Below are 50,730 nucleotides of genomic sequence, written 5' to 3'. Positions count from 1 at the left end.
CCCCCCCCAGCCGTTGCAGCACCGGCTTGAACATCTCCTTCTCTTCGTCGGTGTATTCGGTGAAGCCGAGCGATCCCCGCGAATACATCAGCGAGTGCTCGCAGACGAGGTCCTCGATCTCCGCCTTGGTCTCGTCGTCGAGTGCATCATAAGCCGCGCGCATGTCGGCGAATTCGGTGTTGCCGCCCTTCGGGTTCACCACGCGCGCCGACAAAAGCGAGAATTTTGCCGGGATGGGACGGAACGAGCTGTCGGAGTGCCACAGGCAGTTGCCGAGATTGAACAGATGCGTGCGGCTGTCTTTCGCAAGCGGCTTGCCGTCCTTGCCGAGATTGGAGACGTCGTTCAGGCCGGATTGCAGCCGGTAGTCCTTCTCCTTGGTCACGGTGCCGCCGCGCGCGTCCTCGCGCCGGCCGAAATTCAGCGCGAACGCCATCTGCTGCTCGTCGGTGATGTCCTGGTCGTGGAAAACCAGCACCGCATATTTGTCCATGGCGGCCTCGACCTCGCGCGCTTCATCCGGTGTGAGAGGCTTTCGCAAGTCGAGGCCGGAAACCTCGCCGACAAAATGCTTCTGAAGCTGCCGGATGGCGATCGTCATGACGTTCTCTCCCACGGGTCGCGAGCGGTTGCTCCCGCTCTGTCGTCAAAAAAGCTACTCCCGCGTCAGTCGTTGTCAACGCTTCGAGCGCATGGCTCTCACGCATTCCGCGCCATCAGTCCGCCATCGACCGGGATCACCGCGCCGGTGAGGAACGACGCTGCCGGCAGGCACAGGCTCAGCGTCATGTGCGCGACCTCCTCGGGGTCGCCGTAGCGGCCGAGTGCGGTGCGGCGTTTGGCGTAGATGGTCTTGTGCTCCTCGGAGATGCGGTCGGTGATGGCGGTGCGGATCGGCCCGGGACAGATGCAGTTGACGGTGATGCCTTCGCGGCCGAGCTCCACCGCCAGCGAGCGGGTGAGGCTGGCGACGCCGCCCTTCGCTGCCGAATATGGGCTGTGCAATGCGGTCGCCCCAAGCGCCTCGGTCGAGGCGATGTTGACGATGCGCGGGCTCTTCGACTTGCGCAAATAGGGCAGCGCAGCGCGGATGACGCGCGGATGCGCCGTCAGCATCACGGCAATGCCCCTGGCCCAGGCGTCCTCATAGGCCTCATCGTCGATCGCGACACGCACGGAGAAGCCGGCATTGTTGACGACGATGTCGAGCCCGCCGAAATGTGCGGCGACATCGCCGACCACGCGCTTGATCTCGCCGCTGTCGGCGACGTCGAGCTTCCACGCCCTTGCTGCGCCACCGTTCGCCGCAATCTCCCTGGCGACCGCATGCGCGCCTTGCTCGTCGAAATCCGTGACGGCCACGTTCGCGCCCTCGGCGGCGAACACGCGCGCGGTCGCGCGTCCCATGCCGCTGGCCGCGCCGGTGACGAGAACGGTCAGGCCCTTCACGGACCGGCTGAGCTCCCTAGAGTCGGACATGTTGTTTCCTCGCGGCTGCGCTTGTTCTTGTTATGATTGACAAGGCTGGCATCGATCCGCAGACAGGTCAAACAAGCAAGACAAAGGGGAGGCCGCAATGGCGAACGAGCTCGATTTCTCAGGCAGGCAGGTGCTGGTGGTCGGCGGTTCCAGCGGCATCGGCAACGGCATCGCGCAGGCTTTTCGCACGAGAGGCGCGCACGTCGCGGTTTGCGGCACGCGTGCTCGGCCTGCGGAATATTCCATCGAGGAGGGCTCCGATCTCACGGGGCTCGCCTATGCCCAGCTCGACGTCGGCAATGCCGGAGCGATCGAGGCGTTCAAGCCCTCCTTCGACAGGCTCGACGTACTCGTGCTCGCGCAGGGCGCGGTGCTCTATCGCCGCGGCGAGTTCGAGATGGCTGGCTTTCGCAAGGTGGTCGAGGTCAATCTGATGAGCCTGATGGCCTGCGCCACGCGGTTTCATTCCATGTTGCGGGATTCGAAGGGCGCGCTGATCATCGTGTCCTCGACCGCGGCCTATCATTCCACCATGGGCAATCCCGCCTACAATGCGTCGAAGACCGGTGCGGTCGGATTGACGCGGACGCTGGGCGAGGCCTGGGCCGAGGACGGCATTCGCGTCAACGGCATCGCGCCCGGGCTCGTCGACACCAAGATGACGAAGGTGACGACCGACAATCCGAAGCGGCTCGAAGGCGCGCTCGCGCGCATCCCGCTGCGGCGATTGGGCACGCCGGCCGACATGGCGGGCGCGGCGCTGTTCCTGGCTTCGCCGCTGTCGTCCTACATCATCGGCCAGACGCTGGTCGTCGATGGCGGTCTCATTCTCTGATCACTTGGAACTGCACTGCTTCTGATCGGTTACTTGGGCTGACCCCCGAGGAGGAGCATCATGGATACGGATCGGATTGTTGGATCGGCCAAGGAATATGCCGGACGCGCGGAAGGCGCGATCGGAGACATGGCAGGCGATGCGAAGACGCAGGCGTCAGGCAAGGCGCGGGAGGCCGCGGGCACGGTGCAGAATCTCTACGGCCAGGCCAAGGATGCGGTGCGTGACGCCACGGACACCGCCGCAAGCTATGCCAAGGACGCCTACGAGAACAGTGGCGACACTTTCCGCGACGGCTCGAAGGCAATCGCGCAGAAAGTGCAGGACAACCCGCTCGGCGCGCTGCTGGTCGCCGGCGGCATCGGTTTTGCGCTGGCGCTCCTGATGTCCCGACCCGCGCGCCGCCCGCCGCCGCGTTGGCGTTATTAATTTAGGGCCGAGCCGATACCACGTCATTCCGGGGCTCGCGCTGCGCGCGTCCCGGAATGACAGCTCAAATCAACAAGACAGATTACCGGAACATCTCCGCCGATCGCCCGACATTGGCAGGCGGGCGCGGAATCCCTGGATTGGAATTCGGATTGCGCGGCCCTGGGGCCGGCGTCCATTGCCGCGGCTGCGGAGAGCCGAAGCCGAAGAAATCGCGGACTGCGGGCGTTGCCTGGGTCGGCTGCTGCGGCGGGACCTGCGGCTTCTTCGGCGCGAGCTTCGGCGGCGCGATCACGGCGGCCGCTCCCGGCGAACGCTGCGCCGCGCCGTCGGGCGTCGTCGTGGCCATCGGCGTATCGCCCTTGGCCTGCTCGCGGCCGACTTCCCGGCGCGGCCAGGCATAATCGTCGGCGCGGCCGGCCGGAGCCGCCAGCGGTTCACCCTTCACCATGGTCTTCGCAGCGAGCGCATCGACGGCGGCGGGACGCGTGCCTGGCCCGCCCAGCAATTGATCGGTCGAAATCGAGGCTGCAACCAGCGGCACGATCGGCCCTGCCAGCGGCCGCGGCGCGGGCTTGCCCGGCTCGGCGCTGGTATCGGGGGTAGCAGGCTCGCTCGGCAGCGCGATCGGGCCGGAGCGTCCCGCAAGCAGGCGTGTGATCTCGCGCTCGACAAAGTGCGCGAGCTTGCGCGCGCCGGCCTTGGTGAAATAGACGCCGTCGGAGCTGCGGAGCTGACGAATCTGGCCTTCGAAGTCCGGGCCCTTCTGGAGGAAGCGGCCGGCTTCGTCGACAAAGCCGTCCCACACGTCGACATAGGTGATGCCGGCCTTGGCCGCGCCCTCCCGGTACAGCGAATCAAGGAACAGCGTGTCCGCGGTGCCCTTCGGTCCGCGAACTGCTGGCAGGCCAACCCAGAGCACCGGCACGCCCTTGGCCTTGAGGACGTTGGCGAGCTCCTCGATCTTCTTGCCGTAGAGCTCGACCCAGCGGTCGTCGCGGAATTCGTACAGGCCGTTCGGGTTGCGCGCGGTCTTCTCCGGCGCGGCCGCAGGCGTGTCGGCATTTTCGGCGTCGTCCTGCGGCAGCTCGGCATCGGCAGCCTTGTCGTCAGGCTTGGCGGCGGTATCGGTGCCGTGGGGTTTGGCGTCGCCGGGCTTGGCGTCCCCCGGCTTTGCTTGCTGTGGCTTGGCGCGCGCGCCCTTGTCGTTCTTCTTGTCCTTGTCGGAGGCCTTGTCCGACTTCTCGGCGGCGGGCTCGCGGATCGCGATGCGGTCGTTGAGGCCGAGCATGACGACGATCACGTCGGGCTTTTCGGTCTCGAGAATGCCCCTGGCGGCCGCCGCCCAGTCCGCGGGCTCACCCCTCGGCTGATACTTGATGAGGCCGGACGTGGTCTTGTGCTTGCGGATCACGCCCATGTCGGGCTGCTCGGCGTAGGCGTCTTCCAGGCCGTAGGCGAGCCAGTCGGCCATGGCGTCGCCGATCACCAAGACATTCTTCTCGGGAATCGTGTCGCGTTTCGCCGGCCCCGGTGCGCGCGAAAAATCCTGGCGCGGCGCCTGCGGCTGTTGCTGCGGGTACGGTGCGAAGAAGTCGCCGCCGAACCATCCGCCACCTCCGCCGCCGTGGCGTGGTGGTGGGGCCGCGCGCTGCGGCGGGCCGCCGAAACCGGGGAAGTTGAAGAACTGCGCCGAGGCAGGTCCTGCGACCGAGACCAAAATCGCAAGCGCCGTCCCCAGCGCGATCAACGGGCCGGTCTCGGTCAGCGCCTTGAACAGGGACTTCTTCGACATGCGATCTCGGGTACGCGCAAGGGGATTGGAAGTGGCCCGATATAATAACGGAATCCGGCGCCAAACGGGCAGATTCTCTTTGCAGATTCTTCTCCCATACACCGGGGAACAGCCGCCGGCGTCAAGGCTGCCTGCCAAAATCCCGCCTCAGGGTTACTTTCGGCGCGATCTTACCGCCCGCGCAGCCGGTCCAGCACGTCCGATGAGGCAAATCCGTCGGCGGGCACCCCGATCGAGGCCTGGAAGTGGCGCAGGGCTTCCCGGGTCTGGCCGCCGAACTGGCCGTCCGGGGTGCCCTTGTAGAAGCCGCGCTGGGCCAGCAGCTGCTGTAGTTCCAGCCGCTCGGTGCGCGCCAGCTCCCGCTCCTGTCGCGGCCAGGGCTGCACGAACGGCTGCCCCCCGCGCAGGCGGTCGGCGAAATGGCCGATCGCCAGCGCATAGGCCTCGGCCGGGTTGTACTTCATGATGACGCGGTAATTCTGCAGCATCAGGAAGCCCGGTCCCTGCGCGCCGGCCGGTGCGAGCAGATAGGCTTTCTCCGCCGGATGCGGGAACGGCTGCCCCGTCGCCCGCTTCAGCCCGAGCTTCTCCCATTGCGTGATCGTCATCGCCTTGGCGCGATCGGCCAGCATGTAGTTGAATCCCTGGGGCACCACGACCTCGTAGCCCCAGGTCTGGCCCGCCTGCCAGCCGTCCTTCTTCAGATTGTTGGCGGTGGAGGCGATCAAATCGGTGGGATTGTCGACGACGTCGCGCCGTCCGTCGCCGTCACCATCGACGGCAAAGCGCTTGAACGCGGTCGGCATGAACTGGGTCGGGCCGAAGGCGCCGGCCCAGGAGCCGCGCAGTTGTTCAGGCCTGAGATCGCCGCGGTTGAGGATCTCCAGCGCGGAGAGGAACTCGTCCTTGAAATAGGCCTGGCGGCGGCCGATGCAGGCGAGCGTCGCCGTCGATTGCAACACGCTGCGGTCGCCCATCTGCGTCGAGTAGTTGGACTCGATACCCCAGATCGAGGCGATGATGTAGCGGTCGACGCCGGTGGCCCTTTCGGTGGCGTCGAACTGCGCCTTGTACTTGGCGAGGATCTCGCGCCCCCTGGCGAGGCGGTTGTCGTTCACCAGGATGTCGAGATAGTCCCAGATCGACTTGGTGAACTCCGGCTGCGAGTCCATGAGGTCCATGATGCGCAGGTCGGGTGAGAGCCCCGCTGTGAAGCGCTGGAAATTCTCCTGCGTGATGTTGCGCCGTGCGGCATCGGGCCACATCGCGGCGACGCAATTCTTGAAATTGCCGGCGGCCTCGCGGATCGCGGCGGCCGTCATCAACGGATGGCCGGAGGCGCCGTCCTCGCCGCTCCAAGGCAATGCTCCCGTCTGTGTGCCGCCGGGGCCGGGCGTTGCTTGCGAAGGCGCGGGATTGGGTCCGGAGAAGATGCCGCCGAACAGGTTGGACAGGCCGTTCTGCGCCTGAGCGCGGGCGCAGGCCGGCAGCAGCAAAGCGGCGGCAACCATCGCTGCGCCGGTCAGAAATCCCGCCCGTTTTGCCAGCCCTGCCATCGTTTGCATCATGTCCCACCCGTCGGCCTGAAAAAATCCGCCACAGGAGGCCCGGTTAGCGTTGCCAATAGCTTAACAAAGGTGAAATTTTGGTGGCGGCCTTTTTCTTAACTCCGTCCGGGCGAGGCCCCACATCCGCCTTTGTTGGCGGCTGCAAACAGGCTAGCAAGATGCCATTGCTCCCGTCCCATGTGCCCCAGGTATTCGATCGATCACATGAAAATTCGCAAAGCTGTATTCCCCGTCGCCGGCCTCGGCACCCGCGTCCTGCCCGCCACCAAGGCGATGCCGAAGGAAATGCTGACCATCGTCGACAAGCCGCTGATCCAGTACGTCTACGACGAGGCGAGGGAAGCCGGCATCGAGCATTTCATCTTCGTCACCGGCCGTAACAAGAGTGTCATCGAGGATCATTTCGACCGCATGTTCGAGCTCGACACGACGCTGGCCGCGCGCGGCAAGAAGGCCGAGCAGGACATCCTGGCGCAGAACCAGCCGGAAGCCGGCGCCGTCAGCTTCACCCGCCAGCAGGCGCCGCTCGGCCTCGGCCACGCCGTCTGGTGTGCGCGTGACATCGTCGGCAACGAGCCGTTCGCCGTGGTGCTGCCGGACGAGCTCGTGCTCAATACGCCCGGCTGCCTGAAGCAGATGATCGAGACGGCATCCTCGCTTGGGGAGAAATCCAATCTGATCGCGGTCGAGGCGGTGCCCGATCACCTGACCCATCAATACGGCATCTGCGGCGTCGGCAAGCGCAATGGCAAGATGTTCGAGGTCGACGGCATGGTTGAAAAGCCGGCCAAGGGTACGGCGCCCTCGAACCTCTCGATCACCGGCCGCTACATCCTCCAGCCCGAGATCTTCAAGATTTTGGAGACCCAGGAGCGCGGCGCCGGCGGCGAGATCCAGCTCACCGATGCCATGATCGGGCTTGCCAAGACGCAGAAATTCTACGGCGTCGAGTTCGAGGGCGAGCGCCACGATTGCGGCTCCAAGCCCGGCTTCCTGCGCGCCAACATCGCCTACGGCATGAAGCGTCCGGAATTGCGCGATGGGCTGATCGCGGAGATGAAGAAGTATCTGGGGCAGCAGTAGCTACAAACTCCGCTGTCGTCCCTGCGAATGCATGCGAATGCAGGGACCCATATCGCGTGATCCATCGATCGTGTTCGGTAGCAGTACCGAGCGACACGTCTTCGCCAAACCACTCTGTGGTTGTGGGTCCTTGCGTTCGCAGGGACGACATCGAGTATTTGGTGGATCGCGTCGCGCGTAACGACGGCGAGGAGCAGCCTCACGCCACCATCGGCAGCTTCGGCAGGCTCGCCACCACCGACTGGTTGCGGCCGCCGGCTTTCGCGGCATAGAGCGCCTTGTCGGCGGCGGTGACCAGGATCGACCAGTCCATGCCGGCGGCGGGGACGAGGCTGGCGATGCCGCAGGAGACCGTCGACATCGCCTGATCGTCGGACCAGCCCTGTACCTTGAGGCGGATCGTCTCGGCGACCTTGAACGCGTCGGTGGCCGAGGTGTTGGGCAGCAGCACGGCGAATTCCTCGCCGCCATAGCGCGCGGCGCAGTCGCCGGCGCGGCTCGCCGAATCGGAAATGCAGATGGCAATGCCGACCAGGACCTGGTCGCCGGCCTGATGGCCGAACGTATCGTTGTAGGCCTTGAAGTGATCGGCATCGATCATCAGCAGCGCGACCGGAGCCTTCTGGCGCATGGCGCGTCGCCATTCGACGTCGATGACGGAATCGAACTTGCGGCGGTTCCGCAGGCCTGTGAGGGCGTCCGTCGTCGCCATCTCCTCGAGCTTGCGTTCGGCCTCGGCGCGCCGGCCGATCTCGCGCGCGAGCACGAGCGCCGACGCGAGCATGAACAGGATGAGCGCCACCACCACGGCGCCGATTCGATAGGCCTCCTTCCGCCACAGTTCGAACACTGCGCTCAGTGGTTTGCCAGCGACAACGAACAGCGGACTTGTGCCGCTGCTGCGAACGTACAGCCGCGGAGTCGTGTCTACGGGGCCTTGACCGGCATATGAGCCGCCGGCGCGCAAATTGTCCGCCTTCCAGTCCTGGCGCGTGCCGAGGTTCTTGCCGATCACGTCGAGATCGAATGGCCGCCGCATCATGATGGTGCGGTCGCGCTTGAGCACGGTGATGGTATCTTCGGGGCCGAGGTTCAGCCGCTCGAACAATTCGTGAAAATAGCTGAATCGGATCGAACCGGCGACGACGCCAATGAAGCCGCCGTCGGTGTCGCTGACGCGCCGGCTCAGCACGATCGAGTACGCGCCGCGGAACAGCATGGGACGGCTGACGAAGAGCTCCGCTCCGGGATTGTCGCGATGGATCTTGAAATAGTCCTCCTCGCTCCGGTTCTCCGGTGCCGGATCGAGCGTGGAGGCGTCGATCGTCAGCCTGCCCTCGGAATCGAACACCTGGATAGCGCCGAAATGCTTGGCGGTCATGGCATGGTCGAACAGGATCAGGTGACGGATCGGCTTCGAGACGGTTGCCAGCTCGGGCAGCAGCATGTTGCTCGCGACCGCCTTCAGCGACAGATCGTAGATCTCGAGGTTGCGACTGATGTCGGATTCGATGGTGGTCGCGAGGTTCTCCAGCGTCTGGCGGGCGAGTGCCTCCTCGCCGCGGCGCATGTCCAGCATCACATTGACGCAAATGGCCGAGAACCCGATCACCGTCACCACGGACGAGATGATCAGCAGCTTCGCCGAAATCCGCCACGGCCGGCGGGCCGTGATTTCGCGCCATCCAGACAGCATCGCTCGCTCCCGACACCAGTCGTGCGCCCGAAATCTTGAGTAGTGTTTAAACCGCGACGGCGCTGCCGCAATGAGTTAAGAATCGGTTTATGCGGCTCCCGGTTTTAGGCAGCCTGATGCGAGCAGACTCATTTGGGCAGGTCTGGCTTCGAACGAGAGGACGATTGTGAACGACTATGACGCGTTGCGCGACTATCTGATGCGGCAGAAGCAGGAGGAGTTCGTGCTGAGCTTCGAGCAGATCGAGGAGATCATCGGTGCGGCGCTGCCGCGCGCGGCGCATCGTGCCTCCTGGTGGGACAGCCTGCGCAGCCCCGACATCCAGATGCCGCAACGCGAAGCCTGCCTCGCCGCCGGCTTCGTGGCGACGCGGATGCCGGACGGTGCGAGCGTGCGGTTCAGGAAGCAGAGGAACGAGCGGCGGCGATAGCACGTACGGCAAGCCGTCCACCCTCCAGGCAGGGCTATCGCATATGACTTGCTGCGGTGGCCTGCGCGCCCGCCTCGTCCTTCGAGACGGCGCTTACGCGCCTCCTCAGGATGAGGCTAATCGGCATCAGCGCTCGTTGAAACTGCTGCCGCGCACTCCGTCCTCATCCTGAGGAGCCCGCCTAAAGCGGGCGTCTCGAAGGATGGCCGCGGGGAAAAGCTCTCAAATGCGATAGCCCTCCCCCTCAAGGGAAGGGTAAGAGAGCAGTCAGCTCGCCGCTTCCAGCCGCACTTCGGTCAGCAGCCGCATCGCCGCGTCGGCGTCCATCGGCTCGCCGAAGGCGAAGCCCTGCGCGTACTCGCAGCCCATCTGGTAGAGCTCGACCGCGTCCGAATCGGTCTCGGCGCCTTCGGCCACGACGTCCATGCCGAGATCATGCGCGAGCGCGATGATCGACTTCAGGATCACCGGGCGCGTGCCGCGGTTGGTGGTGCGCACGAAGGACTGGTCGATCTTGATGGTGTCGAACGGGAAACGCTGGAGATAGGCCAGCGAGGAGTGGCCGGTGCCGAAATCGTCGAGCGAGAGCCCGGTGCCGAGCTCGCGGATCCGCGTCAGCATCTGCGCCGCGTGCTCCGGGTTCTCCATCACCAGCGATTCCGTCAATTCGAGCTTGAGCGTGCCGCGCGCCACCGAGGAGCGCGACAGCACGGTGCGGATGTCGTGGATCAGGTCGTGGCGCAGCAATTGCCGTGACGACACGTTGACGGAGGCGAAGATCGGCTCGCGCGAGCGCATCGCGCGTTGCCACACCGAGAGCTGCTTTGCGGTCTGGTCGAGCACGAACATGCCGAGGTCGACGATCAGCCCGGTTTCTTCCGCGATGGTGATGAATTCCGAGGGCGCCATGCGCCCGAGCTTCGGATGATCCCAGCGCGCCAGCGCCTCGAAGCCGGCGATGGAGCGATCCTCCAGCCGCACGATCGGCTGATAGAGAATCGTGATCTCCTGCCGCTCGATGGCGCGGCGCAGCTCGCTTTCGAGCGTCAGCCGGTCGGTCTTTCGCGCGCGCATGGCGGGCTTGTAGACGTCGATGCGGTCGCCGCCGATGCGCTTGGAGTGATACATCGCCAGCTCGGCGTCCTTGATGATCTCGTCCGTGAGCTGGGTCTGCGGGTCGGAGAGCGCGAGACCGATCGAGGCCGTCAGGAAGATTTCGCGGTCGTTGAAGGCGATCGGCGCGCGGATGGTCTTGCGGATGGTCTCGGCGAAGGCGGTGATGCGGGCCGGGTCCTGCTCCGAGAGCAGGATCAGGCCGAACTGGTCGCCGGCCATCCGGGCCAGCGTGTCCTGCGGCTTCAGGATGCGGGTGAGGCGGCGCGCCAGCGTCAGCAGAATGGAATCGCCGACCGCGATGCCGACGGAATCGTTGACCTGCTTGAAGCGGTCGAGGTCGATCACCATCAGCGTCGGCCGCAGCGTCGGCACGGTCTTGGCAAGATTGGCGACCGCGCCCAGCCGGTCCATGAACAGTTTGCGGTTGGGCAGGCCGGTGAGGTTGTCATGCACGGAATCGTGCAGCAGGCGTTCTTCCGCGTTGCGCAGCTCGGTGACGTCGGTCAGCGTGCCGACGACGCGCGAGACCTCGCCGTCGGAGCCGACCACCGGGCGGGCCTTCAGCGCGAACCACATGAAATGGCCGTCCGGCGTGCGCAGGCGGAAATCCTGGACCAGGCGGCCGCGGCGCTGGTCGAGCACGCTGTCGAGCGCGGCGCGGAAGCGGTCCTGGTCGAGCGGATGCAGCACCTCGAGCCAGGAGGCTGCGGGCCCTTCGAGCGTGCCGCGCTTGAGGCCCAGCAAAGCTTCCGTCTCGGGGCTCGTAAAAACCTTGTCGGCGGACACGTCCCAGTCCCAGATCAGATCGCCGGAGCCGGCCAGTGCCAGCGCCCGCCGCTCGATATCGGAGACGACGCCCGTGGTGGCGCCGCCGCCGGCAAAGGCGTGCTGCATCACCGTGAAGCCGATCAGCATCACGATCAGCACGAGGCCGCCGAGCAGGGCAGGGCCGACGATGTCGTTGGTGACGGAGCCGGCGACCGTCATGCCGGCCGCGACCACCCAGACCACCAGAAGGAACCAGGTCGGGATCAAGAGCACGGCGCGGTCGAAGCCGTGGGTGGAGAGATAGACGATCAGCGCGAAACCGGCGAAGGCGATCAGCACCAGCGAAATGCGCGCGATGCCGGAAGCCACCGCCGGATCGAACAGCGCGAGCGCCACCAGGGAGCCGAGAAAGGCAAGCCAGCCGACCGTGATGTGAGAATAGCGCACATGCCAGCGGCTGAGATTGAGATAGGCGAACAGGAACACCAGCAGCGTCGCCGCCAGAATCGCCTCACCCGCCGCGCGCCAGATGCGCTCGGCGTTGTTCGACATGTCGAGCACCTTGCCCCAGAAGCCGAAATCGACGCCGATATAGACCAGCACCGCCCAGGCCAGCGCCGCGGCGGCCGGGAACATGATGCTGCCCTTCACGACGAACAGTATGGTGAGGACGAGCGCCAGGAGCCCCGAGATGCCGATCACGATGCCCTGGTAGAGCGTGAAGGAGTTGACCTTATCCTTGTAGGCCTCCGGCTCCCACAGATAGAGCTGCGGCAGCTTGTCGGTGCGCAGCTCCGCAACGAAGGTGACGACGGCGCCGGGGTCGAGCGTGATGCGGAACACGTCGGCGGTGGCGCTTTCCTGACGTTCCGGCCGGTCGCCGATCGAGGGCGTGATGGTCGCGATGCGCGACAGGCCGAGGTCGGGCCACAGCAGCCCCGAGGAGACGATGCGGTAATGCGGGGCGACGATCAGGCGGTCGAGCTGGTCGTCGGTGTTGTTGGCGAGCGCGAACACCACCCAGTTCTGCCCGCCTTCGCGGGCGCGCACCTCGATGCGGCGGACGATACCGTCGGTGCCGGGCGCGGTTGAGACCTGGATGCGATCGGCATCGCTGCGCTGATGCTCGAGCACGCCAGTGAGATCGATCGCGGGCGCGTCGCTGCGGACGCTGACGGCATCGAGCGCGCGCGCAGGGTACGCGGCGACGAGAATCATGAGGCCCAGCGCGATGGGCGCGAGGCACCTGATCAGACGCAAGGTCAGTTCTCCGCGTTCGACGCAAACTCTTCAGTGGAAGACGATTTCACACCGGACGGGATGGGTCCGGTGCGTCGCGATAGATGCCACGAAAGCGAGGAAAATCAAAGGGTTTCCGGCGTCTCCTGTGGGCCAGCAGCCTAGGCCTCCAACACAATTTTGCCAATATGTGCTGAGGTCTCCATGCGCCGGTGCGCGTCAGCGGCCTTTTCCAGCGGGAAAGTGCTGTCCATCACCGGTTTGACGCGGCCTTCGCGCACAAGCGGCATCACTTTCGCCTCGATCGCGGCCACCATTGCCGCCTTGTCCGCATTACTACGGGGGCGCAGCGTCGAGCCGGTATGCGTCAGGCGCTTGACCATGACCTTGGCGATGTTGACGCTGACCTTGGGGCCGTTGAGGGTCGCGATCTGGACGATACGGCCGTCGACCGCGGCAGCATCATAGTTGCGGTCGACATAGTCGCCGGCGACCATGTCCAGGATCAGGTTGACGCCAAGATTGTCGGTCTCCGCCTTGACCACGGCGACGAAGTCTTCGGTCTTGTAGTTGATGGCGCGGTCGGCGCCCAATTTGAGGCAGGCGTCGATTTTGTCCTGCGATCCCACGGTAACGAACACCCTTGCGCCGAACGCCTTGGCGAGCTGGATCGCCATGGTGCCGATGCCGGAGGAGCCGCCATGGATCAGCAGCGTCTCGCCGGCTTTCAGGCCGCCGCGCTCGAACACGTTGTGCCAGACCGTCATCAGGGTTTCCGGCAGCGCGCCGGCTTCCTTGATCGACAAGGCCGGCGGCACGCTCATCGCCTGGGCGTCCTGGGCGATGCAGTACTGGGCGTATCCGCCGCCGGCGACCAGCGACATCACCTTGTCGCCGATCTTGTGCCGCTTGGCGTTGCTGCCGACGGCGACCACTTCACCGGCAATCTCAAGGCCCGGCAGGTCGCTGGCGCCGGGCGGCGGCGGATAGGCGCCGGAGCGCTGCGCCACGTCGGGCCGGTTGACGCCCGCGGCCTCGACCTTGACCAGGATCTCGTCGGGGCCGGGCTGCGGCACGGCCCGCTGTTCCGGCACCAGCACCTCCGGTCCGCCGGGCTTGGAGATGGCGACCACGGTCATTTGCGCGGGCAGCTTGTCCATGATGTGTCCTTGAGCAAAGGTGCGGGAGGAAACGAGGTCTTTGCTTAGCCAGCGCGGCCCAGGCTGGCAACCGCCTCACGCAGGAGGAATGACGATGCCGACGGAAGACGACGACCGCCCGCGCAAGAAGATCACACATGAAATCGGACAGGATCTCTCACTCTTGTCCGTGGAGGAACTGACCGAGCGTGTCGCGCTGCTCAAGACCGAGATCGTCAGGCTGGAAGAAGCCGCCACCAGGAAGCGCGCCTCGCGCGATGCGGCCAACAGCTTTTTCAAGAAGTAGGGGTCGCCACACGATTGCTGTCGTTCCGGACCCGTGCACCGAACTTTCTCCGCTCGTTATCCCGGGTTCGCGACTTCGTCGCGCCCCGGAATGGCGGCGGAGAGTTTTGTTCCGCCTCCGCACTCGGCCGCTGGCCGACATGGCTAACGAACCGTCAAAATATTCGTTCGTTTACGGTCGATTAAGCTTTCGGGTTTATGACTGGCGCTGTCCTCGTTTGGACACCGAGTGGCTCCTGTCCACTCTGTTTGACGCCTCCCTGTTATCAACTTTCAAAGCCGCCGGTCTCCGGCGGCTCTTTTTTTGTCCACTCCCGCCTGCTCGCGTCTCCTTCCGGTTGAATTCCGAGGAATGACCCGCGGAAACCATATCCGCGCTTGTCACTGGACTCGGCGCCCGCAGCGCGCAATGATTTGTTCATCATAAGCCGGCGCCAAAGCCGGACCGGTAAACAGTTGCGTAAGGGGCGTTAACCATGGAACGTTTGCAAGCCGAAGGTGCTCTCGTTCAGCTCAGTGAACGGTTCACCAATTCTGCGGCGTTCGGTGCCCTGTTCCGCGAGGGCATGGACCTCGTCGAGGAAACCGCCGCCTATCTCGACGGCGCCGGCCGCGTCGAGGCCAAGGCGCTCGACCGCGCCGTCAGCCTCACCTATGCGACCGAGAGCATGCGCCTCACCACCCGCCTGATGCAGCTCGCCTCGTGGCTGCTGCTGCACCGCGCGGTGAAGGAGGGCGAGATGACGCTGAGCCAGGCCAACCGCGAGAAGACCAAGGTCAAGCTCAGCGCCGCCGATCCCGGCCCCGCCGACACCATCGAGAAGCTGCCGGAGCAGCTCCAGGACCTGATCCATCGCTCGATGAGCCTGCAGACCCGCGTGCGCCGCCTCGACAGCACGATCCACACCCCGCCGGCCGAGCACGTTGCCATCGGCAACCCGCTGGTGCCGCACCTCAACGCGCTGAAAGCTGCGTTCGAAAGGTAAGCCTCCGCTGTCATTCCGGGGCGGCTCGTAGAGCCGAACCCGGAATCTCGAGGTTCCGGGTTCGATGCTGCGCATCGCCGCGGAATGACAGCGGCCCAAAACAAAACGCCCCCGGTTCTCCGGGGGCGTTTTTCGTCTCCAGCCTTGCGGGCCGGATCAATCCTTTTTGAGAAAGCCCGAAAACTTCTTCTGGAAGCGCGAGACACGGCCGCCGCGGTCCATGATCTGCGCGGAACCGCCGGTCCAGGCCGGGTGCGACTTCGGGTCGATGTCGAGGTTCAGCGTGTCGCCTTCCTTGCCCCAGGTCGAGCGGGTCAGGTACTCGGTTCCGTCGGTCATGACGACCTTAATCGTATGATAATCCGGATGAATTTCGGCTTTCATGGCAATTCCTCGGCGCTCCGGCGCCTTCTTGTGTGGCTAGCGAATGACGGATTTGGGCGGCTCTATACCCCACGAAACCCAGTAAAACAAGCCATGCCGGGCTGTTGAACCGGGTTTGCCCCTAAGGGACTTCCCGGATTTGCCACTACTGTTGCACCAGCCTATTGGGAGCAAATCAATGCAATGGGTCGGATCTCATGAGCGCAGTGGAACGGCTTGATGACCAGTATGCCGATCAACCCGGAATGAACGCCGCGGACACCCCCTCGATCGAAGCCGAGCTGATCGAAGAGCCGGCCAAGGGCCGCGCCAAGCTGCGGCCGCTGCTTGCGCTCGCGCCCTATGTGGGCCGCTATCGCGGCCGGGCGGCGCTGGCCTTCGTCGCGCTCACGATCGCCGCACTGACGACGCTGCTGGTGCCGGTCGCGGTGCGCAGGATGATCGATTTCGGCCTGACGCCAGAGGGCATCGAGCTGATCAACAGCTACTTCTCGGTGATGCTCGCGGTGGTCGGCGTGCTCGCGTTCGCGAGCGCTGCGCGGTACTACCTCGTGATGACGATCGGCGAGCGCATCGTCGCCGATCTCAGGCGCGACGTCTTCGCCCATCTGCTGTCGCTCTCCCCCGCCTTCTTCGATTCGGCGCGCAGCGGCGAATTGATCTCGCGGCTCACCGCCGACACCACCCAGCTCAAATCGGCCGTCGGCGCCTCGGTCTCGATCGCGCTGCGCAATTTGATGATGTTCCTGGGCGCCACGGCGATGATGGTGATCACGAGCCCGAAATTGTCCGGCTTCGTGCTGCTGGCCATCCCCTTGATCGTGCTGCCGCTGGTCGCCTTCGGGCGCTGGGTGCGGCGTCTGTCGCGCAATGCGCAGGACACGCTCGCCGAAGCCTCCGCCTATGCGGGCGAGTTGGTCGGCGCGATCCGCACCGTGCAGGCCTATACCAGCGAGCAGTTCGCCGAGAAGCGTTTCGGCGGCGAGGTCGAACAGGCCTATGAGGCCGCGCGCACCTCGACCCGGGCCCGCGCCGTGCTCACAGCCATCATCATCTTCATCGTGTTCGCAAGCGTGGTCGCCATCCTCTGGATCGGCTCGCATGACGTGCTCTCCGGCGCAATTACGCCCGGCCGCCTCGGCCAGTTCGTGCTTTATGCCGTGTTCGCCGCAGCGGGCCTCGGCCAGCTCAGCGAGGTCTGGGGCGAGGTCTCGGCGGCATCAGGCGCGGCCGAGCGCCTGTTCGAGATCCTGCACGTGAGGCCCGAGATCGCCGCGCCCGCGGCGCCGCGGGCGCTGCCGGTGCCGGCCCGCGGCGAGGTCGGCTTCGATCAGGTCAGCTTCGCCTATCCGGCGCGGTCCGACGTCAAGGTGCTCGACGCCGTGTCGTTCGCCGTCCGCCCCGGCGAGAAGGTCGCGATCGTCGGTCCCTCCGGCGCCGGCAAGAGCACGATCTTTCACCTGCTGCTGCGCTTCTATGATCCGCGCAGCGGGACGATTGCGCTCGACGGCGTGCCGGTCAAATCCGCCGACCCGCACGATTTCCGCGCCCGCATCGCGCTGGTGCCGCAGGACTCGGTGGTGTTCGCGGCGACCGCCCGCGAGAACATCCGCTTCGGCCGGCCCGATGCGACCGATGCCGAGGTCGAGCGCGCCGCGGAGCTGGCGCATGCCGCCGAATTCATCCGCCGCCTGCCCGAAGGTTTCGAGACGGCGCTCGGCGAGCGCGGCGTGACGCTCTCCGGCGGCCAGCGCCAGCGCATCGCGATCGCGCGCGCCATCCTGCGCGACGCACCGCTGCTGCTGCTGGATGAAGCGACCTCCGCGCTCGACGCCGAAAGCGAGACGCTGGTCCAGACCGCGCTGGAAGAGCTGATGCGCCACCGCACCACGCTGGTGATCGCGCATCGCCTGGCTACCGTGCTGTCCTGCGACCGCATCCTGGTGATGGACCAGGGCCGGATCGTCGAGCAGGGCACACATGCCGAGCTGGTGGCGGCGAACGGACTCTATGCGAGGCTCGCGAGGTTGCAGTTCGAGGGGGCGTAGACGCCGCATACTGCGTCATTGCTTCACTGCGCGCGCAATGACGGCGGAGAGTGCCGTGGGCCTCACGCCCGCCAGGCCATCTTCAGCACCGGCCGCCCCGAGGTCGGGTTCACGTCGTCGCCGGCATGGGCAAAGCCGTTGCGCTCGTAGAAGCGGATGGCGCGGGCATTGTCCTTGTTGACGAGCAGCGTGATTCCTGCCGGCGACAGGCGCTTGGCCTCATCCACCAGCAGCCGCGCTGCATTCGAGCCCCAGTGCTCCGGATCGACCACGAGCTGGTCGAGATAGCCTTCGCCATCGATCGTGACGAAACCGATCAGCGCACCGTCCTGCTCCGCCACCATGATCGAGGCCTTCGGCACCAGGTCCTTGCGCCAGCGCTCGCGCCACCATTCCAGCCGCGCAGCGAAGTCGATCTGCGGATAGGCCTGCTGCCAGGTGCGATGCCAGAGGTCGATCGCGGCAGCTTCGTCCTCGGGGCGGTAGGGGCGGAGGTGGAGCGCGCTCACTACCGCTCCGTCAGCTTCAGCTCGATACGGCGGTTGCGCTTGTAGGCCTCCTCGGTGTTGCCGGGATCGAGCGGCTGGAATTCGCCGAAGCCGGCCGCGACGAGGCGCTGGGCGGGCACGCCGAGCGAGATCAGATATTGCACCACCGAGATCGAGCGGGCGGCGGACAGGTCCCAGTTCGACTTGAAGTTCGGGCCGTTGACCGGGCGCACGTCGGTATGGCCGTCGACGCGCAGCACCCAGGGAATCTCGCTCGGAATCTTCTTGTCGAGCTCGATCAGCGCGGTCGCGAGCGTGTCGAGCTCGGTGCGGCCCTCGGGCAGCAAGGTCGCCTGCCCGGTGTCGAAGAACACTTCGGACTGGAACACGAAGCGGTCGCCGACGATGCGGATATCGGGCCGGTTGCCGAGGATGGCGCGCAGGCGGCCGAAGAATTCCGAACGGTAGCGCGACAATTCCTGCACCCGCTGCGCCAGAGCCACGTTGAGGCGCGAGCCGAGATCGGCAATGCGGTTCTGCGATTCCTTGTCGCGCTTCTCGCTGGCATCGAGTGCCTCCTCCAGCGCGGCCAATTGCCGGCGCAGCGCGCTGATCTGCTGGTTCAGCACCTCGATCTGCGCCAGCGCCCGCGCCGAGACCGCCTTCTCCGAATCCAGCGCCTTGCCGAGCTCGGCGGTCTTGCCCTGTGCGTCGTTGCCGGCGGCGGCAAGGCCGTCATAGAGACCCTTGATGCGGTCGCGCTCGCTTTCGGCCGAAGCGAGGCCCGCCTTCAATTGCGAGACCTGGTCGTCGAGCGAAAGCTTGCCGAGCTTTTCCAGCGACAGCAGCTCGTTGAGCTGGGCGATCTTGGCGTTGAGCAGCTCCAGCGCCTTGTCCTTGCCGGTCACCTCCTGCGAGAGGAAGAACTGCACCACCAGAAACACCGACAGCAGGAACACGATCGACAGCACCAGCGTCGACAGCGCGTCGACGAAGCCGGGCCAGTAGTTGAAGGCGCCGTCGCTGCGGCGGCCGCGCGCTAGGGCCATGTTGTCAGTCTCCACTTTTGCGTCCCGGACGCGACGCAGCGTGCAACGCTGCTTCGCAGAGCCGGGACCCATATTGTCCCTGACGCTGGGCTCCGGCTCTGCAGCGCATCACCATAGCGTGTCGAAGACGCGCGTAAACGCGCTTCTGGTGCTGCGCCGCGTCCGGGGCACGATAGTTCAGCGTATCTTCAGCTCTTCTCGGGCTGGCGCGCGATCCGCTCCAGCAGGCGCCGGATCTCGCGGTTCTGCTCGCCCTGGCCGTCGGCCCATTCGCGGATCATCTGCTGCTCGGTGCGCATGTGCGAGACCAGCGCCTGGATCGCCTCGGCAAGGCTCGCCATCGCCGCCGTGGTGCCGCGGCTGGCGCTGCCTTCCTCGAACACGGAGCGCAGCCGTTCGACCGCGGCCTGGAGCTCGCCGCCGGCGGCGCCGCCGCCCGCCGCAACGGGCGCTTCGCCGCTGCCATATTCGCGCACGGTGGTGGCGAGCCAGTCCTCGAGGTCGGTATAGAACCGGTTCTGCGCCTGGCTCGATTGCAGGTCGAGGAAGCCGAGGATCAGCGAGCCGGCGAGGCCGAACAGCGAGCTGGAGAACGAAATGCCCATGCCGCCGAGCGGGGCGGCGAGGCCCTCCTTGAGCGTGTCGAACAGCGAGCCGGCATCGCCGCCGACCTTGAGCCCGTCGATCACCTTGCCGACCGAGCCGACCGTTTCGATCAGGCCCCAGAAGGTGCCGAGCAGGCCGAGGAAGACCAGGAGGCCGGTCATATAGCGCGAGATGTCGCGGGCTTCGTCCAGCCGGGTCGCGATCGAATCGAGCAGGTGCCGCATCGTGGTCTGGGTGATGGTCATTCGCCCGGAGCGCTCGCCGCCGAGGATCGCCGCCATCGGCGCCAGCAGTCTTGGATGCCGGGCCGGCGCAAGGCCCGGATCGGCAATGCGGAAATTGTTGACCCAGGAGACTTCGGGATAGAGCCGGATGACCTGGCGGAAGGCCAGCACGATACCGATGAACAGCACTGCCCCGATCAGGGCATTGAGCCCGGGATTGGCGAAGAAGGCCTGGATGATCTGCTTGTAGAGCACCACCCCCACCAGCGTGCACAGCACCAGGAAGACCAGCATCCGCACCAGGAAGACGCTGGGCGAGGACAGTTTGGTGTACTCGATATCCATGGTGGAGCGGGAAGTGCCAGACGGCATGGCCGGAATCATCCGTTACGTAAGCTTGTTTGCGGTGCGCACTATGGCACAGCGCCAGCCCAAAAAAAGCGCCGGATACGCCGATTCGGGGGACAGCTCGGGGAACCCGGACCGAAAGCGACGCTTTGATACGCAGCTATCTGCAGAAGTTCGCCATTCGGGGGGAGGGGCGGCGGAGGAGGCACTGCGCCGGACGGTCGAGCATGCCGGTCTTGCCGATCGCCAGACCATCCTCGAGTTCGGCTGCGGCTGGGGCTCGCTGTCGCTGTGGATGACCCGACAGTTTCCGCACGCAAGGGTGATGGTGGTGTCGAACTCGCAAGCGCAGCGCAACCATGTCGAGGACGAGGGGTGGCTGCGCGGACGCCCGAACCTGCGCGCGGTCACCGCGGACATGAACGTTTTTTCGCCCGAAGGCCAGTTCGACCGCATCGTCTCGGTCGGGACGTCCGGGCAGATGACGAACTGGCGCAAGCTGATGACGCGCATCCGGTCATGGCTGGCGCCATCGAGGCGTCCTTGCGCAGGGTCTATGGCGAGAACTGCTCTTTGGATGCGTTGCTGGCGCTGGTTCCTCCTCGCGACATCCGGCCTGGCTACGCCGGGAGAACCGAATGGGGAATCAGCCATTGCCGGATGAAAGCAGCCGACTGATTGCGATGTTCCGCCGCAGCACGCGGCGGTGGAACTCGACTCACAATCGAGTGAATCTTTAAAATGGAAGTTTTTTCATAGCATTAGATCGTGTGACAATGAGCCGCCCACGCTCTCATTGCGTCGCAGCAAGCAACGATTATTTTGCATTTCGATATCACACTGTCCGGAACTTCTCCGGAAGTCCGAAACCATGAGTGATTGAACGGGGCGACTACCCTTATGCCAGCGCTTCAAGTGCGATCCGCCTGCATGGCAATTGTGCTCGCGGTCGCGGCGCCGCTGCTTGCGGGCTGCGATGAGTCAAATTCTGCGATCGTCCAGGCACAACCGATCGAACCGGACGTCAGCGTCGTCACAGTCAGGCCGCAGCCCCGCGCCATCGTGCGGGAACTCCCTGGCCGTATCGCGCCGACGAGAGTCTCCGACGTTCGGCCGCGCGTTTCGGGCATCGTGGTCGAGCGTCTGTTCCACCAGGGCAGCGAAGTGAAGGCGGGCGATCCGCTCTACCGCATCGATCCGCGTCCGTTCGAGGTCGAGGTTTCGGCCAACGAGGCCGCGCTTGCCAAAGCGGAGGCGGCGCTGATGCAGGCCAAGCAGCAGGCACACCGCATCGCCACGCTCACCAGCCAGCGCGCCGCGCCCGAAGCGGAGAACGAAAAGGCAATCGCGTCCGAGCGCCAGGCTCATGCCGAGGTCGAGGGCCGCAAGGCCGATCTTGCGCGGGCAAAGCTCCATCTCGACTATGCCACGGTGCGGGCGCCGATCGACGGCGTCGTCGGCGCGGCGCTGGTCAGCGAGGGTGCGCTCGTGGTGCAAAACGAAACCAATCTCGCCACCATTCAGCAGCTCGATCCGATCTACGCCGACTTCACGCAATCGGTGAACGAGCTGAATCAGCTCCGCCGCGCCTTCGAGAGCGGCGACCTCGAGCGCATCGCACCCGATACGGCCAAGGTGCGCCTCGTGCTCGACGACAACACGATCTATCCGCTGAACGGCAAGCTGTTGTTTTCCGATGCCAAGGTCGACGCCAATACCGGACAAGTGACCCTGCGCGGCGAGTTTCCCAATGCGAATCGCGAGCTGCTGCCCGGCATGTACGTTCGCGTGCGGCTCGAGCAGGGTATCGACGCCGACGCGATCGCGGTGCCGCAGCAGGCGATCCAGCGCAACGGCGGCGGTGGCAGCGAAGTCTTCGTCGTCAAGGACGACCATCGCGTCGCGGTGCAACCGGTGCGCACCGGCTCGGTGCAGGACGGTGTCTGGTTTATCACCGACGGCTTGAAGGCCGGTGACAAGGTCGTCGTGGAAGGGTTCCAGAAGTTTGCGGCCGGCGACAAGGTCAAGCCGCAATCCTGGACCGAGGCAGGGACCATCGTGGAAAGTCAACGCGCCCAGATGATCCAGTAAGGCATCATGCCGAGTTTCTTCATCGACAGGCCGATCTTCGCCTGGGTGGTCGCGCTGTTCATCTGCTTGATCGGCGCGATTGCCGTGCCGCTGCTGCCGATCGCGCAATACCCGATCATCGCGCCCCCCTCGATCTCGATCTCGACCAGCTATCCCGGCGCCTCGCCGGAGAACCTCTACAACAGCGTCACGCGGCTGATCGAGGAGGAGCTCAACGGCGCCTCCGGCATCCTCAATTTCGAATCGACCAGCGACTCGCTCGGCCAAGTCGAGATCATCGCCAACTTCCAGCCGGGCACCAATACCAACGACGCCTCGGTCGAGGTCCAGAACCGCATCAAACGCGTCGAGGCGCGCCTGCCGCGCGCGGTGATGCAGCAGGGCATTCTGGTCGAGGAAGCCTCCAGCGCGGTGCTGCAGATCATCACGCTGAGCTCGACCGACGGCAGCCTGGACGAGGTCGGTCTCGGCGATTTCATGATCCGCAACGTGCTGGGCGAGATCCGCCGCATTCCCGGCGTCGGCCGCGCCACGCTCTATTCGACCGAGCGCTCGCTTCGCATCTGGGTCGATCCGGCCAAGCTGGTCGGCTACGGACTCACCGCCGACGACGTCAACAAGGCGATTGCGGCTCAGAACGCACAGGTCGCCTCGGGCAGCATCGGTGCCGAGCCGTCGACCTCGAGCCAGCGCACCTCCGCGCTGGTGCTGGTCAAGGGCCAGCTCTCCTCGCCGGACGAATTCGGCGCCATCATCCTGCGCGCCAATGCCGACGGCTCGACCGTGCGCCTGCGCGACGTCGCGCGCATCGAGGTCGGTGGTCTCAGCTACCAGTTCAACACGCGATTGAACGGCAAGCCGACCGCCGGCCTTTCGGTGCTGATGTCGCCGACCGGTAACGCGCTGGCGACCGCGAGCGCGGTCGAAGAGAAGATGAAGGAGCTGTCGCGCTTCTTCCCGGCCAACATCACCTACGAGATTCCCTACAACATCACGCCCGTGGTCGAAGCCTCGATCGAGAAGGTGCTGTCGACGCTGGTCGAAGCCGTGGTGCTGGTGTTCGTCGTGATGTTCCTGTTCCTCCAGAATCTCCGCTACACCATCATCCCGACCATCGTGGTGCCGGTGGCGCTTCTGGGCGCCTGCACGGTGCTGCTGCTCGCCGGCTATTCGATCAACATGCTCTCGATGTTCGGCATGGTGCTCGCGGTCGGCATCCTCGTCGACGACGCCATCGTCGTGGTCGAGAACGTCGAGCGCATCATGGCCGAGGAAGGCCTGCCGCCGAAGGAAGCGACGCGCAAGGCGATGTCGCAGATATCTGGCGCCATCATCGGCATCACGCTGGTGCTGATGGCGGTGTTCGTGCCGATGGCGTTCTTTCCCGGCTCGGTCGGCATCATCTATCGCCAGTTCTCGGTGACCATGGTCGCCGCGATCGGCTTCTCCGCCTTCCTGGCGCTGTCGCTGACGCCGGCGCTGTGCGCGACCTTGCTCAAGCCGATCGCCAAGGGGCACGGCCATTCGACCAATTTCGTGTTCAGCCGGTTCAATCATTTCCTCGAGGCCTGCCGGTTTCGCTACGCGCGCACCGTCGGCTTCTCGCTGAAGCGCACCGGCCGCCTGATGCTGGTCTATGCCGCGCTGCTGGTCGGTCTGTCCTGGGCGTTCGTCAACCTGCCCGGCGGCTTCCTGCCCGTCGACGATCAGGGCTTCGTCACCACGGACGTGCAGACGCCGTCGGATTCGTCCTACGCCCGCACCGAATCCGTGATCGAGAAGGTCGAAAAATATCTTGCCGCACGGCCGGGCGTCGACAACGTCACCTTCCTCACGGGCTTCAGCTTCTCCGGCCAGGGCATGAACACCGCGCAGGCCTTCATCACCTTGAAGGACTGGTCCGAGCGCGGGCCCAAGGATTCCGCCGCGGCGATCGTCAACGACATCAACCGGGATCTGTCATCGATCCGCGACGCCAAGATTTCGGCGCTGCAGCCGCCGCCGATCGACAATCTCGGCAACTCCTCCGGCTTCTCGTTCCGCCTTCAGGACCGCGGCCAGAAGGGCTATCAGGCCTTGATGCGCGCCGCCGACCAGCTGATCGCGGAGGCCAATGCGAGCCCGGTGCTCCAGAAGGTCTATATCGAAGGCCTGCCCGAGGCCGGCGTGGTCAACCTCGTGATCGACCGCGAGAAGGCCGGCGCCTTCGGCGTCACCTTCGAGGACATCAACAACACCATCTCGACCAATCTCGGCTCGAACTACATCAACGACTTCCCGAACCGCGGCCGCATGCAGCGCGTCGTGGTGCAGGCCGACGCCCGCGACCGCATGCGGACCGAGGACATCCTCAACTACAACGTCAAGAACAGAAGCGGCCAGCTGGTGCCGTTCTCGTCCTTTGCCACCGTGGAATGGGCGCGCGGTCCGACGCAGATCGCCGGCTTCAACTATTATCCGGCGGTGCGCATCTCCGGCGAAGCCAGGCCCGGCTTCACCTCGGGCGATGCGATTGCCGAGATGGAGCGGCTTGCCGACAGATTGCCGCGGGGCTTCGGCTATGAATGGACCGGACAGTCGCTCCAGGAAAAACTGTCGGGCTCGCAGGCGCCGTTCCTGCTGGCGCTGTCGGTGTTCGTGGTGTTCCTGTGTCTCGCCGCGCTGTACGAGAGCTGGACCATTCCGCTCGCGGTGCTGCTGACCGTGCCGCTGGGTATCGTCGGCGCGGTCGCCGCAGCGACGCTGCGGAGCCTGCCCAACGACGTCTACTTCACCGTCGGCCTGATCACCATCATCGGCCTCGCGGCGAAGGACGCGATCCTGATCATCGAGTTCGCGAAGGATCTGCGGAAAGAAGGCAAGCCGCTGGTCGAAGCCACCATCGAGGCCTGCCGCCTGCGCTTCCGTCCGATCCTGATGACCGGCCTCGCCTTCATCTGCGGCGTGCTGCCGATGGCCATCGCCCACGGCGCCGGCGGCGCCAGCCAGCAGGCGCTGGGCAGCGTCGTGATGGGCGGCATGATCGCGGTGGTGATCCTGGCGCTGTTGATGGTGCCGGTGTTCTTCGTCTCGGTGCAGCGCGTGCTGGCGGGGGACCGGGAGCCGGCGGCGGCGAGGGAAGATGATGCGTACGGGCCGCCGGCGCCGGTAAAACCCTAAGGCAAACTGTCATGCCCGCGCAGGCGGGCATCCAGTACGCCGCGGCCTTTCTGTATCCGACTGATGTCTCTGGAATGCTGGATCACCCGCTTTCACGGGTGATGACGGCGGAGTGATTGGCTAGCAGCTTCTACTGCTACGCCGGCTTCCGCAGAATTTTCACCAGCTCCCCGTGCACGAACTCATTGCCGCACACCACGTCCCCGGTCACCAGTGCATCGCCCGGCGTGTTGATGTCGCTCACCGTGCCACCGGCCTCGCGCACCATCAGCATGCCGGCGGCGATGTCCCAGGATTGCAGATTGCGCTCCCAATAGCCGTCGAGACGGCCGGCGGCGACGAAGGCGAGATCGAGCGAGGCGGCGCCGAAGCGGCGGAGACCCGCGACGCGGTTCTGGATCGCGGTCATCTCGCGGCGGAATTCCTCGTGGTCACCGCGGCCGATATGGGGCAGGCCGCAGGCCACCACGCATTCGCTCAGCTGGCGGCGGCCGGCGACGCGCAGACGCTGGTCGTTGAGGAAGGCACCCTTGCCGCGTTCGGCGATGTAGAGCTCGTCATTGGCGGGATTGTAGATCACGCCGGCGATCACGGTGCCCTCGCGCGCGAGGCCGATCGAGATCGCGAATTGCGGGATGCCGTGCAGGAAGTTGGTGGTGCCGTCCAAGGGATCGACGATCCAGGTGTGGCTCTTGTCGGTGCCCTCGCGCGTGCCGCCTTCCTCGCCGATGAAGCCGTAGCCGGGGCGGGCCTTGGCGAGATCCTGGTAGAGGATCTCCTCCGCACGCTTGTCGGCGAGCGAAACGAAATTCGCCGGCCCCTTCAGCGAAACCTGGAGATGCTCGATCTCGCCGAGATCGCGCTTGAGGCTGCGGCCGGCCCGGCGCGCAGCCTTGACCATGACGTTGATAGTGGCGGAGTACAGCATGGGCTCTGGATCTTGATCGGGAGAAAGGGCGGACGATCGCGCCTGTTTGAGGGATTGGGTGCCCTGCGGGGGCGCTTGCGTCAAGTCATTGGGTCAAGTCATTTGGTCCCGAGCCATTTCTTGGCGGCGGCCTCCGCCTTGGCCCGCTCCTCGGCCGGCAGATCGGATAATTCCTTGTCGAGCTCGGGGTCGCCCTTGCCGCCGGTCTTGGCCACCAGATGCCATTTGAAACCCTCGACCTTGTCCATGGGTGTGCCCGCGCCGTTGATCAGCACCCATGCCAGCCGGTTCTGCGCGATCGCGCTGCCCTGGCGGGACGCCTTGCGGAGCAGGGCTACGGCCGCCGGCTGGTTCTTCGGCGTGCCGGTGCCGTTGAACATCGCGATCGCATATTCGACCTCGGCATCGACGTTGTCGGCGAGCGAGGCGGCCTGGAGCAGCCGCACCGCGCGTTCCGGGTCCTTCGGCACACCGGTGCCTTCCTTGTAGAAGGTCGCAAGCGCGTATTGCGCCTCGGGCAGGCCTGCATCGGCGGCCTGGCGCAGCAGTTCTGCGGAGCGCCTGACGTCCTGCGGCAGGGTCTGGCCGTCCAGATAGAGCAGGGCAAGGTTATAGGCCGCCTTGGGCTCGCCGAGCTTGGCGGCGGATGCCATCAGCTTGACCGCCTCGCTCTTGTCGACCGGGCCACCTCGACCCGAAATGCGCAGCATGGCGAGCGCGAACATCGCCTCGCGATCGCCGGAATCGGCGGCGCGCTTGTACCATTCGGCTGCCTTGGCGTAGTCGCGCCGGATGCCCATGGCGTTGGAATAGAGCTCGCCGAGCATGGTCATCGCCTTGGGATCGCCGGCCTGTGCGCGCACCGTGGCGAGCTCGAAGGCGGTCTTGTATTGGCCGCGCTGATAGGCGCCGAATACCAGGTCGACATTGGGATCGTCGGTCGGCGGCGCGGGGATCACGGTGGCGGCGGGCTTGGGCGAGGGGGACGGCTTGGGGGAGGCCGAAGGTTTCGGCGCGGGCGCCGCCTCCTTCTTTTTGGTGATCGTGTGCGGCCTGGGCTTGTGTTTTTCGGCGGGTGCGCTCGGCGTCGTGGCCGGCGGGGCGATCTGGAGCTGCGCGGCTGCGGGCGCCGTGAGCAGCAGCGTGGCCAGCATGGTGATGCATGAGAGCTTCATCTCAGGGCTAGCCATGCTCCTGGCGGGCCGGCGCCGTCGCGTGGGCCTTCTTGATCGCGGCATCGACTTCGATCAGCGCGGCCTTGGGCCCGCGAGGATCGGCCCAGATGAAGTCGCCGACCAGCACGAAATCGGCGCCGCTGGCGGCGAAATCGTGAGCCTCGTCCAGCGAGGTGGCAAAGCCGACGCAGGGCGGCTCGAACAGCTCGGCCCACCAGTCCAGCCGTTCGGCGATGGCCTGGGACGACGGCCGCTGGCCTTTCGCATCGGGCTCGCCGAACAGCACGTAGTCGGCGCCCATCTCGCCCGCGCTCATGGAATCGTGGCGCGTGGCAAGTCCCCCGACGCCGGCGATGCGATCGGGCTTGAGCGAGGGCGACGCCTCTTCCAGCGCGGCAAGGCCGGTGAGGTGCGCGCCGTCGGCGCCGCCGCGCGCGACGATTTCAGGATGGCCGTCGACGAGGAGCGCCGCGCCTGCGGTCTGCACCGGCGGCGCCAGCGCCTTGATGCGCGAGATCATGGTGCGCTGATCGGTCTCGTTCAGTCGCAGCAGCACGGCGGCGACGTCGGCGGAAGCGAGCAGGCCCGGCAGCTCGGCGACGAGCATCGCGGGATCATCGACAACAGGCGTCGCGAGATAGAGGCGCGGCGCCGGGCGCGGCGGAGGCGGTTTGTTCGACAAGATCTAGGCTGCCTTCTGTTCCAGGCTGCTCTGCCATTCGCCCTTGGAGGCGAGGCCGTTCATCCGCGCGCGATGGCTGAAGGCGCGCTGTCCGGCCGCGATGTTCTCGGCCTTGCCGGACCAGGCCTTCTGCGGCGCGGCCTGCAGCGCGCGGCCGTAGGAGAAGGTCAGGCCCCAGGGTAACGCGCCGAGCCTGTGCATGGCGTTGAGATGGGCGGTGGCCTCCTCGTCCGACTGGCCGCCCGAGAGGAAAGCGATGCCGGGCACGGCTGCGGGCACGCAGGCCTTGAGCAGCCGTATCGTCTTCTCCGCGACTTCCTCCACGGACGCCTGCTTCGCGCACTTCTTGCCGGAGATCGCCATGTTCGGCTTCAGTACCATGCCTTCGAGCGCAACGCGCTGCACGCGCAGCTCCTCGAACGTCTTGTTGAGCACGCGGCTCGTTACCTCGTAGCAGCGGTCGATGTCGTGATCGCCGTCCATCAGAACTTCCGGCTCGACGATCGGCACGATCTGCGCGGCCTGGCACAGCGCGGCATACCGCGCCAGCGCGTGGGCGTTGACGCTGATCGCCGTCGTGGAGGGAATGCCGCTGCCGATGTCGATCACCGCGCGCCATTTCGCAAAGCGCGCTCCGCGTTCATGGTATTTCTTCAGCCGCTCGGCGAGCTTGTCGAGCCCGATGGTCACGAGCTCGCCCGGACACATCGGCAGGGCCTGCGTGCCCTCGTCGACCTTGATGCCGGGAATGGCGCCGCTCTGCTCGATCAGCCTGATCAGCGGCGTGCCGTCCCTGGCATCCTGCCAGATGGTTTCGTCATAGAGGATGACGCCGGAGATGTACTGGCTCATGGCGTCCTTGGAGCGAAACAGCATCTCGCGATAGTCGCGGCGGTTCTCCTCCGTGGATTCCACGCCGATGGCGTCAAAGCGCTTCTTGATGGTGCCGGAGGATTCGTCGGCGGCAAGGATGCCCTTGCCTGATACGACCATGGCGGTCGCGATCCTGTTGAGCTCAGTCAGATCCATCGAGAGGTCCTCCCAAAACGATTCTGCCCTTGCCCGTGAAAATAGACCGTTCTCGGGCAATTGCCGAGTTAACGTTCGTCGCAGGGTAAGGGGGGAGGGTATCGTGCCACAAGAGAGCCTGTCATTCCGGGATGCGCCGGAAGGCGCAGGCCCGGAATCCATAACCCCAGGCCGTGGTTATGGATTCCGGGCTCGCCGCTTTGCGGCGCCCCGGAATGACGGAGAGAGTATGCGGGCCCTCCGCCACTTCGCGATCGCTTACGCGACGCGGGGATCGAGCTCGCCCTTGGCGTAGCGCTTGGCCATCTCGGCGGTGGTCAGCACCTTCTTGATCTTGGAGGCCTGGCCTGCGGTGTTGAATTCCTGCAGCCGCTGCTTGCACAGCTTGGTCATCGCTTCCATCGCCGGCTTCAGGTACTTGCGCGGATCGAACTCTTCCGGACTGTCCTTGAGCACCTTGCGGATCTGGCCGGTCATCGCCATGCGGTTGTCGGTGTCGATGTTGATCTTGCGCACGCCGTTCTTGATGCCGCGCTGGATCTCGGCGACAGGCACGCCCCAGGTCGGCTTCATCTTGCCGCCATAGGCGTTGATGATGTCCTGGAGCTCCTGCGGCACCGAGGACGAGCCGTGCATGACGAGATGCGTGTTCGGCAGCTTGCGGTGGATCTCCTCGATCACGTTCATGGCGAGGATGTCGCCGTCGGGCTTGCGCGTGAACTTGTAGGCACCGTGCGAGGTGCCCATCGCGATCGCGAGCGCGTCGACCCTGGTCTCCTTCACGAACTTCACGGCCTCGTCCGGATTGGTCAGGAGCTGGTCGTGGCTGAGCTTGCCTTCGGCGCCGTGGCCGTCTTCCTTGTCGCCCATGCCGGTCTCGAGCGAGCCGAGCACCCCGAGCTCGCCTTCGACCGAGATGCCGCCGAGATGGGCCATGTCGGTCACGGTCCTGGTGACGCCGACATTGTAGCCCCAGTCGCCGGGCGTCTTGCCGTCGGCCTTGAGCGAGCCGTCCATCATGACGGAGGTGAAGCCGGCCTGGATCGCGGTCATGCAGGTCGCCGGCTCGTTGCCGTGGTCGAGATGCACGCAGACCGGAATGTGCGGATAGATCTCGGTCACCGCGTCCATCATGTGCTTGAGCATGACGTCGTTGGCGTAGGAACGCGCGCCGCGCGAGGCCTGGATGATGACGGGCGCATCGACCTGGTTGGCCGCGTCCATGATCGCCAGCGCCTGCTCCATGTTGTTGATGTTGAAGGCCGGTACGCCGTAATCGTTCTCCGCCGCGTGGTCGAGCAGTTGACGTAACGTGATCCGAGCCATCTGTGCTTATCTCCCGTTGGGGCCTGCAAGGCCGCTTGATTACTTGGTACGCAGAACCTCGACGCCGGGCAGCGGCTTGCCTTCCATCCATTCGAGGAACGCGCCACCGGCGGTCGACACATAGGTGAAGTCACCGGCCACATGGGCCTGGTTGAGCGCCGCGACGGTGTCGCCGCCGCCCGCGATCGAGATCAGCTTTTTCGCCTTGGTGCGCTCGGCGGCGTGCCTGGCGGCCGCGACGGTTCCGCGGTCGAACGGCTGCATCTCGAAGGCTCCGAGCGGGCCGTTCCAGACCAGGGTTGCCGCGTCGTCGATCGCAGCGTGGACGCGGGCGACCGATTGCGGGCCGACGTCGAGGATCATGCCGTCGGCCGGGATCGCATCGAGGCCGTAGGCATGCGAGGGCGCATTGGCCGCGAAATGGTAGGCGACGGTGGCGTCCACGGGCAGGATGATGGCGCAGTTGGCGGCGTCCGCCTTCTCCATGATGCGCAGCGCGGTCGGGGCGAGGTCCTTCTCGGCCAGCGACTTGCCGATTGCGACGCCCTGGGCGTGCAGGAAAGTGTTGGCCATGCCGCCGCCGATCACGAGCGCGTCGACCTTGGTCACGAGATTCTCGAGCAGGTCGATCTTGGTCGAGACTTTTGCGCCGCCGATGATGGCGATGACGGGCTTGGTCGGCGAGCCCAGCGCCTTCTCCAGCGCGTCGAGCTCGGCCTGCATGGTGCGGCCGGCATAGGCCGGCAGCTTGTGGCCGAGGCCTTCGGTCGAGGCATGGGCGCGGTGCGCGGCCGAGAAGGCGTCGTTGACCCAGATGTCGCCGAGCTTGGCGAGCTCCGCGACGAACGTGGGATCGTTCTTTTCCTCTTCCTTGTGGAAGCGGGTGTTTTCCAGGCACAGGATGTCGCCGTCGTTCAGAGCCGCCACGGCTTTGGCCGCAGGCTCGCCGATGCAGTCGTCGGCGAAGGCGACCGGCTTCTTCACGACCTTCGCGAGCGCTTCCGCGACGGGCTTGAGCGACTCCTTGGCATCGCGCCCCTTCGGCCGGCCGAAATGCGCGAGCAGGATCACCTTGCCGCCCTTGTCCGAGATCTCGGTGATGGTCGGCGCGACGCGCTCGAGCCGCGTCGCGTCGGTGACGCGCCCGTTCTCCATGGGCACGTTGAGATCGACGCGCAGCAGCACGCGCTTGCCCTTCACGTCGACGTCGTCGAGGGTGCGGAATTTGTTGGTCATCGGACGCTTCCTTGTCCCGGGCCGCCTCTGGGAGGTCATTCCGGGGCGGTGCGCTAGCACCGAACCCGGAATCTCGAGATTCCGGGTCTGGTCCTGCGGACCATCCCGGAATGACGAAACCTGCGGAGTCAGATCACCTTCGCCATGGCGACGGCGGTGTCCGCCATGCGGTTCGAGAAGCCCCACTCGTTGTCGTACCAGGACATCACGCGCACCAGCGTGCCGTTCTGCACCTTGGTCTGGTCCTCGTGGAAGGTCGAGGAGTGCGGGTCGTGGTTGAAGTCGATCGAGACGTTCGGCGCATTGGTGTAGCCGAGGATGCCCTTGAGCTGCTGCTCGCTGGCGCGCTTCATCGCCGCGTTGATTTCCTTGGCGTCGGTGGCGCGCTTGGCGACAATCTTGAGGTCGACCACCGAGACGTTCGGGGTCGGCACGCGGATCGCGACGCCGTCGAGCTTGCCCTTCAGCTCGGGCAGCACGAGGCCGATCGCCTTCGCAGCACCGGTCGAGGTCGGGATCATCGACATCGCCGCGGCGCGGCCGCGGTAGAGATCCTTGTGCAGCGTGTCCAGCGTCGGCTGATCGCCGGTATAGGCGTGGATCGTGGTCATGAAGCCGGTCTCGATGCCGACGAGATCGTTCAGCACCTTGGCGACCGGCGCGAGACAGTTGGTGGTGCAGGAGCCGTTGGAGACGACCAGATGATCCCTGGTCAGGGTGTCGTGGTTGACGCCGTAGACGATGGTGGCATCGGCGCCGTCGGCGGGCGCGGAGACCAGCACGCGCTTGGCGCCGGCGGTCAGATGCGCGGAAGCCTTGTCCTTCGAGGTGAAGATGCCGGTGCATTCCAGCGCGATGTCGACGCCGAGATCCTTCCACGGCAGCTTCGAGGGATCGCGCTCGGCGGTCACCTTGATCTTGTTGGCGCCGAGGCTGATGGAGTCGCCATCGACGGTGACGGTGCCGGGGAAGCGGCCATGGACGCTGTCGAAACGGAGCAGATGGGCGTTGGTCTCGACCGGGCCGAGGTCGTTGATGCCGACGACCTCGATGTCCTTGCGGCCTGACTCGGCGATAGCCCGCAGGACGTTGCGGCCGATGCGGCCAAAACCGTTGATTCCGACGCGGACTGCCATGTTTCGTCTCCTTCAATGACCGTTGTCATCCCGCACAACGCGCTTTCGTGCGCCTGCGAGGGTTTTTTAGGGGCGGACGCCCGGTTCGGCCGGGCGGTGCTTGATCATATGGGAGATTACGTAGTCCTTTTTTGGGGCAAGCTCAACTCTCAGGAAATGCGCTTCAGCACAGCGTTAACCGCGGCCTCGGCGGTAATGCCGAAATGCTTGTAAAGCTCCTTGGCAGGACCGCTTTCGCCGAAGGAATGCATGCCGATGAATTCGCCGTCCTGGCCGATCACGGCATCCCAGCCCCAGCGGACGGCGGCCTCGATCGCGATCTTGACCGGCGCATTGCCGATGATTGCGGCACGCTTGGCCTCTGGTTGCGCTAACAGCAGCTCGAGCGAGGGAACGGAGACGACGCGTGACGCGATGCCGCGTTCCGCGAGCTGCTTCTGGGCCGCGACCGCGATCTCGACCTCGGAGCCGGAGGCGAACAGCGTCGCCTTGGCTTCGCCCTGGGCTGCGACCAGCTCATAGGCGCCGATCGCGCAGGGATTGTCGTTCGGTGCGGTGGTGCGCAGCTGCGGCAGGTTCTGCCGCGTCAGCGCCAGCACGGTCGGACCGTCGACGCGGTTGAGCGCGAGCTCCCAGCACTCGGCGACCTCGATGGAATCGCAGGGGCGGAACACGCGCATGTTGGGAATGGCGCGAAGCGCGGCGAGATGCTCGACCGGCTGATGCGTCGGCCCGTCTTCGCCGAGGCCGATGGAGTCGTGCGTCATCACATAGACGACACCGGTGCCCATCAGTGCGGCGAGGCGCATCGCGGGTCGTGCGTAATCGGTGAACACCAGGAAGGTCGCGCCGTTCGGCGCGAAGCCGCCGTGCAGGAAGATGCCGTTCATCGCGGCGCACATGCCGTGCTCGCGGATGCCGTAATGGATGAAGCGGCCCTTCGGCGTCTTGGCCGAGAAGGCGGTCGCCGACTTCGCCTTGTTGTTGTTGGAGCCGGTGAGATCGGCCGAGCCGGCCAGGAATTCCATCGGCATTGCAGCCGCGATCGCCTCGATCGCCGCTTCCGACGATTTGCGCGTCGCCGCCGTCAATGGTTTCTCCAGCAGCTCCTTCTTGTGCGCCTTCAGCGCCTTTGCGAGCGACGCCGGACGCTCATGGCGCAGACGCCGCTCGAACTCGGCACGCTTGCGGCTGCCGAGCTCACTGATCCGTGCTTCCCATTCCTGGCGCGCCGAAGCGCCGCGGCTGCCGGCCGCGCGCCACGCCTTCAGCACGTCCTCGGGCACCGAGAACGGCTCGAGCGAGATGCCGAGATTTTCCTTGGCGGCCTTGAGCTCGTCGGCCCCTAACGCCTCGCCATGCACCTTCGAGGTGCCGGCCTTGTGCGGCGCGCCGAAGCCGATCGTGGTGCGGCAGGCGATCAGCGTCGGCTTGTTCGATTTTTGCGCGCGGGTGATGGCGGCGGCGATCGCTGCCTGGTCCTGGCCGTCGATCTTCTCGGCGGCCCAGCCCGCCGACTTGAAGCGCTTCACCTGGTCGACGGAATCGGAGATCGAGGTCGGGCCGTCGATCGAGATGCCGTTGTCGTCATAGAGCACGATCAGCTTGCCGAGCTTCCAGTGACCGGCCATCGCGATCGCTTCCTGCGACACGCCCTCCATCAGGTCGCCGTCGGAGGCGAGCACATAGGTGTGGTGATCGACGATCTTCTTGCCGAACTCGGCGGCGAGCATCTTCTCGGCGAGCGCCATGCCGACCGCGGTCGAGATGCCCTGGCCGAGCGGCCCCGTGGTGGTCTCGATGCCCTTGGTGCGGAAGTTCTCGGGGTGGCCGGGAGTGAGCGAGTCGACCTGGCGGAACTGCTTGATCTGATCCAGCGTCATCTCGGAATTGCCGGTGAGATACAGCAGCGAATAGAGCAGCATCGAGCCGTGGCCGGCCGAGAGCACGAAGCGGTCGCGGTCCGGCCAGGCGGGCGCGGCGGCGTCGAATTTCAGGAACTGGGTGAACAGCACCGTGGCGATGTCGGCGGCGCCCATCGGCAGGCCGGGATGGCCCGATTTCGCCTTCTCGACAGCGTCCATCGAAAGGCCGCGGATCGCGTTGGCCATACGGGTGTGATCGACCTGCGTCATGTCTGAAATCCGTCTGAAATGAGGCGCTTGGAGGCGATGTACGCCCGCGCGGGAGGAGCCTGGCGGCGACTGGAGGTTGGGGGCTGGGATAGCACCTCGGTTCCGGGAGTCCAAGGCGGTCAAACGCCGGTTTGGCCGTAAAAGTTGCCGGTCGAGATCAGTTTTCCGCCGGGATCGTGCCCGAAGGAATCGATCGATCGCAACCGCGTCCCGATTGATCGGTGCATAGTTTGGCGGCGGCGTTGCGCTGGGCTAGCTTGCTTTGTAAATTTCTGCTTCTAACCGCTTGCCGAACCGAGTCTTTTGCCGGACGGCAAGCTCCAGGGAAAGGCCACTGGGCAAAGGCCGCCAGGTTCCGCCGCTGACTGCATGAACGATCGCGTGTCCAATAGCTCTGCCATGACGGAATCATCCGCCGTCGAGATCGAGATTGCGACGCGCAGGCTCACGGCCGCGCTCGACGCGCTCGAAAGCGCGGTGGAGCGGCGGCGCGACGCAGACCGCGACGAGAACGAGCTCGCAGCGCGGATTCAGGCGCTCGGCGCGGACCGCTCGCGGCTCGCCGACGAGCTCGACGGCGCGCTGGTGAAGGCGCGCAAGCTCGAGCGCACCAATCGCGAGATTTCCGACCGGCTGGATTCCGCGATCGTCACGATACGTTCGGTGCTCGATACCGGAGAGGACGGATGAGCCACATCAACGTCACCATCAATGGCCGGCAATACCGCATGGCCTGCGAGGAGGGCCAGGAGGTGCGGCTGCTCAAGCTCGCCGAGAGCCTGGAGACGCGCATCCAGTCGCTGCGCGGAAAATTCGGCGAGATCGGCGATGCGCGCCTCACCGTGATGGCGGCGCTGACCGTGTGCGACGAGTTGATCGACGCCGGCAACCGCATCCGCTCCATGGAGCAGGAGTTGGTCGAGCTTCGGGATTTTCGCAACGCCGCCGTCGAACGCGCCAGGATGACGCAAACCGCCGTGGTGAACGCGCTCAACGCCGCGGCCGAACGCATCGAGAAGTCGACCCAGGTCCTGAACCGCACCGTCGGAGGCGGGATCGCGATCGGATAGGGCCACCCTCCCCTGGAGGGGGAGGGTCGATCGCGCGCAGCGCGAGCGGGGTGGGGTGATCTCTCCACTCGGGCAGTGTGCAAGGTGGAGAGACCGTCACCCCACCCCGTCTCACATTTCGCTGCGCTCAACGTGAGCCGACCCTCCCCCTCCAGGGGAGGGTAAGAAGCAGCACACTCGCCGCACTGGCGATTTGTCAGTACAGTTGTTACATTGCCCAAGCGAGGCTGCGACGTGCGTCAGGAGCCATATATCCCCGGGGCCTTATCGATCCTTTAGGGAACTGTCCCTGGCCGGGCCCGTGGGCCCGGACATATGGTGCCCACCTACTTTCGTAGGGAACTCCGGGATCGAGTGCTTCAACGGCGTTCGCGGCTTCGTACTGTTTTCTTCGTATCTGTCGAATTGCGTCCCCGACACGCTTGCGGTTCAGCTCAAGGTTCGGTGTCATGCCCCGGCTTGCCGTCTTCGCTGAAGCTTCGCCGGCCGAGCGCCGTTGTGAGCCCGGCGTAGCCTTGGCGGAGACGGGACCGGGGCATCCAGTACGCCGCGGCGTCGAGGTTCTGGAATTGGCGTCTCTGGAATACTGGATCGCCCGCATTCGCGGGCGATGACGTGGGGACCAAAGCGCATGTCCGCTTCCAAAGCCGAGCTCCGTGCCAAAGCCCTCGCCAAGCGCGACGCGCTGAGCGACAAGAAGCGCATCGCTGCGGCTGCAAAGCTCGCCAAGCGCGGGTTGCCGTTCGAGCTGCTGCCCGGCAGCATCGTCTCCGGCTATTCGCCGATCCGCAACGAGATCGATCCGATGCCGTTGATGCGGAAGCTCGCCGAGCAGGGCGCGAAGCTGGCGCTGCCCTGCGTCACTGCGCGTGGCCAGTCGCTGATCTTCCGCATCTTCCATCCGAGCGACCGCCTGATGCTCGGCCCGCTCGGCATTCCCGAGCCGTCGCCGGCGGCGGCCGAGGTCATCCCCGACATCATGCTGACGCCGCTGGCTGCCTTCGATCGTCTCGGCCATCGCATCGGCTATGGCGCAGGGCATTACGATTTCACCTTCGCGCATTTGCGCAAGACCAAGCACATCATCGGCATCGGGCTTGCCTTTGCGGCGCAGGAGATCGAGGCGGTTCCGGCACTATCGCACGACGTCGCGCTGGATTATGTGCTAACGGAATCGGACGTGTTCGATTTCCGGAGTTCTGAAGTTGCGCATTCTCTTCGTGGGTGATGTCGTCGGCCGTAGCGGGCGCGAGGCCGTCGCCGAATATCTGCCCGGCATGGTCAGGGACTGGTCGCTCGATTTCGTCGTGGTCAACGGCGAGAATTCGGCCGGCGGCTTCGGCATCACGGAAGCGATTTACCAGGAGTTTCTCGAGGCCGGCGCCGACGCGGTGACGCTCGGCAATCACTCCTGGGACCAGCGCGAGGCGCTGGTGTTCATCGAGCGCGCCGACCGCCTGGTGCGTCCGGCGAACTATCCGCGTGGCACGCCCGGCCGCGGCGCCGCCCTGGTCGAGACCAAGAACGGCAAACATGCCCTCGTCGTCAATGCGCTCGGCCGCGTCTTCATGACCCCGTTCGACGATCCCTTCGCCGCGCTCGAGCGCGAACTCGGCGCCTGTCCGCTCGGCACTGCCGCGGACGCCATCGTCGTCGATTTTCATTGCGAGGCGAGCAGCGAGAAGCAGGGCATCGGCTTCTTCTGCGACGGCCGCGCCAGCCTCGTCGTCGGCACGCACACCCATGTGCCGACCGCCGACCACCAGATCCTCAACGGCGGCACCGCCTACATGACCGACGCCGGCATGACCGGCGATTACGATTCCATCATCGGCATGCAGAAGGAAGAACCGCTGCGGCGGTTCACCACGGGGATTCCGTCAGGGCGTTTCGAGCCGGCCGCGGGCGCGGCCACGCTCAGCGGTGTTGCGGTGGAGACCGATGATGCAACGGGCCTCGCGCTGCGCATCGCGCCGGTGCGCGTCGGCGGAAGGCTGGAGCCGACGACGCCGAGATTCTGGTTGAGCTGAAGGTCTCGCGGCAAACGGCGCTGCCACCCTCCCCTGGAGGGGGAGGGTCGATCGCGCGTAGCGCGAGCGGGATGGGGTGATGTCTCCCCACGGGCAGTGTTCAATGCGGAGAGACCGTCACCCCACCCCGTCTCACATCTTCGCTGCGCTCAATGTGAGCCGACCCACGGGCGAGCTACGCTCGTCCCGGACCCCTCCAGGGGAGGGTAAGAGAAGCGCTACTCCGCCGTCTGCTCCCTCAATTCCGCCACGTCCTTCGCCGTCAGCTTCGAGCCCTTCGCACCGAACCGTGCCGTGACATAGTTCGCCACCGCCGCGATCTCGTCGTCCGTATACGCCTTGCCGAACGCGGGCATCGACAGCGCACCATCCGGCGTGTGGCGCTTGGTGCCTGAGATCACGATCTGCGCGACGTTGGTGGCGGCGGGGTCGTTGACAGCCCAGGTGCCGGTCAGCGTCGCCATCGGCGAGACCGGGCTCTCTCCGCTCCAGCCGTGGCAGCTGGCGCAGGCGCTGGCGAACACCTGCTTGCCACGGGCATCCGCTGTGATGCCGTCGCGGTGCGATGCAGGCGCGACGGGTGCCGTGGTGGCCGGCAGGTCGGGCGAAGCCTGTGGCGGCACGCTGCGCAGGTAGGCAACGATGGCGCGGATGTCTTCGGGGGTGAAATGGCTGAAGCTGTTGTCGACCGCTTCGCCCATCGGACCGGAGGCCGAGCCATGGCCCGGCGCATGGCCGAGCGACAGATACGAGATCAGATCCTGGTCGCTCCAGTTGCCGAGACCGGTCGCCTTGTCCGAGGAGATGTTGAAGGCGCGCCATCCGGCGGTGATCGCGCCGGCGAACTTCCTGCGGTTGTCCAGCGCGAAGCCGAGATTGCGCGGCGTGTGACACTCGCCGCAATGCGCCAAGGCCTCAGCAAGATACGCGCCTCTGTTCCACTCCGGGCTCTTCGAGGTGTCAGGCGCAAAGCGCGTGTCCGGGTTGAACACCGCCGACCAGAAAGTCATCGCCCAGCGCTGGTTGAACGGAAACGACAGCGTGTTGTCGGGCGCCTTGGCGCGTACGGCCGGCCGGCTGAACAGATAGGCCTTCACCGCCAGCACGTCCTCATCCGTCATGAACGTGTAGGACGTGTACGGCATCGCCGGATAGAGCCGCGCGCCGTCACGGCGCTTGCCGTGCTGGACCGCGTTCAGAAAGTCCTGGTCGCTGTAATTGCCGATGCCGGTGTCCTTGTCCGGCGTGATGTTGGTGGAATAGAGCGTGCCGAACGGCAGCTTGAAGGCGAGACCGCCGGAATACTGCTTCTCGCCCGGCTTGGTGTGGCAGACCATGCAGTCTGCGGCCTTGGTGAGATATTCGCCGCGCTCGACGATGCCGGCCTTCTCCAGCTTCGGCGGCACGCCGGTCGGCTTGCCCGCGCGGTAGTCCGCCAGCGCCACTTTCGTGCCGCCCGCGAAGTCGAGCGGGCCGGGCCCGCGGATGATGAAGACGCCGAGCGCCGCCGCGACGATGGCGATGACGACGATACCTGCGAGGATACGCATCTTGCCGCTCATGCCTTCTTCCCCGCAGCCAGCAGTTTCCGATCGATCGGCAGGCGCCGCAGCGCCACGCCGGTTGCGGCATAAATCGCGTTGCGCAGCGCCGGCGGTCCGGCATTGACGCCGGCTTCACCGATGCCGCCTGGCGCCTCGCCGCTCTTGACGACGATGACCTCGATCTTCGGCGTCTCGTTGATGCGCATCATGCGGTAGTCGTGGAAGTTCGACTGCTGCACGCGGCCCTTGTCGATGGTGATCTCGCCATAGATCGCCGCGGTCAGGCCGAAGATCAGCCCGCCCTCGATCTGCGCCTTCACGGTGTCGGGGTTGACCGCGATGCCGGTGTCGACCACCGAGGTGATGCGGCGGAGCGCGATCTCCCCGAAATCGTCGATCTCGGCCTCCACCACCGTTGCGATGAAGCTCGCGAATGACGGCTGCACGCAGACGCCGCGGCCGACGCGCGGAGGCAGCTTCTGACCCCAGCCGGATTTCTCCGCGACCTGGGCGAGCACCGCGAGCATGCGCGGGTTCTTGGTCAGCATGGACTTTCGGAACGCGATCGGGTCCTTGCCGGCCTTGCGCGCGAGCTCGTCCATGGCGCACTCGACCGCGAACACGTTGTTGTTGGGACCGACGCCGCGCCAGAAGCCGGTCGGCACCGACAGCGGCTCGGCACGGACATATTCGACGTGGAAATTGGCGAAGTCGTAAGGCGCGTCCACCGCGGCGTCGATCGCGTCGATGTCGATGCCCTTCTGGAACGCCGGCGGCAGCCAGCGCGCCAGCACGGCGGAGCCGGCGACCTTGTACTTCCAGCCCGCGACCTTGCCGTCGACCATCGACGCCGTGATCTGGTCACGATAGACCGGGCGGTAGACGTCGTGCTGGATGTCCTCCTCGCGGGTCCACACCACCTTCACGGGGTAGTCGACCTGTTTGGCGATCTTCACCGCGGCGATCACCATGTCAGGCTCGAGCTTGCGGCCGAAGCCGCCGCCGAGCAGGTGATTGTTGACGATGACCTTGTCGATCGGCAGGCCCGCGGCCTTCGCGGCCTCAGACTGCACGCGCGTCATGATCTGCGTGCCGGTCCAGATCTCGCAGGAGTCGGGCTTCACGTGCACCGTGGCGTTGATCGGCTCCATCGAGGCGTGCGCCAGGAAGGGCAGCTCGTAGGCCGCCTCGAACTTCTCGCCGCTCGCGAGCGCCTTGGCGATATCGCCGTCCGATTTTGCAACTGCGCCGTCCTTCTGGCTGGCCTTGCGCAGGTCGTCCCAGATGTCCTTGGTGGTGATTTGTGCGTTCGGCCCCTCGTCCCACTCGATCCTGAGCGCTTCGAGCCCCTTCTTGGCCGCCCACATGTGATCGCCGATCACAGCGACCACGTCGTCGAGCACGACGACCTTGCGCACGCCGGGAAGCTTCACCGCGGCGCTGTCGTCGACCTTGCCGACCTTGCCGCCGAACACCGGGCAGGCGGCGACGGTCGCGAACTTCATGTTGGGCAGGATGGCGTCGATGCCGTAGATGGCTTTGCCGTTGACCTTGTCCGGCGTGTCGAGCCGCTTCAAGGGCTGGCCGATGAGGACGAAATCCTTGGGATCCTTGACGGCGACGTCCTTCGGCGGCGTCTGGCCCTGCGCGGCCAGCGCCAGTTCGCCGTAGCCGAGCTTGCGGCCGCTTGCGGCATGGGCAACCTCACCCTTTGACGCCGTGCAGCTTGCCGGCTCGACGCCCCACTGGCTGGCCGCGGCCTGCACCAGCATCGCGCGCGCGGTGGCGCCGGCCTTGCGCAGCGGCAGCCACCAGGCGCGGATCGAATTGGAATTGCCGGTGACTTGCAGGCCGAAGGTCGGATTGCCGTAGAGCTTGTCGTCAGGCGGGGCGTGCTGGACCTCGACCTTGCTCCAGTCGGCATCCAACTCTTCGGCGAGCACGGCGGAGATCGAGGTATAGGTGCCCTGACCCATCTCGACCTGCGGCATGATCAGCACGGTGCGGCCGGCCTCGTCGATGCGGATGAAGGCATTGGGCGCAAACCTGCCGTCCGTCGTATCGCGCGGCTGCACCGGCTCGTTGACGGCGGCGCGCAGCGGCAGATGGAAGGCGAGCAGGAAGCCGGTGGCGAGACCGCCGGTCAGCAACGCGCGGCGGGAGACGCTGTGATGTGCATTCATGGCGAACCTCAGGACTGACGGCCGTTGGCGGCCTGCTTGATGGCCTCGCGGATGCGCACATAGGTGCCGCAGCGGCAGATGTTGCCGGCCATGGCGGCGTCGATGTCGGAATCGTCGGGATTCGGCGTTGCCGCGAGCAACGCGGCAGCCGCCATGATCTGGCCGGACTGGCAATAGCCGCACTGGATCACTTCGGCCTCGAGCCAGGCCTTCTGCACTTTCGCGCCCGCAGGCGTGTTGCCGACGGCTTCGATCGTGGTGACGGCGCGGTTCTCGACCGCACTGACCGGCAGCACGCAGGAACGCACCGCCTTGCCGTCGACATGCACCGTGCAGGCGCCGCATTGCGCGATGCCGCAGCCGAATTTGGTGCCGGTCATGCCGAGGATGTCGCGCAGCACCCACAGCAGCGGCATGTCAGGTGGCGCGTCGAAGGATTTCGTTTCGCCATTGATGGTGAGAACAGTTGCCATATGCATTCCCTTGTTGGGCGATCGCTTGCGGCGATCACTCGACGAATTTTGCGTGACCATAATCATATCGATGCGAAACGATGAAGCGTCGAAATTTCCGGCAATGCATATTTGCGCGAACGAGGCGTGAGGCCATGACATTCACGAATTTGTGCGGTGGTCGCTGCAAAGGTTCTGGGCTGATTGATATGATAATCGTCATGTTTTGACTCATTTTCGTCGCGTGCGCTATCGACCGCCGCAGATGATCGTGCAAATCCGCAAAATCATGCGATGACGAAAGTCGTGCGATTGGGAAAGTCGGGGACGGCGGCACGTCCTTGCTTGCGGCCATCCTTCGAGACGCCCGCCGTTGGCGGGCCCTCAGGATGAGGACCGAGTGTGCGGCCGTAGGTTTTGATGAGCATCGATGCGGCTTAGCCTCATCCTGAGGAGACCGCGAAGCGGTCGTCTCGAAGGACGAGGCCCGCGCTCAGAGCCCGCCAAGCTCAAATGCGTAATTTCGGAATAATAGCATTATGCCCCTGTTTTGCCCGACGAGTCAAAGCGCGCCGTGGCCTGCCGGCATAAGCCATTGATTTCGCACACCCCGGCTACTGTGCATGGGGTTGTTTTCGAGCTTTTTTATCTTCGGAGCGCCGTCGCGACGGCCGTCAGCTCTGGCGAAAGCCCATCCGGAAGGCGCCCCAGTGCTTGCCGCGGATCATGATCGGCGAGGACAGGTCCTTCATCAGCACGAACTGCCCGCCGCCCATGTCGCGGCGGTAGGTCTGGAGCAGGAACGGCTTCGTGTTGGCCGCAACCTTCTTCACGGTGCGGTCGGTGAACAGGCGGCGATTGCGGCAATTGGCGTTGTTCCAGACCGGGTCCTTGCCTTGCGGCAGCCGGTAGTTCGGATTGTGGGTCGGCAGATAGCCGCCCCTCGCCCAGGCGACGCAGAACACGATGCGGGGATCGGATTTCTGGATCGGGTCCTGGATCGCGGGCAGCAAGCGGTCGGTGAACGCGACGTAGTTGGTGAGGTACTGTTTCGGATCGGTGCCTGATATCTCGCGGTAGTTCTCGTCCATGAGCTGGTCGAGCGTGATCTCGCCGCGGTCGATCGCAGCCTCGAACTCCGCCGAAATCCGTTTCGCGGTGTCGACGACGACGCGGACCAGCGGCGCGTCCGACGTCTCCACGCCGCTGTCGGCGATCAGCGCGATGAGGCCTTCGGAGGTGTCGAGCAGCTTCGCCACCCGCTCGTCGGCGTTCTTGAGATCGCTGGAGGAGAGCTCGACGCCTTTTGCGAGCTCGTTGAGCTCGTTGATGACGGTGTCGCAATGCCCGAGATTGGAGGTCGCCGCGCGCGCGACGCTGTCGATCTCCGCTTCCACCGAGGCAAAACCCTGCTGGACGCGCGAGATGATGCCCGAGATCTGCCGGGCGCCTTCGCCGGCGGTCTTTGCGCGCTGCGAAGCATCGCTGCTTTCGCCGATCAGGCCTTCGATCTGGCCGTCGAGATCGCGCACGGTGTCGGAGATCTCATGCGTGGCCTGGCGGGTGGCCTCCGCGAGGTTCTTGACCTCGCTCGCGACCACCGCGAAGCCGCGGCCGGCGTTGCCGGCGCGTGCCGCTTCGATGGTCGCGTTCAGCGCCAGCAGATTGGTCTGCTTCGCGATCGCCTCGATCGAGCCGGATACCTTCGCCACCTGCGCCAGTGCCGAGCCGACGGCGGACAGGCGCGCCTCGATCCGCTCCACGGCTGCGACGAGCTCGGAGATATGGCTGACCGCGGTGTCGACGGCGCTGCGCGATTGCGCGATCTCGCCGACCGCGGCGGACGTCGTCGTCTGCACCGCCTGCGATGCGTTGGCGATGGCGTGGTTGGCCGAGACCATCGTCTCGGCCGTTTTCTGCAGGTGGTGGAAGCGTTCGGACTGGCTCGCGACGCGGCTCGCGACCTCCTGGACGTTGCCGGCGATGTCGGCGAGTTCCACGCCGAGCCCGCCGATGCGGTCGGCGAGCTGATCAATCAGCCGCTCGGCGAGGGTGCGGTTGGAGCCGGTGTCCATGACGGCAAGTTGTGCGACGGACATGTTCGATGAGTCCTCCAGTCAGAGCCGTTCACCGGCTCACGGCGGCATTCCCATTCCAAATTCGACCTTAAAGGATGATTCGCCGCCGCCGTCTTGCCTGAGCGCGCACTACAGCTTGTAGGCAGTGCGAAATCCGCCCCAGTGCCGGCCCTGCACGCGGATCGGGACGTCGATCTCGCGCATCATCACCGTGTTCCCGTTGCCCATGTCGCGCGCATAGCTCTGGACCAGGTACGAGCGCAGGTTGCGCGCGGCGGCCAACCCCGCCGGATCGTTGAACATCCGCCGGTTGCGGCTGTTGGCCGTGTTCCAGGCGACGTCGCCCGGCCGCTGCGGATGCGAATAGATCTTGTTGTGCACCGGCAGGAAGCCGTTGCGGTCGACCATGGCACAGAACGCCATGCGCGGCTCCCTCGCCAGAAAAGCTTCCTGGAACGGCGGCAGGGCGCGGTCGGCCCAGTCGAGATACTTCGTGCGGTATTGCTGCGGATTGGTGCCCGCGATTTCCACGTAGTCCGTATCGAACAGGTCCTCCGTCCTGACCTCGCCGCGCGCAACTGCCTGCTCGAATATCTTCGTCAGCGCATTGCCCGCCTCCATGGCACGGGTGACGAACTCCGTGTTCTCCTCATGGATCGACCAGAGCTTGTCCTCGATCTTCTCGCTGAGTGCGGCGTTGGGACCAACGAACTGCGCGCGGGCGCCGGCCTTGGATTGCTCGACCACGCGCAGGCGGCAGGCGCCGATGTCTTCGATGGTGCCTTCGACCATCGCTTGCGGTGCGAGCCTTCCCGCATCCGCGCCGCCGATCAGCACCCCTTCCATCGCGATTTCATAGACCGGCATCACCCCGCGCGGCGTCTCGAACTTGAGATGGCAGGGCAGCCGCTCGGTCTTGCGGCGGTCGTCGTGCTCGCTATGGCCGAGCAGCACGGCGCAGCGCGATTTCAGCTTTTGGGCAAAGGTGGTGACGGCCTTGCCGGCACTTGCGACGCTCTCGCCATGGGTCTCGGCCGCCTTGGTCGCGGCATCGATCTCGGCCGCGCTCTCGCCGACCGAGATGATGAACTCCGAGGCGCTGGCGGCATTGCCGGAGACTTCGCTGGTCGTGGCGTTCTGCTCGGCCACCGCGCCGTTGACGGTGTCGAACACCGGGCGGATCGCCTCGATCGCCTGCGAAATGCGGTGCACGGCATCAGCGGAGCCGGCGGCGTCGCGCTGGAGCGCGTCGATCTTCCTGGTGATTTCTTCCGTGGCTCCTTGCGTCTGCACCGCGAGCGCCTTGACCTCGGTGGCGACGACCGCAAAGCCTCTGCCCGCATCGCCGGCGCGCGCGGCCTCGATGGTCGAGTTGAGCGCGAGCAGCGTCGTCTGCCGCGCGATCTGCGCGATCAGGTTGACGACATTGCTGATCGCGGCGGAGGATTCACGCAGGCGGTCGACATTGGCGCGGGCTTCCTGCGCCGCGGCGCTGGCCTCGTCGGCGAGCTTGCCGGCATTGCGGACCTGCGCGCCGATGCCTTGCGCGGACTGGGTGAACTTGTCGGCGGCATGGGCGAAGGTGGAGGCGGTCGACTGCGCCGCGTTGGTCCGGCCGGTCAGCGCATCGGTGCGGTCGCGAATGGCGGCCAGCGTCGCGGCGGTCGCCTCGGCGCCGCCGGCGACGGAATTGGCGGCACGCTCGAGCTGGCGGATCATCGCGCCGAGCTCGAGTTCCAGCAGTTCCAGGATTTCCCGGGCCGAATCACCTTCGGCGCTCGGGGCGGGCGCGGAATGGGCCGCCGGCTGCGGAGCCTCTGGGACTGCCGCAGGCGCAGCCTGGTCCGGCAGACGCTTCCGAAATAGTCCGAACGCCATCGGCTCTCTCTTGTCGGGGGACGGTCGGGCGCTATTTTCGCAGCCCGGAATGAAATCAGGGTTAACGGTGCCTGACCTCTAGGCAGGGGCCACTACGGTGTTACCTTAAAGTCGCAGAGCCTCTTTCATTCCGGTGGGTTGGCGGCCTATAAGGCCGCGCTTCCCACGCTCACCTTGGCGCACGATTCCTTTACGAGACCACGCATGGCCGGACATTCCCAATTCAAGAACATCATGCACCGCAAGGGGCGGCAGGATGCCCAGAAGTCGAAGCTGTTCGGCAAGCTGGCGCGGGAAATCACCGTCGCCGCCAAGCTGGGGACCCCCGACCCCGCCATGAATCCGCGCCTGCGCGCCGCCGTGATCGCCGCGCGCCAGGAGAACATGCCGAAGGACAATATCGAGCGCGCCATCAAGAAGGCGCTCGGTAGCGACGGCGAGAATTATGACGAGATCCGCTACGAGGGCTATGGCCCCGGCGGCGTCGCCGTCATCGTCGAGGCGCTGACCGACAACCGCAACCGCGCCGCCTCCGACATCCGCTCCTTCTTCACCAAGTCCGGCGGCAATCTCGGTGAAACCGGCTCGGTGTCCTTCATGTTCGACCGCACCGGCATCATCGAATACGACCGCAGCGTCGCCTCCGACGATGCGGTGCTGGATGCCGCAATCGAAGCCGGCGCCGACGACGTGATCTCGGGCGAGAACGGCCACGAGATCTACGCCTCGACCGAAGGCTATCGCGACGTCGCCAAGGCGCTGGAAGCCAAGTTCGGCGAGCCGCGCAAGGCCGCGCTCATCTGGAAGCCGCAGAACACGGTCGCCGTCGACGACGAGACCGGCGAGAAGCTGCTCAAGCTGATGGACCTGCTCAACGAGCATGACGACGTTCAGAACGTCTACGCCAATTTCGAGGTGTCGGACGCGCTGATGGCGAAGATGGGCGGCTGACGCCGTTCTCGTGTCCCGGACGCGCTGCAGCGTGAAGCGCTGCTGCGCTGAACCGGGGCCCGAGACCGCCTTTCCCCTGTTACTTCCGTTCTGTTTCTGTTTCCCCCGCGGCAGCCAGCCGCTATCACTGGCCCATGACTGCGCTCCCGATTCGTGGCCCCGTCCGCATCATCGGCATCGACCCCGGCCTGCGCCGCACCGGCTGGGGCGTGATCGAGGCCGAGGGCAATCGCCTGATCTACGTCGCCTGCGGTTCGGTGGAGCCGCCGGACGATCTGCCGCTGTCGAGGCGCCTGCTCGCGATCCATGAAGGGCTCGCGGCCGTGCTCTCGAGCCACCAGCCGGTCGAGGCCGCCGTCGAGCAGACCTTCGTCAACAAGGACGGCGTTGCGACGCTGAAGCTTGGCCAGGCCCGCGGCGTCGCCATGCTGGCGCCCGCAATGTTCGGCATCAGTGTCGCCGAATATGCGCCGAACCAGGTCAAGAAGACGGTGGTCGGCGCCGGTCACGCCGACAAGCAACAGATCGCGATGATGCTGAAGATATTGCTGCCCAAGGCCGAACCGCCGTCGGCGGATGCCGCCGACGCGCTCGCCATCGCCATTACCCACGCCCATCATCGCCAGAGCACGGCGCTCCGGCTGAAGGTGGTGGGGATATGATCGATCGTCGTCCATCGCCGCCGTCATGCCCGGACTTGTTCCGGGCATCCACGTTCTTTGTTGCCGGGGTCAAAGACGTGGATGGCCGGGTCAAGCCCGGCCATGACGAAAGAGAAGTGTCTGCCGCGACCGGGGACCGGAGATGATCGGCAAGCTCAAGGGCCTGATCGATTCCTACGGCGAGGATTTCGTCATCCTCGACGTCGGCGGCGTCGGCTATCAGGTGCACTGCTCCTCGCGCACCTTGCAGCACCTGCCCTCGCCGGGCGAGGCCGCTGTGCTGTCGATCGAGACCTATGTCCGCGAGGACCAGATCAAGCTGTTCGGCTTCCGCACCGACCAGGAGCGCGAATGGTTTCGCCTGCTCCAGACCGTGCAGGGCGTCGGCGCCAAGGTCGCGCTCGCCGTGCTCGGCACGCTACAGCCTTCCGATCTCGCCAACGCCATTGCGCTGCGCGACAAGGCCGCGGTGGCGCGCACGCCCGGCGTCGGCCCCAAGGTCGCCGAGCGCATCGTCACCGAATTGAAGGACAAGGCGCCGGCCTTCGCCAATGTCGATCCGGCCGTCGTGCATCTCGCCGGCGCCGTCGACGACCAGCGCGCGCCGCGCCCCGTGGCGGATGCGATCTCCGCGCTGGTCAATCTGGGCTACGGCCAGCCGCAGGCGGCCGCGGCGATTGCGTCGGCCTCGCGTAATGCGGGCGAAAATGCCGAGACAGCCCAGCTCATCCGCCTTGGCCTGAAGGAGCTCGCCAAGTGAGCGATCCCAAGGCTAGCCGCATGGTCTCGCCGGAGCGCCGCAGCGACGATGTCGGCGACACCGCGCTGCGTCCGCAGTCGCTGTCCGACTTCGTCGGCCAGCAGCAAGCGCGCAAGAACCTCTCCATTTTCATCGAGGCGGCGCGCAAGCGCGGCGAGGCGCTGGATCACGTGCTGTTCGTCGGCCCGCCCGGTCTCGGCAAGACCACGCTGGCGCAGATCGTGGCCAAGGAACTCGGCGTCGGCTTTCGCGCCACGTCGGGACCGGTGATCGCCAAGGCCGGCGATCTCGCCGCGCTGCTGACCAATCTCGAAGAGCGCGACGTGCTCTTCATCGACGAGATCCATCGCCTCAGCCCAGCGGTGGAAGAAGTGCTCTATCCCGCGATGGAGGATTTCCAGCTCGACCTCATCATCGGCGAGGGCCCGGCGGCGCGCTCGGTGAAGATCGAGCTGTCGAAATTCACCCTGGTCGGCGCCACCACGCGCGCAGGCCTGCTCACCAATCCCTTGCGCGACCGCTTCGGCATCCCTGTGCGGCTGAATTTCTACACGATCGAGGAATTGGAGAGCATTGTCACCCGCGGCGCGCGCGTGCTCAATGTCGGCATGAGCGCCGACGGCGCCAACGAGATCGCACGCCGCGCCCGCGGCACGCCGCGCATCGCCGGCCGTCTGCTCAGGCGTGTGCGCGATTTCGCCTCGGCGGCCGATGCCGACAAGATCGACCGTGAGATCGCCGACCACGCGCTGAGTGCGCTCGAGGTCGATGCCGCAGGGCTCGACGCGATGGACCGCCGCTATCTCACGACCATCGCGACGAATTATGGCGGCGGCCCGGTGGGCGTCGAGACCATGGCCGCAGCGCTGTCCGAGCCGCGCGACGCGATCGAGGACATCATCGAGCCATATCTCATTCAGTGCGGCTATCTGCAGCGAACCCCGCGCGGCCGGCTGCTGACGTCGCACGCCTTCCGCCATCTCGGTATTGCCGAACCTACGCGCGACCCGGCCCAGTTTGGCCTGTTCGGCACGGATCAGTCCGAGGACGACTGACTGCCGCAAGCGGTGAACCCGCTGCTTCAATCCCATCACTAATCCGAAAGTGTGGCGAACGAGCATCGCCGCTCACGCACACGGATTGGAGTGAGAAGAATGGGGCTGACGGACGACACTGGACTGCTCGAGGTCATCGCGGCCGCGCCGCAACTGCGCACGCCTGATCAGACCGAGGCGTTCCTGGACCCGATGCCGCCCGGTGAGCTGGCGTCGATGTGGTGCGCGCTTCAACGCGTCAGCCGGCGCGACCAGGTCGGCAGCATCTGGGCCTTGAAGCTCTATTTCGATCGTCTGCCGCACCGCCGGCCGCAACAAGCGCTCGACCTCGTGCTGGCAGTGCTCAAGACCGAGGCCGACAAGCCGACGGTGATGCAGCTCGATGACAAGTTCCTGCTGGCGCTGCTCTATGCGCATGGCGAGGCGGTGATCGCACGCATCGAGCACGAGGCCGCGCACAATGACCGGCTGCGCTGGTTGCTGGGTGGCGTGCTTGTCGATCCCGACGATCCCTTGATGTCGCGTATTGCAGGACTTGCCGACAGCGAGGCCTGGCAGGCCGATCGTCTGGCGCAACGCACGCCGCGCGAGCCGCTCGATTGCGCAAATATGTCCACCGCCGAACTTGCCCGCGTCTGGGTCGAGCAATATTCCAAGTCTGAGCGCGACCAGGACGACAATCTGTTCGCGATCATGGATTTCGAACGCGACCTGCGCGAGGATGATCCCGACCGAATGATCGACCTGATCCTGGAGATCCTGAAGATGGAAGCCAATCCGGTGCTGCTGTCGTTGCTGGCCGCAGGTCCGCTCGAAGATGTGATCAGCGCCGGGACGATCGACCGCATCGAGCGCGAGGCGCGTGTCAATGAACGTTTTCGCGATCTGCTCGGCGGTGTCTGGTACTACCGCGCGTCGGACGAACTGAAGATGCGGCTGGATGCGCTGGTCGGCGAGAGCCGCTGGTGATGCCCGTGCAGGCGTCTGCACGAGGATGCAGACGATCTGCACGCGCATCCCAATTCCGCTTCAATCGCATCGCATCGAGAAGCTGCACTAGAAACGAGCTTCCATGATCACGCGCCGTCATCTCATCCGTTCCATCGGCGGCCTGTCCGCCCTCGGCGTCTCGACCGCCGCCTATGGCGTCGGCG

At 65.6% G+C, this 50,730-nt stretch carries 43 protein-coding genes and 1 other RNA gene; 20 read left to right on the top strand and 24 right to left on the bottom strand.

All coding sequences use genetic code 11. The features are described 5' to 3' along the window. Both IC50_RS20065 and IC50_RS20060 read right to left on the bottom strand, forming a co-directional pair. Positions 1-601: TauD/TfdA dioxygenase family protein (locus IC50_RS20065; protein ID WP_035708515.1), on the bottom strand; the 601-nt coding region annotated here is incomplete at its 3' end. A gap of 98 nt (positions 602-699) precedes the next feature. Further along, positions 700-1,479 (bottom strand): SDR family NAD(P)-dependent oxidoreductase, encoded by a 780-nt coding sequence (locus IC50_RS20060; RefSeq protein WP_035708514.1) that lies wholly within the window; start codon positions 1,477-1,479, stop codon positions 700-702. A gap of 97 nt (positions 1,480-1,576) precedes the next feature. On the opposite strand from IC50_RS20060, the gene IC50_RS20055 reads away from it, so the two are divergent. Continuing rightward, a complete protein-coding gene (locus tag IC50_RS20055) occupies positions 1,577-2,314 on the top strand; it encodes an SDR family NAD(P)-dependent oxidoreductase (RefSeq protein ID WP_035708512.1) in 738 nt (245 codons plus the stop codon). 60 nt (positions 2,315-2,374) lie between these two features. After that, positions 2,375-2,743 (top strand): CsbD family protein, encoded by a 369-nt coding sequence (locus tag IC50_RS20050; RefSeq protein WP_035708510.1) that lies wholly within the window; start codon positions 2,375-2,377, stop codon positions 2,741-2,743. 82 nt (positions 2,744-2,825) lie between these two features. On the opposite strand, the gene IC50_RS20045 is transcribed toward IC50_RS20050, so the two are convergent. Together IC50_RS20045 and IC50_RS20040 are read right to left on the bottom strand one after the other, a co-directional pair. Next, a complete protein-coding gene (locus IC50_RS20045; protein ID WP_035708508.1) occupies positions 2,826-4,538 on the bottom strand; it encodes an SGNH/GDSL hydrolase family protein in 1,713 nt (570 codons plus the stop codon). Between the two features lie 170 nt (positions 4,539-4,708). Next, positions 4,709-6,103 carry a lytic murein transglycosylase gene (locus IC50_RS20040; RefSeq protein WP_440588142.1) on the bottom strand — a complete coding sequence of 465 codons (1,395 nt, stop codon included), beginning with the start codon at positions 6,101-6,103 and terminating at the stop codon, positions 4,709-4,711. A 207-nt stretch (positions 6,104-6,310) separates the two neighbouring features. On the opposite strand from IC50_RS20040, the gene IC50_RS20035 reads away from it, so the two are divergent. Then, on the top strand, positions 6,311-7,189 hold the full coding sequence (locus tag IC50_RS20035; RefSeq protein ID WP_035708522.1) for a UTP--glucose-1-phosphate uridylyltransferase: 879 nt from the start codon (positions 6,311-6,313) through the stop codon (positions 7,187-7,189). Between the two features lie 199 nt (positions 7,190-7,388). On the opposite strand, the gene IC50_RS20030 is transcribed toward IC50_RS20035, so the two are convergent. Beyond that, positions 7,389-8,885, bottom strand: coding sequence for a sensor domain-containing diguanylate cyclase (locus IC50_RS20030; protein ID WP_035708506.1), 1,497 nt, complete (start codon positions 8,883-8,885; stop codon positions 7,389-7,391). Between the two features lie 166 nt (positions 8,886-9,051). Here IC50_RS20030 and IC50_RS20025 point away from each other — a divergent pair, with 166 nt between their 5' ends. Further along, entirely contained in the window at positions 9,052-9,315 is a 264-nt protein-coding gene (locus IC50_RS20025; RefSeq protein ID WP_035708505.1) for a DUF7662 domain-containing protein, read from the top strand. A 267-nt stretch (positions 9,316-9,582) separates the two neighbouring features. Here the strand turns inward: IC50_RS20025 and IC50_RS20020 are convergent, their stop codons facing one another. Both IC50_RS20020 and IC50_RS20015 read right to left on the bottom strand, forming a co-directional pair. Beyond that, positions 9,583-12,459: an EAL domain-containing protein gene (locus IC50_RS20020; RefSeq protein WP_035708503.1), complete on the bottom strand. Its 2,877-nt coding sequence runs from the start codon at positions 12,457-12,459 to the stop codon at positions 9,583-9,585. A gap of 140 nt (positions 12,460-12,599) precedes the next feature. Continuing rightward, on the bottom strand, positions 12,600-13,598 hold the full coding sequence (locus tag IC50_RS20015; protein ID WP_035708502.1) for an NAD(P)H-quinone oxidoreductase: 999 nt from the start codon (positions 13,596-13,598) through the stop codon (positions 12,600-12,602). 94 nt (positions 13,599-13,692) lie between these two features. Between IC50_RS20015 and IC50_RS20010 the strand changes: the two genes are divergently transcribed. Continuing rightward, positions 13,693-13,884, top strand: coding sequence for a DUF1192 domain-containing protein (locus IC50_RS20010; RefSeq protein ID WP_035708500.1), 192 nt, complete (start codon positions 13,693-13,695; stop codon positions 13,882-13,884). Positions 13,885-14,359: 475 nt separating this feature from the next. Continuing rightward, positions 14,360-14,869, top strand: a complete 510-nt coding sequence (rcdA, locus tag IC50_RS20005; protein ID WP_035708498.1) for a protease adaptor protein RcdA — start codon at positions 14,360-14,362, stop codon at positions 14,867-14,869. A gap of 156 nt (positions 14,870-15,025) precedes the next feature. Here rcdA and rpmE read toward each other — a convergent pair whose 3' ends face one another. Next, positions 15,026-15,253, bottom strand: a complete 228-nt coding sequence (gene rpmE, locus IC50_RS20000) for a 50S ribosomal protein L31 (RefSeq protein WP_024337552.1) — start codon at positions 15,251-15,253, stop codon at positions 15,026-15,028. A gap of 197 nt (positions 15,254-15,450) precedes the next feature. On the opposite strand from rpmE, the gene IC50_RS19995 reads away from it, so the two are divergent. Continuing rightward, on the top strand, positions 15,451-17,301 hold the full coding sequence (locus IC50_RS19995; RefSeq protein WP_035708496.1) for an ABC transporter ATP-binding protein/permease: 1,851 nt from the start codon (positions 15,451-15,453) through the stop codon (positions 17,299-17,301). A 62-nt stretch (positions 17,302-17,363) separates the two neighbouring features. Here the strand turns inward: IC50_RS19995 and IC50_RS19990 are convergent, their stop codons facing one another. The 3 genes from IC50_RS19990 to IC50_RS19980 all read right to left on the bottom strand — a co-directional run bounded on the left by IC50_RS19990 (position 17,364) and on the right by IC50_RS19980 (position 20,040). Next, positions 17,364-17,810 (bottom strand): GNAT family N-acetyltransferase, encoded by a 447-nt coding sequence (locus IC50_RS19990; RefSeq protein WP_035708493.1) that lies wholly within the window; start codon positions 17,808-17,810, stop codon positions 17,364-17,366. Continuing rightward, positions 17,810-18,838 carry a peptidoglycan -binding protein gene (locus tag IC50_RS19985; RefSeq protein ID WP_035708520.1) on the bottom strand — a complete coding sequence of 343 codons (1,029 nt, stop codon included), beginning with the start codon at positions 18,836-18,838 and terminating at the stop codon, positions 17,810-17,812. The genes IC50_RS19990 and IC50_RS19985 overlap by 1 nt, the downstream gene beginning before the upstream one ends. Before the next feature lie 188 nt (positions 18,839-19,026). Next, positions 19,027-20,040, bottom strand: coding sequence for a hypothetical protein (locus tag IC50_RS19980; protein WP_035708491.1), 1,014 nt, complete (start codon positions 20,038-20,040; stop codon positions 19,027-19,029). Between IC50_RS19980 and IC50_RS19975 the strand changes: the two genes are divergently transcribed. The 3 genes from IC50_RS19975 (at position 20,039) to IC50_RS19965 (ending at position 25,266) form a co-directional block, all read left to right on the top strand. After that, positions 20,039-20,680 carry an SAM-dependent methyltransferase gene (locus tag IC50_RS19975; RefSeq protein ID WP_035708489.1) on the top strand — a complete coding sequence of 214 codons (642 nt, stop codon included), beginning with the start codon at positions 20,039-20,041 and terminating at the stop codon, positions 20,678-20,680. The two genes, IC50_RS19980 and IC50_RS19975, sit on opposite strands and share 2 nt — an antisense overlap. Positions 20,681-20,916: 236 nt before the next feature. After that, positions 20,917-22,107 (top strand): efflux RND transporter periplasmic adaptor subunit, encoded by a 1,191-nt coding sequence (locus IC50_RS19970; RefSeq protein WP_085973864.1) that lies wholly within the window; start codon positions 20,917-20,919, stop codon positions 22,105-22,107. 6 nt (positions 22,108-22,113) lie between these two features. Further along, positions 22,114-25,266 (top strand): multidrug efflux RND transporter permease subunit, encoded by a 3,153-nt coding sequence (locus tag IC50_RS19965; protein ID WP_035708486.1) that lies wholly within the window; start codon positions 22,114-22,116, stop codon positions 25,264-25,266. 136 nt (positions 25,267-25,402) lie between these two features. Here the strand turns inward: IC50_RS19965 and IC50_RS19960 are convergent, their stop codons facing one another. The 8 genes from IC50_RS19960 to tkt form a co-directional block, all read right to left on the bottom strand. Next, a complete protein-coding gene (locus tag IC50_RS19960; RefSeq protein ID WP_035708483.1) occupies positions 25,403-26,194 on the bottom strand; it encodes an inositol monophosphatase family protein in 792 nt (263 codons plus the stop codon). Between the two features lie 98 nt (positions 26,195-26,292). Next, positions 26,293-27,369 (bottom strand): tetratricopeptide repeat protein, encoded by a 1,077-nt coding sequence (locus tag IC50_RS19955; RefSeq protein WP_035708482.1) that lies wholly within the window; start codon positions 27,367-27,369, stop codon positions 26,293-26,295. A gap of 7 nt (positions 27,370-27,376) precedes the next feature. Then, positions 27,377-28,051: a thiamine phosphate synthase gene (locus tag IC50_RS19950; protein ID WP_035708479.1), complete on the bottom strand. Its 675-nt coding sequence runs from the start codon at positions 28,049-28,051 to the stop codon at positions 27,377-27,379. 3 nt (positions 28,052-28,054) lie between these two features. Beyond that, on the bottom strand, positions 28,055-29,080 hold the full coding sequence (locus IC50_RS19945) for a class I fructose-bisphosphate aldolase (RefSeq protein ID WP_035708477.1): 1,026 nt from the start codon (positions 29,078-29,080) through the stop codon (positions 28,055-28,057). A 258-nt stretch (positions 29,081-29,338) separates the two neighbouring features. After that, a complete protein-coding gene (gene fba / locus IC50_RS19940; protein WP_035708475.1) occupies positions 29,339-30,406 on the bottom strand; it encodes a class II fructose-bisphosphate aldolase in 1,068 nt (355 codons plus the stop codon). 39 nt (positions 30,407-30,445) lie between these two features. Further along, positions 30,446-31,642: a phosphoglycerate kinase gene (locus IC50_RS19935; protein ID WP_035708473.1), complete on the bottom strand. Its 1,197-nt coding sequence runs from the start codon at positions 31,640-31,642 to the stop codon at positions 30,446-30,448. Positions 31,643-31,770: 128 nt separating this feature from the next. Beyond that, on the bottom strand, positions 31,771-32,778 hold the full coding sequence (gene gap / locus IC50_RS19930; RefSeq protein WP_035708471.1) for a type I glyceraldehyde-3-phosphate dehydrogenase: 1,008 nt from the start codon (positions 32,776-32,778) through the stop codon (positions 31,771-31,773). A 149-nt stretch (positions 32,779-32,927) separates the two neighbouring features. Continuing rightward, positions 32,928-34,913: a transketolase gene (gene tkt, locus IC50_RS19925; RefSeq protein WP_035708468.1), complete on the bottom strand. Its 1,986-nt coding sequence runs from the start codon at positions 34,911-34,913 to the stop codon at positions 32,928-32,930. Positions 34,914-35,282: 369 nt separating this feature from the next. On the opposite strand from tkt, the gene IC50_RS19920 reads away from it, so the two are divergent. The 5 genes from IC50_RS19920 to IC50_RS19905 all read left to right on the top strand — a co-directional run bounded on the left by IC50_RS19920 (position 35,283) and on the right by IC50_RS19905 (position 38,013). Beyond that, entirely contained in the window at positions 35,283-35,603 is a 321-nt protein-coding gene (locus tag IC50_RS19920) for a DUF4164 domain-containing protein (protein ID WP_014439722.1), read from the top strand. Next, positions 35,600-35,983, top strand: coding sequence for a cell division protein ZapA (locus tag IC50_RS19915; protein WP_035708465.1), 384 nt, complete (start codon positions 35,600-35,602; stop codon positions 35,981-35,983). The genes IC50_RS19920 and IC50_RS19915 overlap by 4 nt, the downstream gene beginning before the upstream one ends. Positions 35,984-36,204: 221 nt before the next feature. Next, positions 36,205-36,365, top strand: a non-coding RNA gene (gene ssrS / locus IC50_RS38660) — 6S RNA. 249 nt (positions 36,366-36,614) lie between these two features. Continuing rightward, positions 36,615-37,211, top strand: coding sequence for a 5-formyltetrahydrofolate cyclo-ligase (locus tag IC50_RS19910; protein WP_035708463.1), 597 nt, complete (start codon positions 36,615-36,617; stop codon positions 37,209-37,211). Further along, complete coding sequence (locus IC50_RS19905; protein WP_035708462.1) at positions 37,189-38,013, top strand: TIGR00282 family metallophosphoesterase; 825 nt, start codon at positions 37,189-37,191, stop codon at positions 38,011-38,013. The genes IC50_RS19910 and IC50_RS19905 overlap by 23 nt, the downstream gene beginning before the upstream one ends. A 218-nt stretch (positions 38,014-38,231) precedes the next feature. Here IC50_RS19905 and IC50_RS19900 read toward each other — a convergent pair whose 3' ends face one another. The 5 genes from IC50_RS19900 to IC50_RS19880 form a co-directional block, all read right to left on the bottom strand. Further along, on the bottom strand, positions 38,232-39,575 hold the full coding sequence (locus IC50_RS19900) for a c-type cytochrome (RefSeq protein ID WP_035708459.1): 1,344 nt from the start codon (positions 39,573-39,575) through the stop codon (positions 38,232-38,234). Further along, the gene (locus tag IC50_RS19895; protein ID WP_035708457.1) at positions 39,572-41,740 is read right to left on the bottom strand and encodes a xanthine dehydrogenase family protein molybdopterin-binding subunit; all 2,169 of its coding nucleotides are present in this window, start codon (positions 41,738-41,740) and stop codon (positions 39,572-39,574) included. The genes IC50_RS19900 and IC50_RS19895 overlap by 4 nt, the downstream gene beginning before the upstream one ends. Positions 41,741-41,748: 8 nt before the next feature. Next, positions 41,749-42,213: a (2Fe-2S)-binding protein gene (locus IC50_RS19890; RefSeq protein ID WP_193374139.1), complete on the bottom strand. Its 465-nt coding sequence runs from the start codon at positions 42,211-42,213 to the stop codon at positions 41,749-41,751. Positions 42,214-42,866: 653 nt separating this feature from the next. Continuing rightward, a complete protein-coding gene (locus tag IC50_RS19885) occupies positions 42,867-44,291 on the bottom strand; it encodes a methyl-accepting chemotaxis protein (protein WP_035708454.1) in 1,425 nt (474 codons plus the stop codon). A gap of 108 nt (positions 44,292-44,399) precedes the next feature. Then, positions 44,400-46,148 carry a methyl-accepting chemotaxis protein gene (locus IC50_RS19880; RefSeq protein ID WP_035708452.1) on the bottom strand — a complete coding sequence of 583 codons (1,749 nt, stop codon included), beginning with the start codon at positions 46,146-46,148 and terminating at the stop codon, positions 44,400-44,402. Between the two features lie 204 nt (positions 46,149-46,352). Here IC50_RS19880 and IC50_RS19875 point away from each other — a divergent pair, with 204 nt between their 5' ends. From IC50_RS19875 to IC50_RS19855, 5 genes are all read left to right on the top strand, one after another. Then, on the top strand, positions 46,353-47,099 hold the full coding sequence (locus IC50_RS19875; RefSeq protein WP_035708449.1) for a YebC/PmpR family DNA-binding transcriptional regulator: 747 nt from the start codon (positions 46,353-46,355) through the stop codon (positions 47,097-47,099). 134 nt (positions 47,100-47,233) lie between these two features. Continuing rightward, entirely contained in the window at positions 47,234-47,761 is a 528-nt protein-coding gene (gene ruvC / locus IC50_RS19870) for a crossover junction endodeoxyribonuclease RuvC (protein ID WP_035708445.1), read from the top strand. A gap of 142 nt (positions 47,762-47,903) precedes the next feature. Further along, complete coding sequence (gene ruvA, locus IC50_RS19865; protein ID WP_035708442.1) at positions 47,904-48,521, top strand: Holliday junction branch migration protein RuvA; 618 nt, start codon at positions 47,904-47,906, stop codon at positions 48,519-48,521. Between the two features lie 20 nt (positions 48,522-48,541). Next, complete coding sequence (gene ruvB / locus IC50_RS19860; RefSeq protein WP_193374141.1) at positions 48,542-49,576, top strand: Holliday junction branch migration DNA helicase RuvB; 1,035 nt, start codon at positions 48,542-48,544, stop codon at positions 49,574-49,576. Between the two features lie 99 nt (positions 49,577-49,675). After that, positions 49,676-50,545 (top strand): DUF6869 domain-containing protein, encoded by an 870-nt coding sequence (locus IC50_RS19855; protein ID WP_035708435.1) that lies wholly within the window; start codon positions 49,676-49,678, stop codon positions 50,543-50,545. Positions 50,546-50,730: the final 185 nt, after the last annotated feature.

Source organism: Bradyrhizobium genomosp. I (2014) (genome assembly GCF_000261685.1).
GTDB lineage: Bacteria > Pseudomonadota > Alphaproteobacteria > Rhizobiales > Xanthobacteraceae > Bradyrhizobium.
The sequence above is the reverse complement of the archived record's forward strand: the minus strand, read 5'-3'. Positions and strand labels throughout refer to the sequence as shown.

Coding starts and splice junctions, on each gene's coding strand:
- IC50_RS20060 (WP_035708514.1), bottom strand. CDS start 1,479: ATGTCCGACTCTAGGGAGCTCAGCCGGTCCGTGAAGGGCCTGACCGTT.
- IC50_RS20055 (WP_035708512.1), top strand. CDS start 1,577: ATGGCGAACGAGCTCGATTTCTCAGGCAGGCAGGTGCTGGTGGTCGGC.
- IC50_RS20050 (WP_035708510.1), top strand. CDS start 2,375: ATGGATACGGATCGGATTGTTGGATCGGCCAAGGAATATGCCGGACGC.
- IC50_RS20045 (WP_035708508.1), bottom strand. CDS start 4,538: ATGTCGAAGAAGTCCCTGTTCAAGGCGCTGACCGAGACCGGCCCGTTG.
- IC50_RS20040 (WP_440588142.1), bottom strand. CDS start 6,103: ATGCAAACGATGGCAGGGCTGGCAAAACGGGCGGGATTTCTGACCGGC.
- IC50_RS20035 (WP_035708522.1), top strand. CDS start 6,311: ATGAAAATTCGCAAAGCTGTATTCCCCGTCGCCGGCCTCGGCACCCGC.
- IC50_RS20030 (WP_035708506.1), bottom strand. CDS start 8,885: ATGCTGTCTGGATGGCGCGAAATCACGGCCCGCCGGCCGTGGCGGATT.
- IC50_RS20015 (WP_035708502.1), bottom strand. CDS start 13,598: ATGGACAAGCTGCCCGCGCAAATGACCGTGGTCGCCATCTCCAAGCCC.
- IC50_RS20010 (WP_035708500.1), top strand. CDS start 13,693: ATGCCGACGGAAGACGACGACCGCCCGCGCAAGAAGATCACACATGAA.
- rcdA (WP_035708498.1), top strand. CDS start 14,360: ATGGAACGTTTGCAAGCCGAAGGTGCTCTCGTTCAGCTCAGTGAACGG.
- rpmE (WP_024337552.1), bottom strand. CDS start 15,253: ATGAAAGCCGAAATTCATCCGGATTATCATACGATTAAGGTCGTCATG.
- IC50_RS19995 (WP_035708496.1), top strand. CDS start 15,451: ATGAGCGCAGTGGAACGGCTTGATGACCAGTATGCCGATCAACCCGGA.
- IC50_RS19985 (WP_035708520.1), bottom strand. CDS start 18,838: ATGGCCCTAGCGCGCGGCCGCCGCAGCGACGGCGCCTTCAACTACTGG.
- IC50_RS19975 (WP_035708489.1), top strand. CDS start 20,039: ATGGCCGGAATCATCCGTTACGTAAGCTTGTTTGCGGTGCGCACTATG.
- IC50_RS19980 (WP_035708491.1), bottom strand. CDS start 20,040: ATGCCGTCTGGCACTTCCCGCTCCACCATGGATATCGAGTACACCAAA.
- IC50_RS19970 (WP_085973864.1), top strand. CDS start 20,917: ATGCCAGCGCTTCAAGTGCGATCCGCCTGCATGGCAATTGTGCTCGCG.
- IC50_RS19965 (WP_035708486.1), top strand. CDS start 22,114: ATGCCGAGTTTCTTCATCGACAGGCCGATCTTCGCCTGGGTGGTCGCG.
- IC50_RS19960 (WP_035708483.1), bottom strand. CDS start 26,194: ATGCTGTACTCCGCCACTATCAACGTCATGGTCAAGGCTGCGCGCCGG.
- IC50_RS19955 (WP_035708482.1), bottom strand. CDS start 27,369: ATGAAGCTCTCATGCATCACCATGCTGGCCACGCTGCTGCTCACGGCG.
- IC50_RS19945 (WP_035708477.1), bottom strand. CDS start 29,080: ATGGATCTGACTGAGCTCAACAGGATCGCGACCGCCATGGTCGTATCA.
- fba (WP_035708475.1), bottom strand. CDS start 30,406: ATGGCTCGGATCACGTTACGTCAACTGCTCGACCACGCGGCGGAGAAC.
- IC50_RS19935 (WP_035708473.1), bottom strand. CDS start 31,642: ATGACCAACAAATTCCGCACCCTCGACGACGTCGACGTGAAGGGCAAG.
- gap (WP_035708471.1), bottom strand. CDS start 32,778: ATGGCAGTCCGCGTCGGAATCAACGGTTTTGGCCGCATCGGCCGCAAC.
- tkt (WP_035708468.1), bottom strand. CDS start 34,913: ATGACGCAGGTCGATCACACCCGTATGGCCAACGCGATCCGCGGCCTT.
- IC50_RS19920 (WP_014439722.1), top strand. CDS start 35,283: ATGAACGATCGCGTGTCCAATAGCTCTGCCATGACGGAATCATCCGCC.
- IC50_RS19915 (WP_035708465.1), top strand. CDS start 35,600: ATGAGCCACATCAACGTCACCATCAATGGCCGGCAATACCGCATGGCC.
- IC50_RS19910 (WP_035708463.1), top strand. CDS start 36,615: ATGTCCGCTTCCAAAGCCGAGCTCCGTGCCAAAGCCCTCGCCAAGCGC.
- IC50_RS19900 (WP_035708459.1), bottom strand. CDS start 39,575: ATGAGCGGCAAGATGCGTATCCTCGCAGGTATCGTCGTCATCGCCATC.
- IC50_RS19895 (WP_035708457.1), bottom strand. CDS start 41,740: ATGAATGCACATCACAGCGTCTCCCGCCGCGCGTTGCTGACCGGCGGT.
- IC50_RS19890 (WP_193374139.1), bottom strand. CDS start 42,213: ATGGCAACTGTTCTCACCATCAATGGCGAAACGAAATCCTTCGACGCG.
- IC50_RS19885 (WP_035708454.1), bottom strand. CDS start 44,291: ATGTCCGTCGCACAACTTGCCGTCATGGACACCGGCTCCAACCGCACC.
- IC50_RS19880 (WP_035708452.1), bottom strand. CDS start 46,148: ATGGCGTTCGGACTATTTCGGAAGCGTCTGCCGGACCAGGCTGCGCCT.
- IC50_RS19875 (WP_035708449.1), top strand. CDS start 46,353: ATGGCCGGACATTCCCAATTCAAGAACATCATGCACCGCAAGGGGCGG.
- ruvC (WP_035708445.1), top strand. CDS start 47,234: ATGACTGCGCTCCCGATTCGTGGCCCCGTCCGCATCATCGGCATCGAC.
- ruvA (WP_035708442.1), top strand. CDS start 47,904: ATGATCGGCAAGCTCAAGGGCCTGATCGATTCCTACGGCGAGGATTTC.
- ruvB (WP_193374141.1), top strand. CDS start 48,542: ATGGTCTCGCCGGAGCGCCGCAGCGACGATGTCGGCGACACCGCGCTG.
- IC50_RS19855 (WP_035708435.1), top strand. CDS start 49,676: ATGGGGCTGACGGACGACACTGGACTGCTCGAGGTCATCGCGGCCGCG.